The following is a 57,671-nucleotide window of genomic DNA, read 5'->3' as shown; positions in this document are numbered from 1 at the left end:
GGACGAATCGGATCCCACGACACCGCCCCGAGGGGCCGCCCCCGCCTTCGTGTTCCGCGGCCCGGAACCCGAACCCGCCGCTCGCACGTCGAGGATCGAGGCTCCGTCCCCGGAACCCTCCACGGACACAACGACCTCGAGCGGCTCGGAACCCGGGCCTTCCGTGCTCGACCCGGACCCCGAGGCCCCGGCCCATGGCGGGGCGACCCCCTCCTCCGAGCTCTCCACCGGTGCGACATCCTCGAGAGCCCCGGATCTCGGACCCTCCTACCGCGATCGGGGGAAGGACCCTTCCGAAGCCTTCGCAGGTACGACGTCCCCGAGTGGCCCGGACCCTGAGCCTTCCGTGCTCGACCCGGACCCCGAGACCCCGGCCCATGCCCCGGAGACCACGCTCTCCGGGACCTCCGATGACACGGTGCCACCGAGAGCCTCCAGCCTCGAGCCCTCCGCCCCCGGTTCGGGATCCGAGCGCTCGGGCGAGGGCGGTGAGGCCACGCTTTCGGGGACCTTCGCCGACACAACGGCCCCGAGCGACTCGGAACCCGGGCTCGACCCGGAGTCCGGGTTCTCGTCCCACGGCCGGGAATCCCATCTCTTCGAGTTCGTAGCGGATCCGGAAGCCTCCTCGCCCCTGTCCGACGCATCGGCCGAGAGGGGGACGCCCCCGGCCCTTTCGGCGCCGGCCTCCTCCCGGGACCCCGACGAGGCCCCGGCACTCCCGTTCATCAGAGACGAGGAGGCACCGCCGAACTACGAGGCCGAGACGGCCCCCGAGGTCGACGAGGACCACACCGATCCTGACGACAACTGGCCCACGCACTACATCGACCTGCCCTTGGCGCGCCTGGAGCGTTGGCATCGTCGTCGAGGCCCGGAAGGTGCCCGGACCGACGTGGCCGACGTCCACGCGGCGGTCAGGGCCGAGCGCTCCGAACTCGACCGGGTGCGGTCCGAACGCGACCACTACCACGTCGAGGTGCAGGAGCTGCGCCGAGAGAACGCCCGCCTGGACCGTTCCTGGATCGAGACCGACGCCGACGAGGAGCCCGCGCGCCCCCGCGGGAGAGGAGCGCTCAGGATTCTGTTCCTTCTCCTGCTTCTGGCGGCGGCCCTCGCCATCGGTGTGGAGGTCGGGGCCCGCGTCGAGGGCGGGGTGCTCGGTCTGCTCGGTATGATCCCCGGTCTTCCCCTCTGAGCCGGGGAGGTCCGGCGGTACCGACTCGTGGGCGGTCCGCGACCCCGCTACAGGGAAGCCCGGAGGGTCGAGGGCTCGACGGACGGCCTCTTCTCGCAGACGCCGGTCGTGTGCGGAGGTAGCGGGCCCGGTCCGGGAGAACCCTCGACCTCGGGACGCGGGCGACCGTGTCGGCCCCCTGCCCTGGGGCGTTCGGCCGGCCCCCCTCATCGTGATCCGAGGCTTCGAAGGAGGATGTGCCTGTCCGTACCCTCGCCGACCGGAGAGGGCGTTCCCGCACCTCGACGGTGGAACGCCCTGCCGGAGCCTCGGCGAGGAGCGCGGCACATGGCGGCCGTCGGGCCGGGGAGGGACCCACCGCTGCTCCGAGGGGGCGGGGTCGGTCGGGCTGCCCTCCTCCGGTCCGTCGTCCTCCACCGGTGTGAGCAGGGCGGCGTGCAGAAGTCGCACCCGATCACGGTCGCGTCCGGAGGCGACACGGTAGGCCACCGTCGCCCTGGAGCGACCCAACGCGAGGATCACACCGGTGTACCGGTACCGTCCCGCCTTGAACCGCACCCGCTGCCCGAGGTGCAGAGTCCGGATCATCTCGTGGGAGGCGGCCACCAGGGCACGGCGCCGCTCCCGCTCCCGTTCACGCTCCGCCTCGAACAGCGCGTGCGGTAGCCGCTCTTCCTCCTCCCGGACCCTCCGTCGGGCGATCTGGCGCTCGCACTCCTCGCGCAGACGGGGGAAGCGGCGTCCTATCGCCTCGCAGGCGGCCCGATGTCGTGCCGCGCTCCGATCCAGGTCGTAGTCGGTGTACTCGTGCCGTAGGTGGTCCACGAGCAGACGGTCGGTCGACGGCCGGGGGCCCTCCGCCGTGCACGGAAGGTCCAGACGTTCGGCTCGTTCGAGGGCGGAGCGTTCCAAACGGGAGAGGTCGAGGTCCGAGGGAAAGAACGTGGTGATCATCGCCGCTCACAGGGGGTGTGGGAACAGGCTTCCCCTCAAGGATGGACCAGATCTGTCCGGCGTGCTGAAGGCCTGTGGACAACTCTCGTCACCGCTGGTCACAGCATGATTCCGGGGCGAGACGACCCTCGCGGAGGCCGGTTCCAGGTACTAGAAGAAGGCCGGAACCGACCGGGCTCCGTGTGAGTCGAACCCCGTTGCCGGAGTCCGCCTCGAGAGCGGAACGAGAACGAGGGGAACGATCGTGTTCGGAATCCTGCGGCCCTGTCGCCACAGTCTGAGCGACGGGTTGGCCGAGGAGTGGATGTCCCACCTCTGCGGCCTGTGCCTGGCCCTACGCGACGGGCACGGCCAGATGTCCCGTATGGCCACCAACCACGACGGACTGGTGGTGTCGGTCCTGGCCACGGCCCAGTCACGGGAACGGTCCGGGAGCCGAATGGCCGGGCCCTGCCCGCTGCGCGGCATGCGGTCGGCGAGGGTCGCGGAGGGGTCCGGAGCGGACCTTGCCGCGACGGTCTCCTTGATGCTCGCCTCGGCCAAGGTCAGAGACCACATCGAGGACGGCGACGGGGCCTTCGCCAGGCCCGGGGTCCGCGCCGTCGCGGGCCGGGTCGCCCGACGGTGGCAACAGGGGGCCCAAACCTCGGGGGAGGGGCTCGGTTTCGATGGAGCCGCCCTGGCCCTCGTCGTCGACCGCCAACGCGAAGTGGAACGCGAGGCCGGGGAGGGCACCGACGTCCTGACCGTGACCGCCCCCACCGAGGAGGCCACCGCGGAGGCCTTCGCGCACACCGCGATCCTCACCGACCGCCCGACCAATCACGCCGCCCTCCACGAGGCGGGTCGTCTGTTCGGGAGGATCGCGCACCTGCTGGACGCCGTCGAGGACCGGAAGGAGGACCTGGAGAAGGGGGCCTGGAACCCGCTCACAGCCACCGGTACCGGCCTCGACCGGGCCCGTGAACTCTGTGACGACGCGGTCCTCGGTGTCTCCCTGGCCTTGGACGAGGCGGAGTTCACCGACGACCGGTTGGTGCGCGCACTCCTGGTGACCGAACTGGGCAAGGCCGTCGACCGCACCTTCTCCCACGCCGGATACCACGGTCACCCCGGTCACCAGGGCCACCCGGGGCGGCACGGGCACCCCGGACACCAAGGACATCCCCAAGGGCACCCCGGTCACGCTCACGGCCCTCACCAGGGACATGGGGCGGGCGCGCACCATGGACACGGCCATGGTGCCCCCGGCGGCCACGGACACGGCGGCGGGCCCGGCCACACGGGAGGGGGCGGAGGTCGGCGCGACAAGGGCCACGACGAGTCGGGCGGATGCTGCTCCGGCTGCTCGTGCTCGACGCCCGCCCTGGAGTCCCCGCCACGCCGAAGAGGCCCGCTCATGGGCTGCGCCGCGGCGCTCCTCATGTGCTGCACCTGCCAGTTCTGCTGTAGGGACCCCCACCCCGGCCCCTGGTCCGGCGAGCCCAGAAGATCCTGGTGCGACTACTGCGAATGCTGTACCTGTTGCAACTGCTGTCAGTGCTGTAGCTGCTGCGAATGAACCGGACACACCCGGACACGAAGTACGTCCCGGGGCCTTCGGCTTCTAGCATGGAGACCATGAACGCACTCTCACCGGAGCAGAGCAACCGTGTCATCGCGTTGGCGATGGACCTGGCGAGGGAGGGCAAGACCGGAGAACTGCTGGAGTTCCTCGACCACGGCCTTCCCATCGATGCCAAGGACGAGAACGGCAACACCCTGCTGATGCTCGCCGCCTACCACGGCCACCACGACACCGTCGGCTCCCTGATCGAGCGGGGGGCCGACGTGGACCTGCGCAACGACCGGGACCAGTCACCGGTGGCCGGCGCGCTCTTCAAGGGCGAGAACGACGTCGTCAAGGCCCTCGTCGACGCCGGAGCCGACCTCGACGCGGGCACGCCCAGCGCCCGCGCCACGGCCGAGATGTTCGGCCGCTCCGACCTGCTCCCCTGACCCCGAGACGACGACGAGCCGCCACGGTCGGGGACCGTGGCGGCTCGTGTCGGTTCACTCGCGGGGATCGGGGCGGGATCGTATGCGACGCCCGCCCCGGCGCCCGAAGACCGGGTGTTACAGCTTGCCGGCCTTGTTGGCCTCGATGGCCTTGCGCACGCCCTCACCGTAGGCCGGGTCGGCCTTGGTGCAGTTGGCGATGTGGCGCTCGATGGTGGCGTCGGAGGCGCCGTCGATCGCACGCGCGGTGTTCTCGAACAGAACCTGCTGCTGCTCGGCGCTCATCGAGCGGAACAGGTCACCGGGCTGCTCGAAGTAGTTGTCGTCGTCCTCGCGGTAGTCGAACCGGTCGGCGTTCGAACCCACACCCAGCGCCGGCTCGGCGTAGGCGGGCTGCTCCTGCCAGCGACCGTAGGAGTTCGGCTCGATGCCGGGGACCCCACCCTGGTTGCCGTCCACACGCATGACACCGTCACGGTGGTAGGTGTTGACCAGCTTGGCGGCGCGCGGGTAGTTCACCGGGATCTGGTGGTGGTTGACGCCCAGGCGGTAACGGGCGGCGTCACCGTAGGAGAACAGACGACCCTGGAGCATGCGGTCGGGGGAGACGCCGATGCCGGGCACCAGGTTGGCCGGGGTGAAGGAGGCCTGCTCCACGTCGGCGTGGTAGTTCTCCGGGTTGCGGTTCAGCTCGAACTCGCCGACCTCGATGAGCGGGTAGTCCTTCTTCGACCAGACCTTGGTCAGGTCGAAGGGGTGGAAGCGGTAGTTCTCCGCGTCCGCCTCGGGCATGATCTGGACGTAGAACGTCCACTTCGGGTAGTCGCCGTTCTCGATGGAGTCGTAGAGGTCGCGCTGCGAGGACTCGCGGTCCTCGGCGATGACCTCGGCGGCCTCCTGGTCGGTCAGGTTCTTGATGCCCTGCTGGGTCCGGAAGTGGAACTTGACCCAGAAACGCTCGTTGTCGGCGTTCACGAACGAGAAGGTGTGCGAGCCGAAGCCGTGCATGTGACGGTAGCTCGCGGGGATGCCGCGGTCCGACATGACGATGGTGACCTGGTGCAGAGCCTCGGGGAGGTTGGTCCAGAAGTCCCAGTTGTTCTCGGCGGAGCGCATGTTGGTGCGCGGGTCGCGCTTGACGGCGCGGTTCAGGTCGGGGAACTTCAGCGGGTCGCGGAAGAAGAACACCGGGGTGTTGTTACCGACGACGTCCCAGTTGCCCTCTTCGGTGTAGAAGCGCAGGGCGAAGCCGCGGATGTCACGCTCGGCGTCGGCGGCGCCGCGCTCACCGGCGACGGTGGAGAAGCGCAGGAACACCTCGGACTGCTTGCCGACCTCGGAGAAGAGCGCGGCCTTGGTGTACTGGGTGATGTCCTTGGTGACGGTGAAGGTACCGAAAGCACCGGAACCCTTGGCGTGCATACGACGCTCGGGGATGACCTCACGGTCGAAGTGGGCGAGCTTCTCCAGGAACCACAGGTCCTGAAGCAGCATCGGGCCGCGGGGACCCGCGGTGAGGCTGTTCTGGTTATTGGCGACGGGGGCGCCGTTCGCCGTGGTCAGAGGCTGGGTGTTGTCGTGGGACATGTGTTCCTTGTTCCTTGACGGGAAGCGTTCGGTGCCGCGGTGGAAGCACGGTCGATCGGTGTCGGGCCTCGTGACACCGAAGGACACGGCCCCGTCGATGACGGGACCCCGGCCGACCGGACCTCCAGGACATGGCGTCGCGCGCCGCTGGCGGGGCACCAGGCCATGGCGAAGCCGCTCCGGGCCGCTTCGACATCGCTCAGGCGCATGCCGCCATTGAAGCACTTTTCTGGAATGATTCCAAATTATGGCAGAGGAAAATCTGTCCGAACACCCGGAGTCCCCACCCCACGGGACACCCTGAACCCCACCGGGCGCAGCCGAGAGCCCCTCCCACCCCGCCGACCACGCGACGAACCCCACCCTCGAGCCGGCCGAACCCGGCCACCACCCCCTAGAAGAGACCTCCGCCTCCCCCTCCCACCAACGATCCGCCCCCTCTGGCCGACCCGACCGCTCACGTTCAGTGTCTGTCGGGCCGACGTGGGGAGGTGGGCGTCGTGGCGGTTCTGTCTCATCGGGCCCCTCGTCACCGAGGGAGAGTCGCCCGGTCACACCTCACAGAAGAGCCTCCAACGCGCCGATCGCCGCGTCACGGCGCAGTCGGTCGTGGAAGTGTTGGTTACGGTAGTTGCGTAGGCATCCGTAACACGATGTCTCCACACCACAGTCGCAGGAAGCGACGTGGGCGTGCGCTGCCTACTCTTCGTGGTCTGCACCAGGGTCAGGGATCACCTGCACGTGTCCTGGAACGGTAAGCCGAGCCCGTTCTGCTGGAAGCGGGCATTGCGTGAACCGGGGCGGTCGGCAGTAGGGCCCTGCTGCTCGCCGCCCCGGGCAGGGCTTATCCGCTTCAGTCGGGTTACAGGGGCACTGTGGGATCACACCTGCTTGAGCTGGAACGGTGCCCCTACTCCTCCTCCAGTTTCTCGAGGATTCGCTCGGCGCGTCGGTCCATACGTTCCCCTTCGATGTACCACCGTGCGGGACCCTGGACCGCGACCGGGGAGTCCTCCCAACCGGCGAGCTCGTACATGGTCATCACCAGGCCACTGGGTGAGTGATGCTTACCGTCGAACTCCCACAGCAGCGAGTACCGGCGATTGTTCGTCCAAGTCGCCCTCGACCTACGATCATCCTCTGTGAGCCAGTCGCGTAGTGCGGCCTCCTCCGTATTGTTCAGCGGCCGGAATTCCAAGGGGGTACCGGGCCCCAGCTCACCGGCGTTCAACAGAATGGTCGCGCTGTTGGGGCGCCGGGGCTTGCGTGGCCGCTGATGGGCTTTCGCCCGGTAATCCGTGGACACGGGTGGCGCTTCCGAACCGGAGCGGAGGTCGCGGAGTGTGAGCGAGACCAGATCACGACAGAGCTTCGGGTCGGAAAGGATACGGGTGATGGAGGCCGGAGCGGTGGAACTGTGGGCGGCGTCCATATGGTGTAGGAGCCACGGTAGAACTCGAGCGGTCAGAGGAACGGCTTGGGCCACCGCCTCCTCCCAGTCGTACTCGTCGGAGTTCATCTCCTTGCGGTCCACGCATTGAAAGACCAGATGGGCGATGAGAAGGTCACCACCCTGGCCCGAGGATCGACGAGGAGTGAGACGGGTGCGGGACTGAAAGGCTGAGTCGTGAGGGTGGCTTTTTCAGGCCTCTGCGGTTTTCAGAAGAGGCCTGAGAGCCCCGGTTTCTCCGGTGGGGTCAGCGTGCGAGAAAAACTCTTTCTCCGTGCCAGGAGAGGGCGTCTTTGCTGGGGTGGTCTTCCCGTCGGCTCGGCAGGGAGATGGTCGCGCCTTCGAGTGAGGTGTAGTACTCGGCCGCGGAGAAGTGGTGGGACCGGAGGAGAGGGCTCACTCTGATCTTCGACTCCGGGGTGATCGTCAGGTAGCCGGAGTCGAAGAGTTTGTGGACGTCGGCTCGGAGCAGTAGTCCGTTGTCGAGGCGGTGCAGTCCTCCCTTGCCCACCGGATGGATGTGCGCCGCCTCCAGGGCCGGGGGCACGTCGGTGCCCGTCACGGCGCATCGTCCCCGGTAGGCGTCGACGAGGGCGAGTTTGAAGGCTTCCTGCCCCAGCCGTCTGCGTACGAGAGCGTGGCCGCCTCTGGTGGGGCCGGTGTGAGCCCAGGTGGCGGTGGCGTGAGGTTCGTCGTCGAGAGGGGAGCGGTCATCGGCGGCCAGGATGCGGTCGACGGCCTCGGTGAAGTACGAGGAATGCTCTCCACGGAGGATGTCGTCGTAGCCCTTGCCCTGGACCAGGTTGCCGGGGAAGTGCGGAGGCGGGGCGAGGGTCCGGCCCTCGGGGAAGAAGACGGGGTCTCGAAGCATGAGGCAGCCGATCACGGGGTCCTCGCCTGAGGCGATGGCGGGCTTACCCTCCTTGGTCCGGTAAGCGTTGAGGGCCTCGCGCAGCTCGTTCAGGCCGGCCCTGCCGTTTCCCTCACCGAAGGCCTCCCATGCCTGGGAGAGCGGTACCTGGGCGAACCTGCTGAACACGGCACCGCCCACGATCCGATTGTGCGGATAGCGGCTCTTGAACAGGAAGAGGTCTCCGGTGCCTATGCGTTTGAAGGACGTGTTCGAGGAAGGACGCCAGAAGTTGATCTCGGTCAGATGGGGTCTTTCGGCCAGGAACTCGTACCATCGCGTATCGGTGATTCCGACATATGCCTTCATGAAGCGAATTATGCATCCTTGAGAAGGACGACGAACCTTGGAGGCCCTGGACCGCGTTCATCGCGGTTCAGGGCCCAAGGCGCGGCCGGACGGGTCAGGCGTCGGATTCGAGGAGGGCGACCGCGGCGGCCAGGACCTCGTCGAACTCTTCCTCTTGGGCGGCGCGTGCCTCGTCGGCGGCCTCTTGGAACAGGCGATCCCGACATTCGGTGTCCATCCGGTCGTCGAAGCATTCCCGGGCCAGGGTCGAGGTGTCCACGTCGGGGGAGGAGCCGAGGTCCATGCCGATCAGGACGAAGTGCACGTCCGCGACCTGTCCCCAGGCGGTCCACATGGTCATGTCGAGCCCGTCGGCGGACAGGTCCATGGTGAAGGCGTCGCCCTGGTCGGGGAGGGAGGGGAAGGAGGTCCCGCGGATGCCGCCCTCCAGCGTGATCCCGTCGCTGACCGCGGTCATGGTCGAACAAGAGGAGAGCATCGCCTCGTAGTCGGAGGCGTCCTGCGTCTCGTCGAAGTCTCCTGAGACCAGGACGTAGGTGTAGAGGGTGGGAGAGGGGTCGGAGGAGACGGCGATCTGGCCCGCTCCCTCGGCCGCCTCCTCGGGGACGTCGGCGGGGCTGTCCTCGAAGGCCGCCTCACAGGCCGCGGGCTCGATCGAGTCGAAGTCGGTGCCGCCCCCGCCCGAACCGTCCACCTCGTCCAGGTCGATCGTCTCCACCTCGAATCCGTCGGGGTAGTCGGAGGAGGGGAGCAGGAGGGACTCCAACCGCTCGCTGGGCTCGAGGACGACCTGTTCGGAGCAGGCGGTCAGCGGAAGGAGGAGGACGAGGGGCAGAAACGCGTGACGGGTCTTCGGGAACATGGGGGATCCTTGCGGGTTCTCGGGGGTGTTCCCCGGTTCCGACCCTCCTCGGGTGAGAGGGGTTCACGAGAGAGGTGTCACGCTCCGGGACGAGAACCGGAACGAGCTTCCTGGCCGTTTCCGGTCAGTGGTCTCGAGCCCCCGCCCGGCGGAACGCCGACGGGCCGAGAAGCCGCTTCTCGGCCCGTCGGTGGAGTGGCGGTCAGAAGGAGCCGACGACGGAGACGAGGCTCACGAGCGCGACGACCACGAGGACCGGGATCGCGAGGGTCACGACACCGAGGTCCTTGTAGGACTGGCGGTGGGTGAGGCCGCAGACGATGAGCAGGGTCACCACGGCACCGGAGTGCGGCAGGGTGTCGAGGCCGCCGGCGGCCATGGCGGTGAGCCGGTGCATCGCCTCCATGCTGATGTCCTCTTGCGCGGCCAGGGCCCGAAGGTCGTCGCCGAGCGCGTTGAGCGCGATCGTCATACCGCCCGAGGACGAGCCGGTGAGACCGGCGGTGATGGAGACGGAGAGGACGGAGGTCCACAGGGCGTCGGCGCCGAGGCCGAAGACCGAGTCGCGGACGACGGCGAAGGCGGCGACCGAGGCGACGACCGCTCCGTAGCCCACCTCGGAGGCGGTGCTGAAGATCGGCAGCATGGATCGCTTGGCGCCGTCGACGAAGCCGTCCCACAGCGTGGTGAGGTGGCGGAGGTTGAGGGCGACCAGGACGAGGACCGCCGCGATGATGCCCGACAGCACGGCCCACAGCCCGAGACGTTCTTCGGCGGCGACCCCGCCGAACTTCTCCTGCGCCAGGTAGGACCAGTCGAGGGCCGGGAAGAGGAACAGGGTGCACGTGAAGTTCACGGCGAAGACCGTGATCAGCGGCAGGAAGGGAGCGACGCGGTTGGCCGGCTCGAGCGTGGCGGCCCGCTGTTTTCCGTCGGTTTCGTCGGAGGAACCACCGGCCGAAAGCGCGCTCTCGGGGCTGTCGAAGCTCTCACCCTTGCGGATCAGCGCCGTGCGACGGTATTCGAGCCACAGCAGGCCGAGACCGAAGATGAGGGCGCCGCCCACCAGCCCGATGCCGGCTCCGGCGAAGGGGCCCGTACCGAAGAACTGTCCCGGAATGATGTTCTGCACCTGCGGGCTGCCGGGCAGCGCGGTCATCGTGAAGGTGAAGATCCCCAGGGCGATGGTGGCGGGGATGAGGCGGCGGGGGATGTCGGCGACCCGGAAGAGCTCGCGGGCCAGCGGATACATGACGAAGGCCACGACGAAGAGGCTGATGCCCCCGTAGGTCATGAGGGCCGAGGTGACGATCGTCGCCGCGATCGCGCTCCGGGAGCCCACCAGCCTCGTCACGGTGCGGGCGATGCTCTCCGCGTAGCCGGTGATGGTCATCAGGACACCGAAGATCGCGCCGAACAGGAAGACGGGGAACCAGCTGCCGACGAAGCCGGCCATCGCCGGCATGAAGATCTCGGTGTAGGAGGCCAGGATCGGGGCCCCGGAGAAGACCACCGCGACCACCGAGGCGAGGGGAGCGGCGAGGATGACGGGGACACCGCGGTAGGCGAGGGTGACGAGCAGGAGCAAGGATGTGACGATGCCTATGATTCCCAATGCCATGGGGGCTCCTCAGGGGGTCGGGGTGGAGAGTGCCGAATCCTCACCGGGAGACGAGGCGGTCTCCGAGGGGCGGGCGCGGTCGTCCAGCGGCATGGGGCGTTCCGCATCGGCGGGGGTGTCACCGCTGATCGGGCGGTCGCACATGTCGGTCATCTTCGCGCCGAAGTGACGGCAGGGGATATAGGGAACGGTGGGGTAAACCGCGTGAAGCTGTGGGGGGTTCGGCGGTTGAAGCGGTGGGGGTGGTCATGGTAATCGAGGCCGGTCGCTCGGTTGATCACGTCTCATGGGTGGTGCTCGGATCCACCGCTACGGGCGCCCCATGTGTCCAGCCCACGTATCGGGGCATCGCGCGGTCACGTCGCGCTCCTGAGGGCGGGCGCTCGGTGGTCAGACGCCGATGTTGAGCCACCAGATGGAGAGGTTGAGCGCGGTCGCGAACGCCACCCAGACCCAGTAGGGCACCAGGAGGGCGGCGGCCCAGCGGGAGACGCGGGCGAACAGGACGATGGTGACCGCCAGGGTCGCCAAGAGCAGGACGATGTCGACCAGGGCCGTGCCGCGAAGCCCGGCGGCGAAGAAGAGGGGCGACCAGGCCGCGTTCAACAGCAGTTGGACGGTGAACAGGGCCAGTTCCGTCCGGGCTCCACGCAGGCCGCGCAGGCGCCAGACCAGCCAGCCGGAGACGGCGATCATCGCGTACAGGACGGTCCACACCGGCCCGAAGAGCCAGGAGGGCGGGGCCCACGACGGTTGTCGGAGGGCCGCGTAGTCTCCGGCGGTCTCCGTGTTGGAGAGCACACCCACGAGCGCGGCCGCGGTCACGGCGGCGGCGAAGACCAGGGCCGCGAGGAGTGAGGACGTCGTCGACGGGGTGTGTCCTGCCTTGGCAGCGGTCATGGTCTCCCCCCAGGAACGGGGCTTCGGCCGTGTTCGGCCGGTCCCCTCACGTCGACACTACCCAAAGTGTCGATGGTATTACTCGTATTCAAAGTATCTCCCTTTCCAAACATTTCATGACCGAGGAGCATGGACGCGCTTGGGGGTCGGGGTGTTCCCGGGGGAGAGGCGGTTCCCCGAAGAGCTCTTCGCATGCGGGTAGAGGTTGCTCTCTCCGAGGGGAGAGGAGAGTGGCGCCCCTTGGGGTACCCGGTACCGGTTCGTCCGGGCACGGTGGGTAACGGCTCCTCGGAGCCGTTCATCGTTCCCTTCCCCCGGAGGTTCCGTGCCGCGGTCCCCTGTGCACAGTGAGAAGTGTGAGAACGCCACCAAGCCCCGATGTGTCTGTTCCACCTGTGGCGGTAGCGCTCACGGGTGGCAGGGCCACCTTCGGCGGGCCAGAAGAGGCGCGGAGGGCGCGGAGGAACTGCGTGAGCCCGCCCAGAGGCAGTGGGAGGAGAGCAGGCGACGTTTCGAGGAGAAGGGACGGAGGGTTCCTACTCTGTATCTCCGCCAGGCCGGGGGCGGTGTGGTCGTCGCGGAGTTGGTCGCCTGGCTCTCCGAGAACAAGGTGGAGATCGATCAGGTCGAAAGGCTCGGAGAAGCGCTCAGAGAGGACATCTTCGGTAAGGAGCTGAGGGGGTTCGCCGAGGGACGGGCTCGGCGGGATCCGGACTTCGCCGACTACGGGCGTGCGACGGCGGGGCATTTCTGGTGTGACCTGTTGGTCGAGATCGCCAACGCCTTGGACCAGGCCGAGCAGGTGTCCGACAAGGTTCCGGCATGGGTGAAGGACTCCGTCCTGGAACATGAGGACGTGAAGGAGTGGGGCCCGGTGCGCCGCGTGCTCGCGGAGGCGGCGCTGGACTTCCTCTGGAAGGGTTTCAAGGCTCTCCTGGGGGCGGACTTCGGGACGGCCGCCCTTCATGTGCGTGTCCTGGCCGTTCTCATCTGTCCGGACCCCGGAGGTCACACTCGGGTCGCACGGTGCTGTCTGCGTCCCTTGGTGAAAGAGGCATTGAAGGAGTACGTCGATGTCGAGCTGAACCCCGAGTGGTTGTGGCCGGAGGGACGGTCGGAACGCGGTGGTGGTTCGGGCCCGGCCGGGGAGGCCGTCACCGCGCGCTGACACTCTAGGGGCGGTTCCGGGACGGGACCGCCCCTCGTCAGTCGGTGGGGGTGAGGGCGGAGAGGAGGTCGTGGTCGCCCCGGTCGGCGAGATGGGCGAGAAGGTGGTCGGGGGCGGTCGCCTCCGGTAGGCCGACGGCCCTGGTCAGGAGGGTCAGGCCTTCGGTGCCCGAAACCGGGTCGGGGAGGCCCGCGAGGCTCAGGGCGTGGGCGAGGGGGTCGGCCGGGGCGGGGTCGCGGCGGTGGATCCGGCAGAGGAGACGTCCCTCGGCGAGGGTGATGAAGGCGTGGTCGCCGACCCGGGCCTCCTCGGCGAGGAGGAGGGGACGGATCGAGTTCATGAGGGGCTGGTTCTTCCACGCCGCCACCGAGTCGCGGTCGCCGATGCGGACGGGGAGGCGGTGGCCGGGGCGCATGCCTATCCACGCGGCGAAGCCGCTGGGGATGGGAAAGCCGGAGCCGCGTAGATGTTCGCCGTTCAGGTCCACTCGAAGCCACCAGACGCCGTCCGGGCAGCGGAAACAGCGACGGGTGCGTTCCACGGTGCGTTTGGGGCGGTAGGGGGCGGTGGCGTGGTCGGGGACGGTTCCGGGGAGGGCGACCCGGCCCGGGGCGGGTCGGGCGAAGGCGCTGCCGGAGGCCATGGCCCGGATCGAGTTCTCGGTGACGTCGAACCATCCGGTGATCCGTTCGACGAGGTCGGAGACGGCCATCTCGCCGCCGGCCCGCTCCAACTCGCGGCGGATGGTCTCCTCCAGCCCGAGGTACTCCCTGCCGCCCCAGGAGCGCAGGCCGAAGAGACGGCGGTCCCTGCGCACGATGCGTTCGTCGCCGTGGACCCGTTCGCGGAACCCGGACTCGTTGAAGTCGCCGCCGACCCGCTCGACGAGTTCGTCGAAGTGCAGGGGGCGGCCGGCCAGGGACAGGACGGCGAACGCCTTGTCGGGGAGGTTGCGCCCCCAGAGGACGAGGTGTCCGTCCATGATCCGGGTCCTGGGGAGGGTCTCCAGCCAGGCGCCGGTGTGTTCGCTCGGGACGCCTCCGTCGAGGAGTAGGGCCGTGGCCTCGTGGAGGGGGAGCACGATCCGTCGGCTCAGCTCCTCGGAGAACCGTTCGGCGAGGGAGGCCGAGGCGCCGGTGACGATCCAGTCGCCGGCCACGCGGTGTTCGGGCAGTAGGGCCAGGAGGATCTCGCCCACCGGTAGGCCGAGGGAGGGGATGAGGTGCCGGTGGCCGGGGTCCAGGTTCCAGAAGGCCTTCAACGGGGTCGCCGTTCCCAGCGCGGTGGTGAGCGAACGCAGGTGGGCGGCGGTGAACGCGCCCTCGGGCCCTTCCAGGCGGGCGCGCAGGTCCTCGCGGATCTGTTTGTGGATCTGGCGGATGCGTTCCCGGGTGACCCCGAAGGATTCGCCGAGGCTGTCGAGGGTCTCGGGCGTTCGGCTGAAGACGCGTCGGACGGCCACCGCGCGACGGCGTTCGTCGTCGGAGGACAGGTGGGTCTCGAGTTCATGGACGTAGGAGCGGGTGGGTCGTTCGGGGGACGGCCGGTCCTGCTCGGGGACGTCGGTCCGGCGGGGCATCGTGGTCGGCGCCCTCTCGACCCGAGCGGCCGTCGTGCCGTCGGTCTCTCGGTCGACGGCCTCTCGGGGCAGACGGTCCAGCACGGTGAGGAAGAGGTCGCGCAGGTACTCGTGGGCGGCCTCGGCGCCCACCGGCTCGCGGAGGCGCCATACGGGGGTGGCGAGTACGGAGGGCCTCTCGCCGGCCGCGTACAGCGCGGGCATCACCTCGCCCAGGGCGTGTCCCTCCCAGCGTTCCAGGGCGAGTCGGGCCAGTCCGATCGCGACGGATTCGGCGCCGATCCGTCCCGTCACCAGGGGCAGACGTACGCGTCGCCACCACCGTTCCTCGGTGATGCGCGGGTGCGCGAGGGCGCGATGGGCGGTGTCGTCGCAGGTGTGGGCCAGGGGAGGGACGACGTGGCAGAGGCGGATGTCGAGGGGCCGGGACAAGAGCGGCCTTTCTCTCCGGGGACGGGGGTGCCGCACAGATTAGAGGAGGCCGGGGACGTCGCGGACCCCGCCGGGACGGCTCGTCCGGGTTCCGGGTCTTGGGGAAATGTGTGGAACACGGCTTTTCGGGGTTTTCCCGGGGTGGCCGAAAAGGAGGCGTGTTCAGGGCGGGTGGTGCGGCGGATTGTCGGTTTGTCGTGGGCGATTTCCATGTCCATGGGCTTCTTGTTCCCATGAGGGTCGGATGGGCGGTTTCAAGCCTTCTATGGCCGGCTTCGTGTGTCATCGCTGGTCATGGTGGTTGTGATGGGTATTCTCCTCAGGGTTGCATGGGTGAAAGGATGGGGTTGGTGTCATATATCCGTTCTGGGTATCGGTATCGAAGTGCTCATTCTTCTGTTGTCTGAAAAAGTTGTTCTTGGTCACCGGGTGGTGTCTTTCTCCTAGGGTGGTCGACGGTCCTTGAACTGGCGAAGACCGGAACAGGTCGTATTTCGTCTTTTTGGTAGCCCTTTCTCCGTCCGTGCCCCCGTACGGACGTCGACCACCATGAGGAGACACACAGCCGATGTCGATCGACTCGACCCCCGAGGTACGGACCGGCCAACAGCGGAGCCTGACCACCGCGGCGGCCCGGAACCTGGCCACCACCACCAAGTCCGCCCCGCAGATGCAGGGGAAGAGCTCCCGATGGCTGCTCAGGATGCTGCCCTGGGTGCAGACCGACGGCGGTGCCTACCGGGTCAACCGCCGCCTGACCTACACCGTCGGCGATGGTCGGATCGAGTTCGTGCAGACCGGTTCCGAGGTGCGGGTGATCCCGCGCGAGCTCGGGGAACTCGCGATGCTGCGCGACTACGACGACATCGAGGTGCTGGAGGCGCTCGCCGGGCGCTTCGTCCAGCGCGAGTTCGAGCCCGGCGAGGTGTTGGCCGAGCAGGGGACGTCGGCCGAGCACCTCTACCTGCTGGCCCACGGCCGCGTGCACAAGACCAGCGAGGGCGCCTACGGCGAGACCAACCGGCTGGGGGTCCTGGCCGACGGTGACAACTTCGGAGAGCGCTACCTCCTCGACACCGAACCGACCTGGGACTACACGGTCAAGGCCGCGACCTCGGGCACCCTGCTGGAGCTGCCGCGCCGGGAGTTCATCGCGCTCCTGGACGACTCCCCGAGCCTTCAGGCCCAGATCCAGAGGTTCCTGTCGGTGCCGGAGCGGGGGCAGAACAAGCACGGCGAGGCGGAGATCGCCCTCTCCTCCGGTCACACCGGCGAGGTGGACCTTCCCGGCACCTTCGTCGACTACGAGCTCAAGCCGCGCGAGTACGAGCTGAGCGTGGCCCAGACGGTCCTGCGCGTGCACACCCGCGTCGCCGACCTCTACAACAAGCCGATGAACCAGACCGAGCACCAGCTCCGGCTGACCATCGAGGCGCTGCGGGAGCGGCAGGAGCACGAGCTGGTCAACAACCGGGAGTTCGGCCTGCTGCACAACGCCGACTTCAAGCAGCGCGTGCAGACCCACTCCGGGCCGCCCACCCCGGACGACCTCGACGACCTGATCACCATGCGTCGCAACACGCAGTTCATGTTCGCCCACCCTCGGGCCATCGCGGCCTTCGGCAAGGAGTGCAACAAGCGCGGGCTGAACATCGGCACGGTCGACGTCAACGGTCACCAGCTGCCGGCCTGGCGCGGCGTCCCGCTCCTGCCCTGCGGCAAGATCCCGATCTCCGGCCACCAGACCTCGTCGATCATCGCGGTCCGTACCGGTGAGGACAACGAGGGCGTCATCGGGCTGCACCAGACCGGCCTGCCCGACGAGGTCGAGCCCGGCCTCAACGCGCGCTTCATGGGCATCGACGGCCAGGCGATCATCTCCTACCTGGTGAGCACCTACTACTCCGCGGCCGTCCTCGTCCCGGACGCCCTGGGTGTACTGGAGAACGTCGAGGTCCGCCCGCGTGCCTGAGCGATCGACACCGTCAGGGAAGGAGGCCTGAGTGTCCCTGTTGTCACGGATGTCCGCGCCCTCGGCCGGACACATGACGGCGGATCTGGTGCGCGCCCTGCTCCGCGACCCGAAGCGTCCGGGCAGCCCCGACCTTCCGTCGACGCCCCGGCTCGCGGTGCGGAATCGGACGGGCACGCGCCCGCAGAGCGGTCCCACCGGGCTCCGTATCCCGGGCGGACCGACCGGATTCGGCACCTCGGCGGCCACGATCCTGTCGCCCCCTCGGCCCGCCCCGGTCGAGAGCGCGCGGGGAACGTCGGGGACCCGGCTCCCGGACGCCCCCGCGGCCCCCGGCGTACGGGGGGACGACAAAGGTTCGTCGGTCCCTGTGCTCTACTGCCCTCCCGCGGTCCGGGACGACCCGGCGCTGGGCGAGGAGATCAACGACCGACTGGTCGAATGGGCCGAGGAGGTCGGTGTCTATCCCGGTCAACTCGACCGGGTGCGCGCGTGCGACTTCGGACGCCTCATCATGCTCGCCCACCCCGAGACCGACGACGTCGAGCGGCTGCTGGCCGCGGCCAAGTGCGCCCTGTCCGAGTGGTCCGTGGACGACCACTACGTGGACGGTGAGGTGGAGGAGGCCCGCCCGGAGCTGTTGGGGCAGCGGCTGGCGATCGCCCACTCGGTGATCGACCAGGCGCACCTGCCGCTGCGGTACGCCCCGCAGTTGGAGGAGGTCGTCCAGGCCGACCCGGTCATGGTGGCGTTGCGCGCGGCCCTGGACAACCTGTCCGAGTACGCCTCGGCGGCCCAGGTCCGTCGACTCCGCCACGAGCTGGCCATCATGTTCGTGGCCTACAACCAGGAGGCGGTCTGGGCGGCGACCGGCCAGCGCCCCCCGGTCTGGGAGTTCCTCATGCACCGGCACGAGAACAGTTTCGTGCCCTGCATGGTGCTCATCGACGCGGTCGCCGGCTACGAGCTGTCACAGGCCGAGTTCTCCGACCCTCGGGTACGTCGTGTGTTCACCCTGGCCGGCTCGGCCAGCGTGATCGTGAACGACCTGTACTCCATGGGCAAGGAGGACCCCTCCGACTTCAGTGTGCCGAGGCTGATCGCCACCGAGGAGAACTGCTCGGAGCGCGAGGCGATCGAGCGCAGTGTCCTGATCCACGACGAGATCATGCACACCTACGAGACCGAGGCGGCCGCTCTGGCGCTGACCGGGTCACCCGAACTGCGGCGTTTCCTCGCCGGGGTCTGGGCCTGGCTCGGCGGCAGCCGCGAGTGGCACGCCCGCACGGCCCGCTACCACGGTGGCGGAGCCTGACCCCGATAGACCCCTCACCGGCCTCCCTCAGGCCGGGAACACACGACCAAGGAGTACACACGATGACCACGACCATGCCCTCCGACACCCGGGTACTGCGTACCGACTACCAGAGGTCGGTGGCCGCCTACTGGAACGCCGAGAAGGACCCGGTCAACATTCGCCTGGGCGAGGTCGACGGGTTCTTCCACCACCACTACGGGATCGGTGACTACGACCCGTCCGTGCTGGAGGGCCCCGAGGAGACCCGCGACCAGCGCATCATCGAGGAGATGCACCGACTGGAGACGGCCCAGGCCGACGTGCTCCTGGACCACCTCGGCGCGATCGGGCCCGACGACCGAATCCAGGACACCGGCTCCGGCCGCGGCGGGACCGGCTTCATGGCCAACGCCCGCTTCGGTTGCAGCGTGGACGGGGTGAGCATCTCCGAGCAGCAGGTCGAGTTCGCCAACGCCCAGGCCCGTGAGCGGGGGGTGGACGACAAGGTGCGCTTCCACTTCCGCAACATGCTGGACACCGGCTTCGAGACGGGCTCGATGCGGGCCACCTGGAACAACGAGTCCACGATGTACGTGGACCTGTTCGACCTCTTCAGCGAGCACGCGCGTCTTCTGGAGTACGGTGGCCGTTACGTCACCATCACCGGTTGCTACAACGACGTGACCGGTGGCCGTTCCAAGGCGGTCAGCCGGATCGACGAGCACTACACGTGCAACATCCACCCCCGGAGCGAGTACTTCCGGGCGATGTCGGCCAACGGCCTCGTTCCGATGCACGTCGTCGACCTCACCGCCGCGACCATCCCATACTGGGAGTTGCGGGCGCGCTCCTCGGTGGCCACCGGGATCGAGGAGCCCTTCCTCACGGCCTACAAGGAGGGCAGCTTCCACTACCTGCTCATCGCCGCCGACCGGGTCTGACCCCGCGCTCCGGCTCCGGGGAACCGACTTCGGGCGTCCGCCTCCATCACGGCGGGCGCCCGCCACCGATCACGAAGGGTGTCCATGACCATCAGTACAGACACCGGAACGCCCGAGTCCGTGTCCGACGAACGGCGTCCGATCATGCTCGAGCTGGTCGACGAGTCCGGACGGACCACGGGCACCTCCGAGAAGCTGGCCGCGCACCGGGCCCCGGGGGTCCTGCACCGGGCCTTCTCGGTCTTCCTCCTCGACGGCCGGGGGCGTCTCCTGCTCCAGCGTCGTTCCCTGTCCAAGTACCACTCGCCCGGGGTGTGGTCCAACACCTGCTGCGGTCACCCCTATCCGGGGGAGCAACCGTTCGCGGCCGCGGCCCGACGGGTGGGCGAGGAACTGGGACTGTCGCCCTCGCTGATGCGCGAGGCCGGGACCGTGTCCTACCACCATCCGGACCCGATCTCCGGTCTGGTGGAACGCGAGTACAACCACCTGTTCGTCGGTCTCGTGGACCGGGAGGTGAACCCGGATCCGGAGGAGATCCACGAGACGCTCCTCGTCGACCCGGAGGGGTTGGAACGGGCACGCGCGGAGGGGACGTTCTCCGTGTGGTTCCCGACGGTGCTCGACGCGGTGCGCCCGGCCCTGCGGGAGCTCCCGAACGGTGACGTCTGGTAGCCGGACCCCGCCGGCGCGGGTGATCGGCGAGCCCGTCGCGAACGGCCGGTGAGGCCCCGGGGAGGGGGTCTCACCGGCCGTCGTCGTGTCCGGGAACGGAACCGGGGCGCTCGTGCCCGGACGCCGGGAACGACTCAGCAGCGGGTATTGATGGTGTTCTGGATGGAGGACTTCTCCGCGCTGGTCACCGACAGGCCGTACCGGTGCTTCACGTTGACCCACGCCTTGACGTAGTCACAGTGGATCGCGGTCCTGGGCGGCATCCACTGGGAGGGGTCGCGGTCGCCCTTGGAGCGGTTGCTGGAGGCGCTCACCGCCCACAGTTGGGGAGCGGACACGTCGTTGGCGAAGGAGCGTCGCCGGTCGGTGGTCCATCGGTCGGCGCCGGAACGCCACGCGTCGTACAGGGGCACCATGTGGTCGATGTCGAAGTCGGAGGGGTTGTCGGTCCAGACGCCGTCGTAGTCGCTGGACCAGCGGCCCGAGGTCGGTCGGCAATTCCCGTCCACCTGGACGGTGTGTCCGTCCCGACGCAACACGTGCTGACGGGCGTCGCAGGGGCTCTGGACGACGACCCAGTGCGGGAAGAGGCTGCGGTCGTAGCCGGATCCGCTGTTCTTGGGGCGCACCGTCAACCCGTTGAGCTGGGTCTGGGCGGCCGAGGTGGAGGGGATGCCGGGCGGAAGGGAGTGGTGGGCCGAAGCGGGGGAGGCCCAGCCCAGGACGGCGACCATGACGATCGCGGCGAGGGTCGCCAGGGCGCCGGACACCGTTCTACGGGGACCGCGGGGGAGGGAGGGGGACGTGGACAACATGTCTCCTTGGGGGAGTGCGACATATCGGTCCCTCCAACGATGGTCCTCGGTAGGGGCTCCGACCAGACCCCCAAGGTGAAGTTCCGTGTCCACGGGGGTGGCGGGGCGGTGAACCCGCCGGCGATACGATCTCCGTTCACCGGAACCGAACGGGAGCATGCGATGTCGTTGTACGCGGGGACCTTCTCGATCGTCGCCCACGACCCCGCGGCCGGGGTGTGCGGCGTGGCGGTCGCCAGCCGGATGCCCGCGATCGGGGCGTTGACGGTGTTCGCGCACGCGGACGTGGGCGCCGTCGCCACCCAGGCGTTGATCAACCCCCTGCTGGGGGTGGACGCCCTGGAGCTGTTGCGGACCCTTCCCGCGGACGAGGCGTTGGCCGCCGTGCTCGCCGACGACCCCGAGCCCGACTCACGTCAGGTGGCCGTGGTGGACCGGACGGGCCGCGCCGCCGCGCACACGGGGTTCATGACCCACCCCTGGTGCGGCCATCGGACGGGGGAGGGGTACGCGGTGGCCGGGAACATCCTGACCGGCGGCGCCACCCTCGACGCGATGGCCGAGGCCTGGGAGTCGGGGGCCGACCTTCCGTTCGACGAACGGCTGTTGCGCGCCCTGGAGGCCGGCCAGGCGGCCGGGGGCGACCGTCGAGGGAGGCAGAGCGCCGCGCTGTACGTGCACACCGGGAACCCCTATCCCCACCTGGACCTGAGGGTGGACGAGCACACGGACCCGGTCGCCGAGCTGCGTCGTGTCCACGGGGTGGCCCGGCGGGAACTGCTCCCGTTCGTGGAGGCGCTGCCGACCCGGGAGAACCCGGCCGGCGCCTTCGATCGTCTTCACGAGGAGGAGACGGCGGAGGGCCGAACGAACGCGTAGCGCGTCCGATCCACGTGGCCGGGAGCACCGTCCGGAGGGGCGATGGGCGGACGGCGCGGGGGCTAGCCTGGAGGGATGACCGAACCCGCATTCTCGGCCCCCCTCGACCCCGGGCTGGTGGCGGCGATCCTGGACACGGATCTGCCGCAGCACGTCATCGACGATCTGGCGCAGTCCCCCGACGCGGCGGGGGAGATCCTCCTGAACGCCGCCTACGAACTGCGCGGGTCCCACCCCGATACGGCCCGGCGGGTGCTCGACCTGCTGCGCGACCGGGCTCCCGACGCCGACCACCGTCAGTACGCCGTGCACATGTCGGCGCGCCTGCTCCGCGAGGAGGGCCGGACGGAGGAGGCCGACCGGCTCATCGAGGAGCTCATGCGCCCCGGTGTCCTGGGCCGCCCCATGGCGGCGGTGCTGGCCGACGAGTTCGCCGAGGCCGGAGACCTGGATCGGGCCCTGTACTGCTACAACGTTGCCTGTCGTAGTCTGCTCGCGGCGCCGGTCGAGATCGTGGAGGGGATGGACCCGGTCGGGCTGCTGCCGTTGACGGGACGCGCCCGAGTACGGGAACGGCTCGGGTTGCCCGCGGACGAGCACGACCGCGCCGTCCTCGCGGCGGGCGAGGGCGGGCCCTCCCTCGTGGACGAGATGGGCCGACTGGACGGGACCACGGAGGAAGGGGGAACCTTCGAGGACCCGACCGCGCGAGTGAGGGTGGTGCTCACCGGAGAGGAGCGGTCGTACTACGAGGACGTCGAGCGCGGCCTGCGGGAGAGCGCCGGGGAGCTCCGCTTCGTGGTGAGGGCCGACCCCGGGGAGATTGACGCCCACGCCCGGGAGCGTGGTCTCGATCCGAAGGACCCGGACACCCTCCGCTCTTGGGCGCGGACCCTGGACGCCGACTCCGCGCGCCCGGTCGTCTGGCCGCCGGAGCGCAACGCCGCCTGCTGGTGCGGTTCGGGACGCAAGTACAAGAAGTGCTGCGGTTCCCCGGCCGTGCGCTGACGCCGTTCACCCGGGCGGTCCGTCGTCTCCGGGCCGCCCGTCGAGGGTGAGCCGCGGCATCGGCGGGATCCGGGCGTCGGGCCGGACCGGCCGTCCGGCCGGCCGAGGGGGACGTCCCTCTCGGACACAGGAGAGGATCTCGTCGGCCGCCAGGACCCCGGCGCGCTCGAAGCCGTGGGTGTTGGAGTCGACCTCGTGCCAGAGCGCGTCGCGGAGGACGATCCGGACCGTGTAGGGGGGACTCCGGTCCGGCCCCAGGATCGACCAGCGTCTCCGGAAACCCTCGGCGAACGCCCGGGCGAACTCGCCCGGGAGCGGGGCGAGGGGTTCGCGGCAGAGCGGCGGCAGGTCGTCGACGACGTCCACGGCCCGCTCCGTCTCCGCGCCCTCGGGCGGCGGCGCGGCGTCCAGCCACATCAGGGCGAAGTGGCCCGGGCACGCGGTCTGGACGACCTGACGGACGAACACACCCGTGATCGGGCGGGGGAGCGGTTCGGGCACGGGCGCCTCCGTGAGGGGGTGTGGGGAGTCGTCTCAGGCTCGGAGCCGGTCGAGTTCGGCGCGCAGCTCCTCGGCCAGGGCCACCGCGCGCTCCAGTTCCGGGGCCTTCGTGTTCTCCCGGTGGTTCGTCTCGGAACGCCTGCTCAAGGCGGGCCCGGGGGCCATGTTCACCTGGTCGGTGGCGCCGTCGGCCTCGATATCGAAGACCACCCGGTCCGACCGGTGCCAGCTCTCGAACCATTCCAACGGGGCGCCGGAACGGTCGAAGGTACCGCCCTCCAGGAGCAGGAGCGGCATCCCTTCGGGCACACCGAGCTCGCGGGCGATCTCCGGGGCGGCGGGCACGGCCCGGATCTGGCGGCGTCCGCTGGTCGGTACGACCCCGAACCGGGACTCCATCAGACGGTGCAGGGAGGCGTCGGCCAACATCGACGCCTCCAGACCGGCGAAGCGGTCCGCGGGCAGCCAGGTGCGCACGTAGGACAGGGGGTCCCCGTCCACCGAACGCACCCGTTCCAGCCGCAGCAGGGAGCGGGTGCCCAGGTGCTCTTCGGCGGCCGGGATCCCCGTCTCCACCGCGGTCAGCGCGACCACGGCCGTGGTCAGGGACAGGCCCTCGGCGGAGAACTGGTCGAACAGGCCGGTCACCCGTTGCACGAGCCGGTGGTGTTCGGTGCGCACGGCCGCGACCGGGGCCCGACCTCGGGCCCGGCGTACGGTGCCCTCGTCCTCCAGGGTGGACAGGGCCTGGCGTACGACGCTGCGGGAGACCCCGAACCGTTCACGGAGCGCCGCCTCGCTGGGCAGCGTCTCGCCGGGGGCGATCGTGTGGTCGCGGATCTGCGCGCGGAGCACGTCGGCCACCTGGGCGTGCAGGGGGCGGGGGTCGGAACGGTCGACAGGCATGGCGTTCATTCTAGGGTCCGGGAACGACGAGACCCCCTGTTCCCGGTGGTGTCCGGGAACAGGGGGTGGTCGGACGGCCGCGCCCCCGTGGTGCGGCCGCCTGGCTCAGGCTCCGGGGTTGGTGGCCCGCCACACGTGGCCCCAACCGGGGGCGAGCTCCGCGGCCCGGCGCAGGGCCAGGACCAGGCTGGCCTCGCGGGCGATGCCCTTGCCGGCGATGTCGAAGGCGGTGCCGTGGTCGACCGACACCCGCACCACGGGCAGGCCGGCGGTGATGTTGACCCCGTCGTCGCCGTAGACGGCCTTGAACGGGGCGTGGCCCTGGTCGTGGTAGCAGACCGCCACCAGTTTCCAGTTCCCGCGCACGGCGGCCGGGATGAGGGCGTCGGCGGGCAGCGGACCGTGGGCGTTGATCCCCTCGGCCCGGGCCAGTTCGACCGCCGGGGCGAGGATGTCGGCGTCCTCGTCTCCGAAGAGCCGGTTCTCACCGGCGTGCGGGTTCAGTCCGGCCACGCCGATGGGCTCGTCGGGGGAGCCCTGGGCGCGGGCGAAGGCGCCCATCAGACGCAGTACCTCCAGGGTCCGCTCCCGGGTGACGTCCTCGATCGCCTGACGCAGCGAGACGTGGGTGGTGAGGTGGAAGAAGGACAGCTCGCCGGCGGACAGCACCAGGCTGTAGTCGCTCACCCCGAACTCGTGGGCGAGCAGTTCGGTGTGGCCGGGCCAGGCGTGTCCGCCCAGGTGCATCGCGGCCTTGTTCAGCGGCGGGGTGACGATGCCGTCGACCAGGCCGCGCTTGGCCAGGTCCACGGCCTCGATGACGAAGCGGGCGGCCCCGTCGCCGGCCTCGGCGCTCAGCTCGCCGGCGGGGACGTGGCCCAGGGAGGGGCCGGTCTGCACGATGTCGATGACGGCGGGGTCGTCGGCGGCGTCCGCGGGGGACGCGATCGGGTTGACCGCGTCGGGGTCCTCGCCCACCGCGCGGACGGCGTTGCGCAGCGCGTCGGCGTCACCGACCACCACCGGACGGGAGACCTCGCGCACCTCGGGGTGGCGCAGCAGGGACTTGGCGGTGATCTCCGGACCGATCCCGGCGACGTCGCCGAGGGTGACCGCGAGAGTGGGACGGCTCATTCGTTGCTGCCTTTCGTGTGACGGACCGCCTCGGCGGCGTCCAAGAGTGCGGTGGGGGAGCCGAAGCCCCCCGCCTTGGTGACGATGGTGAGGCCGTGTCGGGGGCCGCCCGACAGGGCGCCGATCGGGATGCCGGGGGCGACCTCTCCGGTCAGCCGGATGGCGTTGGCCTCCAGGCGGGAGGTGAGGGCGCGGGCGCCGTCGCCTCCGGTGACCACGAACCCGGAGATCTCGTGTCGCTCGGCGATGTCGGAGCAGAGGGCCCCCAACCGGCGGGACACGCCCTCCGGGGAGAGGGAACCGCCCCGGTCCTCCGGAGCCACGATCACGGTCCGGGGCGCCTCGGTGTCGAAGCGCTCCAGGACGGTGTCGCTCCACCGGCGCCAGGAGAGGTCGTCGGCCAGGTCCTCGGGCTCGGGACGCTCCAGCCGGGTGCCGGGGTCGTCGGCCAGTCGGGCGACCTGTTCGCGGGCGACGCCGTGCAGGGAGGTGACCATGACGAGCGAGGGCGCGAGGCCGGTGCGCGGAGGCCGGGAACGGGCGAGCCGGGTGGCGAGCCCGGCGGAGCCCACCGGGAGGGCGTCGGGGCCGAGCGCGACGACGGCCGCCGCGACCCGGTCCAGGTCCTCGTCGGTCCGGGCGTCCACGACGACCACGGGCCCCGCCGCGCGCAGGAGGGCCGCGTCCTCCGCGGCCGTGTCACCGGTCAGGACGACGTGTTCGGCGCCGAGCAGCGCGGCGACGTCGCTCTCGGTCACCGGGGTCACCGGGTCGCGGCCGACGGCGGTGCGATGGACCTCCACGCCGTCCACGAGCAGGATCCCGTCCTGGACGACGCGCCCTGTGGCGGGGAAGGCCGGGCAGACCACGGCCACCGCGTCGGGGGTCCAGGAGGACAGGGCCCCGTCGATCTCGGCGCGCAGCGGACCGCGCAGGGTGGAGTCCACCTTCTTGTAGACCAGCCCGACACCGGCCTCTCGCAGGTCGCGTACGGCGCGGGCGACGGTGGCGGAGGCCTCCTCCGCGGGCAGGGCCCGGGAGTCGGTGGTGATGGCGACGACGTCGGCGTCACCACCGGCCGGGGTGAGGCGGAGTTCGGTGCGGTGACCCGCGTGGACGAACTGGACGGCGGTGTCGCCCGCGCCGGTCAGGTCGTCGGCGACGATCGCGATGCGCGGGGTGGTCACGAGGCGGCCCCCTTCGTGGCGGTGGCCGCGGCGGCGGCCTCCAGTTCCTCTCGTTCGGCCTCGGCCGGGCGGGCGCCGGCGCGGCGCAGGACCCAGGTGGTGACCAGAGGGGCGAGGAGGGCGGTGACCAGGACGCTCGCGGCGACCTGGGAGGTGGCGGTACCCACGTAGGCGCTGAAGGAGGGGTCCGCGGCGGCGACGACGGCCGGGGTGGCCACGGCGTTGCCGGAGGTGGTGCCGGCGGCGAAGCCGACGCCGGACTCTCCACCGCGTCGGAGCAGGAAGCGGTAGCCCAGGTAGACCAGTCCGCCGGTGAACAGGGTGATGACCACACCCATCAGGACGCCGGTCAGACCGCCTCGGGCGACGTCGCCGAGGTCGATCCCGGTACCGAGGGCGAAGGCGAAGAAGGGGATGACGATGCCGGGCACGGGCTTGAGCACCGAGCGCCACTGGGCGTCGACGTTGCCGATCACCACGCCCAGCAGGAAGGGCAGGATCGCGGCGAGCAGGGTGACGAACGGGATCTGGCCGAGGCCGGAGGCGCCGATGAACAGGAGGGCGAAGAAGGGGCCGTCGTTGACCGCTCCGGCGATGTAGGCGCCCCGGTCCTTGGTGCGTCCGTACTGGCCGGTGATGGCGAGCCACAGTCCGCCGTTGGCGTTGGTGGCGGCGGCGATCATCGCCAGGATGGAGACGCCGAGGATGCCCTCGGGGCCGGTGACCATGGCCAGGGCGACGATGAGCAGGCCGGGGATGACGCTCTTGCCCAGGAGGACCACGCCGGTGGTGGCCAGGACGGGACCACTGGTGCGGAGGGTGACCTGGGTGCCGGTGGCGAAGATCAGGAGCGCGATCAGCGGCAGGGCGCTGTCCTTGAACAACGCGGTGGTGAAGCTGCCGATGTCGAGGGCGGCCGGGGCGAAGGTGCCCAGCACGGATCCCAGGATCAGCGGGATGAGCATGGCCCCGCCGGGGATCTTGTTCAGCCAGTGGTAGAGGGGCACCACGGACCCGTGGTCGTCGCGCATGAGTGTCCGTTCGCAGGGGCCCGTGGGGTGGCGTTCCTCAGGGCCGATCCACATATTGTCCGTACAGAGTGTACGTACAATTTTGGTCGGCGTCACCTCGTTCGCCACAGGGATTCACATGGACCCCTCGGAGAAGGCCCAGGTGAACCGGTGCGGGATACGACGCGGCGGGGTCGCGAGGCCTGTGGGCGCGGGCCCTCCCGCTCTCGAGAAGGCCCGCGCGCGTCAGGCGTTCAACCTCCCCAGAACCTCGGGAAGATCGGTCTCGTGCGCCACGGTCAGACGCCGGGTCGCCCGGGTCAATGCCACGTACAGATCGCCGGCGCCGCACGGTCGGGCGAGCAGTTCCTCGGGACGTACAACGATGACCGAGTCGAACTCCAGCCCCTTGGCCTCGGTGATGGTCGACACCACCACGGAGGGGGTCGACCCGTCGCGCCCTCGCTCCGCCGCGGGGCGCGCGGCCTCCGGGAGGGCCTCGGCCACCTCGGAGATCGAGGCGTCGGAGGCGATCACCGCGACCCGGCCCTCGCCGATGGCGTCGAGCTCCTCCGCGACGAGCCCGGGAAGATCGCCCTTCGGACCGTTCCCCATGAGGACGGCCCTGGGCGGATCGCCCTCCTCACGGACCGACTCCGGGGCCTCCTGACCGGGCGCCGCCACACGCAGCACGTCGGCGGCGACCTCCATGATCGGCGCGGGGGTGCGGTAGTTGACCCGCAGCGTCTCCACGTACACCTTGTCCCCGGCGTACGGTTCGAGCGCCTCCCTCCAGGAACGGGCGCCCACCGCGCTGCCGGTCTGGGCCACGTCGCCCACCACCGTCAGGGAACGGGTCGGGACGCGTCGCATGACCGCGCGCCAGGCCATGGGGGAGAGCTCCTGGGCCTCGTCCACGATCACGTGCCCGTAGGTCCACCTCCGGTCGGCCGCGGCCCGTTCGGCCGTGGTGGAGGAGGGGCCCGGCGCCCGGTGCCGGTCGGCGAGAAGGGCCGCGTCCAGACCCTCCGCCGGGTCCTCCGCCAGGCCGGTCAGCTCCAGAACGCCCTGGGCGTAGCGTTCCTCCTCGGCCCGTTCGGCGTCCTCGCGTCGACGACGCGCCCGCTCGGCCCCGTCGTCCCGTCCCAGCAGCTCGGCGGCCTCGTCCAGCAGGGGCACGTCCTCCACGGTCCACGGCGCCCCGGCCGGACGCAGGAGGAGCGGGGCCCGCTCCGCGTCGAGGCCGCCGGCCTCCGCGACCCGGAGCAGCGTCTCCCGGTCGGAGTACAGATCGCGCAGCAGCCGTCGCGGCGTCAGATCGGGCCACAGGGCGTCCAGCGCCTCGCGTACGGGATCCTCCTGCCACAGTCGTCCACCGGCGTGGGGCAGGTCCTCCTCGTCCACGGGGCGACCGAGCAGGGTCGACTCGGCCCGCGCGAGCTCGCGGAGCAGCCTGTCGACCACGTACTTGCGGGCGACGTTGTGCTCCAGCCTCAGGCCGCGGGCGGTGGCCAGGACGCGGTCGCAGGTCGGACCGGGAACGACGAGCGTTCCCGCGTCGGTCTCCACCCGCAGGTCCGGTTCCCCGAAGGCCCGCTCCGGTGAACGCTGCCGGTCCTGGATCGCGGCGCGCACCAGATCGGCCATGACGGGCGCGCCCTTGAGGGCGGCGACCTCGTGATCGTCGCCGATCGTGGCCTCCACCCCGGGCACCAGCTCCCCCACGGTGCGCATCACCACGTCGGTCTCGCCCAAGGACGGCAGCACGTCCCCGATGTAGCGCAGGAACGTCGGGTTGGGGCCCACCACCAGGACACCGCGTCGTTCCAGGACCGAACGGTGGGTGTAGAGCAGATAGGCGGCCCGGTGCAGGGCGGCGACGGTCTTGCCGGTGCCCGGGCCTCCCTGGACCACCAGGATCCCGGACAGGCGGGCGCGGATGACCCGGTCCTGTTCGGCCTGGATGGTGGCGACGATGTCGCCCATCCTTCCGGTGCGGCCCCGGGTCAGCGAGGCCATCAGCGCCGCCTCGCCGACGAGTTGACGGCGGTCCCCCTCGGTCAGGCCGTCGGGGTCGAACACCTCGTCGTCCAGTCCGATCACACGACGATGGCGGACCCTCAGATGCCGGCGGCGGACGATCCCTTCGGGGGAGCCCGGCGTCGCGGCGTAGAAGGGCCGGGCGGCCGGCGCGCGCCAGTCCACGAGGATGGTCTCGTGCTCGGTGTCGCGCAGTCCGATCCGCCCCACGTAGCGCGCCTCGTCGCCGTCGTCGTGGGCGATGTCGATCCTGCCGAAGCACAACCCCTCCTCGACCGCGCCGAAGCGCGCGTGCCGGAGGGCCTGCTCGTAGGAGCGGGCCTCGCGTTCCATGAGGGCGGCGTAGCCCGAGCGCTCCTGGAGGTGGGCCTCGGCGAGTCGCTCCCTGGTGTGGGCGCGCAGGTCGTCCAACCGCTCGTACATGGCGGTGACCCGGGCCTGTTCGGTCGCGATCGCCGCCTTCTCCGCCGAGGGGGAGAGATCGTCCTGTTGACGGGAGCTCATCTGTTTGCTATCCTTGCGTTGTGGAAGATGTGTGGAATTCTTCCTTGGATGCATGGGTGAAGCAGCCTAGCAGAGGAGTCCTCCTCGCGCCCACCCCTGCTCGTACGCCCTCGCCCCTCCCGGGACGAGGGTTTTCGTGTATTCGGCCCCGAAGACCGCGGGACACCGGCTACACTCGGCCCCATGCGAACCGAACCGATCAACGGACAGTGGTGGCGCCGCACTTAGGCGGCGCACCGATCAGTTCGCATACCCGAACAGCGACCGCCCCGGAACGGCGGTCGTTCGTGTTCTCCCACGGCCCCGTCCGGTGTGACCGACCCCGACCGTCGAACGCCCCGAAGGACCGGCCGTGAAGCCCAGCGACGCCCAGACCACCACGTACCGCACACCGAGCGGCGTGACCGTCCATCGCAGCGTCACCCCCTGCGATCCCGAGATCCTCACCGAACTCGTCACCTCGGTCGAGCACCGACGCGGCGGCGTGCTCTCCTCGGGCATGGAGTATCCCGGCCGCTACGACCGCTGGCACCTCGGGTACGTCGACCCCTGCGTGGAGATCGCCACCCGCGACCGGCGGGTGACGCTCACCGCGCTCAACGAGCGCGGACGGGTCCTACTCCCCGTCCTGGGCGAGGCGGTGGCCACCGTGGGGGAGACCACCGACCGAGGGGTCGACCACGTCACGGTGACCGTCCCCGAACCCGACCCGGCCGTCCTCTTCACCGAGGAGGAGCGCAGCCGCCGTCCCAGCGTCTTCAGCGCCCTGCGCGCGCTCGTGGAGGCCCTGAGCAGCCCCGAGGACTCCACCCTGGGTCTCTACGGGGCCTTCGGCTACGACCTGGCCTTCCAGTTCGAACACGTCGAACGCCACATCGACCGCGACCCCACCGACCGCGACCTGGTCCTGCACCTGCCCGACGCGATCATCGTCCGTGACCGCAAGCGAGAGACCTGTGTGCGTCACACCTACGAGTTCACCGTCCCGGCGGGGGAAGGGCGCCCCGAGGCCGTGACCGAGGGGATGCCCCGACGGACCGGTCCCACGCCGCCGGTGGTCGCCTCAGAGGTGCCGGAGGGGCCAGTGCCCGGCTCCTACGCGAAGATCGTCGCCGAGGCCAAGAAGCGCTTCCGCCGCGGTGACCTGTTCGAGGTCGTCCCCGGTCACCGCACGTTCGCCCGCTGCTCATCGCCGGCCCGCTTCTACGAGCGACTGCGCGAACGCAACCCCGCCCCCTACGAGTTCTTCTTCAACCTCGGCGAGGGCGAGTACCTGGTGGGCGCCTCCCCGGAGATGTTCGTCCGGGTCAGCGGCGCCCCCGACGCGGGACGACGGGTGGAGACCTGCCCCATCTCCGGCACCATACGACGCGGCGAGGACGCCCTGGCCGACGCCGAGAACATCCAGGAGCTCCTCTCCTCGGTCAAGGAGAAGTCCGAGCTCACCATGTGCACCGACGTGGACCGCAACGACAAGTCGCGGGTGTGCGAACCGGGCAGTGTCCGGGTCATCGGCCGCCGGCAGATCGAGATGTACTCGCGGCTCATCCACACGGTCGACCACATCGAGGGCACTCTGCGTCCGGAGTTCGACGCTTTGGACGCCTTCCTCACCCACATGTGGGCGGTCACCGTCACCGGAGCGCCCAAGACCTGGGCGATGCGGTTCATCGAACAGCACGAGAGCAGTCCCCGCCGCTGGTACGGCGGGGCCGTGGGCGTGATCAACTTCGACGGTTCGATGAACACCGGCCTCACTCTGCGCACCGCTCACATCCGTGACGGGGTGGCCGCCGTCAGGGTGGGTGCGACCCTGCTCTACGACTCCGACCCCGAGGCCGAGGAACGGGAGACCTTCCTCAAGGCCCGTGCCCTGTTGGAGACCCTCGCGCTGGGGGAGGCCGAGGACGAGGGCACGCCGCCCGAGGCGGGGCCCGTCCGAACGGAGGAGCGCCCGGGCGAGGGCATGCGCGTCCTGCTGGTGGACCACGAGGACTCGTTCGTCAACACCCTGGCCGACTACGTCCGTCGCCACGGGGCCGAGGTCACCACCGTCCGCTACGGCTTCGACCACGACCTCTTGGACCGGCTCGCCCCCGACCTGGTGGTCCTCTCGCCCGGTCCCGGCCTGCCCGAGGACTTCGCCATGTCGGAGCTACTGGACGCCCTGGCCGCCCGCCGACTGCCGGTGTTCGGCGTCTGCCTGGGCCTCCAGGGCATGGTCGAACACGCGGGAGGCGAGCTGCGCTCCCTCGACCACCCCGTGCACGGCAAGCCCGGACGGGTCCGGGTGCTGGGCGGAGACCTGTTGGAGGGGCGGGGCGAGGACGGACTCTTCCCGGCCGCGCGCTATCACTCCACCTATACGGTGCCCGAGGCGGTGAAGAACTTCGAGGTGACCGCCGTCCTGGACGCCGAGGCCGGCGAGGAACCGGTCGTCATGGCGATCGAGGACCGCGCGGCCCGGTGGTACGCCGTCCAGTTCCATCCCGAGTCGATCCTCACCGCCGCCGACGGAGAGGACATCGTCGCCCGGGTCCTGGAGCTGGCCCGGCGCTGAACCGGCGTGGGCGGCGGCGCGACCCGTGTCACAGTGGCCGCCGCCCACCTGGGCCGACGCCGAGTGAAGCGAAGGCATCACCGAGGCGAAGTTTGATCGGATCGTGACCGGACAGGGGTTGCGTATGGGTATTCTGCTAACAATTCTCGGGATCATCCTTATCGTCTCCGGTGTTCTGGGGGTGCTGCGCGGACAGCTCCTCTGGGGTATCGCCGCCATCGTCGTCGGCCTCTTCGTCGCCCCCGGCTACTTCTACGGTCTCTGACGGAGCGCCTCCGCCCCTCGCCGACCTCGCGGACGGGGTGGGGCGGGGCAGGTGCGAACGGACGGACGCCCTCTGACCGGCGATGTCCGATGCCCGGCCGACCACGCCCGACCGGCGGGACGTGTACCCTCGGGGGAGGTCAATCGGCCCCGCCCCACACACGTTCCCGTGCCCTGGAAGATCCAGGTCGCGGCGGTCGAGCGTGCCATGGGACGGGGAGTCGCGAGGAGAGGGTGCTGTGAAGAAGGTCGAGCCCCAGGTCCGCCTGGTCGCACGTCCACAGGTGGACTACGACGCCATCGCCGACTACCTGGAGGAGGTCGGCGGAGCCGCGTGGCTGGAACGGTTCGACCGGGGTGAGCTCGACGCCCACCTCAACGACCCTCAGAACCTCGCCGAGTTCGCCGGGCGCCTGTGCTACCGCTCCTGGGAGCCGGGCCTGAACCCCAACGTCACGCGGGTGCGCAAGGACCAGGACGCCTACCTGGGCAACATCCTCGCCAGCCTGCACGGGTCGGTGCTGGAGCACGTGAGCTTCAGCTTCGTGCTGCACAACGTCTCGCGGGTGCTCACCCACGAGCTCATCCGGCACCGTCCGGGTGTGGCGGTCTCCCAGGAGTCGCTGCGCTTCGTACGCCTGACCGACCTGCCGTTCTGGTTCCCGGACTGGGCCGAGGACGACCCGGAGCTGATGGAACGCGCCACGGAGATGCTCCAGCGGATGGAGGAGTTCCAGTTCTGGATGGCCGAGCACTTCGGCCTGGACGACGAGGGCGTCAAGTTCGCGGAGAAGAAGCACAAGACCTCCTTCATGCGCCGCTTCGCCCCCGAGGGCGTGGCGACCGGTCTGGTGTGGACCGCCAACGTGCGCACCCTGCGGCACACCCTGGAGGCCCGCACCGCGCCCGGTGCGGAGGAGGAGATCCGGCTGCTGTTCAACCTGATCGGCGAGACCCTCCAGAAGGAGGCCCCCGCCCTGTTCGGCGACTACGTCGTCGAGGACGGTGTCTGGGTTCCGAAGCACCGTAAGGTCTGACCGACCGCGCTCGAACACGCACGACGCCCGTCCGGAACCCCTCCGGGCGGGCGTCGTCCGTCGTGCGGAGGTGGTGTCGAGGCCCGGGCCCCTCATTGGCGGGGAATTGCCCAGGGTATTGACGGGACGGGGGTGCGGCCCGGGGCGTCGGGGGCAATGAAGGTGGTCGGTGGGGTCTCCACCGACCACCTTTCTCATGCCCACACCCAGGGAGACGTCATGGCCCACGACAGGAACGACACCCCGGACCGGGAAGCGGACCACGCGACCGCCTCACGGGACGCGGAGGAGGCGGCCGCGAGCAAGGCCCCTCCCATGCCACCGGACTCCGCCTTCAAACTCGGTCCCGCCGGGCTCAAGGAGAAACGCCCACGACTCCTGGCCGACCTACAGAGATATCTGGACCATCAACGGCACTACTTCCTCGGATACCAGGTCAACCAGGGGCTCGACGACGTCGCCTACGACCTGTCGGACCTGCTGAGGGTGCACACCAACAACATCGGCGACCCTTTCAAGGACAGCAACCTGCGCACCCACACCAAGCCGTTGGAACGCGCGGTGCTCGCCTACTACGCGGACCTGTGGGGGATCGCCCCGCACGACGAGAAGGATCCGAAGAGCGCCTGGGGCTACGTGCTGAGCATGGGCTCCTCCGAAGGCAACATCTACGGTCTGCTCAACGCCCGCGACTTCGTCTCGGGCAAGCATCTGCTGTTGGAACGCGGCACGTCCGAGAGCCGGGTGCCGCGGCTGGCCATGGCCCAGGCGACACCGGTCACGGGGAACCCGAACGCCACCGTCCCGGTGATCCTCTTCTCCCGGGAGTCCCACTACTCGATCGCCAAGAGCGCGCACACGCTCGGTATCCCGACGTTCGGCGCCATGGGCAACGATCCGAAGCGGGACTACCTCAAGGACGCGCGGAGGGTCATGGGCACCCCCACCTGGCCGACCGAGGTCCCCTCCCACGACGACGGCCGCATCGACGTGGACGGGCTCGTACGGGCGGTCGACTACTTCGCGGAGAAGGGCCACCCGGTGGTGGTCGTGCTCAACCTCGGCACCACCTTCAAGGGGGCCTACGACGACGTCGAGGAGGCCGTGTCCCGGCTGGGCGGGGTGTTCGAGAGGCACGGGATGTACGACCGCGAGTTCACGGTCGAAAGGGACGGAAAGAAGGAGAGGATCAAGCGCGACGGCTTCTGGATCCACGTCGACGGCGCGCTCGGGGCCAACTACGTCCCCTTCCTGGCCAAGGCCGGGGTCGCGGTGCCGAAGTTCGACTTCTCCCTGCCCCGACCGGGGGTGAGCTCCATCGTGGCCAGCGGTCACAAGTATCCGGGCTGTCCCTGGCCGTGCGGGGTGTTCATGACCAGGCGCGGACTCCAGTTGCAGCCGCCGCCGATGGCCGACTACGTGGGGTCGCCCGACACCACCTTCGCCGGGTCGCGCAACGGGTTCTCCGCGGCGGTGCTGTGGAACTTCTTCGCCGAACACTCCCACGACGACCAGGTCCGGATGGCCAAGGGCTGCCACGACACGGCCGTGTACACCGCGCGGCGACTGGAGGAGAAGGTGGCGCCCAGACTCCGCGAACTGGGGAAGGACCCTCTGGAACGCGAGCTGACCCGGCACTCGTTCAGCGTCCGGTTCAGGGCCCCGGTGGAGCGGATCATCGAGAAGTACTCGCTGGCCACGGTGACGGTGCCCTTCGGGGAGAGCTCGGTGAAGACCTACGTCCACCTGTTCACGATGCCGCACGTGACCGAGGCGCTGATCGACGAGCTGATCGCCGACCTGATGGAGGAGGACGCCTTTCCCGCGAGCGCGGTGCGCCCGGTCGCCACGAGGGCGCTGATCCCCGAGCAGCACACGCCCGCCGAGGAGACGGAGGTGCTGTACTCCGTGGCCATGACCGATCGGGGCTTCGCCTGACACGGGGCGACGGTCCGTCCGGTGAGCGTGTCGGAGGGACCGTCGCCGACCGCGAGGTGTGACGTGGGGGTGTGAGCCGTGACATGCTGCCGTATCGCGAACTCGAACGATCGAGATGCGGAACCCATGGCCTCCTCGGAGGTCGTGGACGGCACCACTCCCTCACGGAAAGGCCCACCATGACCGGACAGCGGAACACCACGATCTTCCGGAACGTGCGTCCCATGGGCGGAGAGCCCATCGACCTGACGGTCGTCGACGGGGTGGTGGCCACCGAGGCCCGAGGCCCCGTCGAGGAGGTCGACTGCGGGGGAGGGGTCGCGCTGCCCACCCTGGTGGACGCCCACATCCACCCCGACAAGACCACCTGGGGCGAGCCCTGGTACTCGCGTCGCGCGGCCCGGGGCATCGCCGAACTGGGTGAACAGGACGCCGAGGTCTTCCGGAACATGCCCACGCCGGTGTCCGTGCGCTCCGGACGGCTCATGGGCCACGCCGTCACACGAGGCACCCGGGCCATGCGCGCCCACGCCGACGTCGCCCCCGCCTACGGGCTGGAGGGGCTCCTGGGCGTCGGGGAGGCCGCCGCGAGCCTGTCCCACGCCCTCGACGTGCGGATCGTGGCCTTCCCCCAGCACGGTGTCCGACGGGCCCCCGGAACGGACGCGCTGATGGAGGAGGCGTTGCGGACCGGCGCCGCCGACCTGATCGGCGGGATCGACCCGGAGGGGTTCGACGAGGACCTCGACGGCCAACTGGACCTGGTCTTCGGCCTGGCCGATCGCTACCGGGTCGGTGTCGACATCCACCTGCACGACCGCGGCCCCGTGGGATCGCGCAGCCTGTGGGCGATCATCGAGCGGACCCGGGCCCTGGACATGGGCGGTTCCGTGACCGTCAGCCACGCCTTCGGGGTGGCCGAGGTGGACGAGGGGTTCGACGCCCTGGCCTCGGCGCTCGGGGAGGCGGGCATCGCCCTGACCACCATCGCCCCGGACCCGGCACGGGTACTGCCGGTGGCCCGCCTGCGCGAGCACAGGGTGCGGGTCGGCGTGGGCTCGGACGGGGTCCGTGACGCCTGGAGCCCCTTCGGCGACGCCGACATGCTGCACCGGGCCCACCGGTTGGCCACGACGCTCCGGGCCCGTCTCGACGAGCAGCTCTCCGACGCCTTCCTCACCGCCGCGAACGACGGGGCGGCCCTGGTCGACCTGCCCGAGGTCGACTTCACTCCGGGTTCCCCCGCCGACTTCCTGGTGGTCGACGGGGAGTGCCTGCCCCAGATCGTGGTGGACCTGCCGCCGCGTCGTCTGGTGGTGCGCGCGGGTCGCGTGGTCGCCAGGGACGGCGTCCTGGTGTGAGTCGGAGGCGCCGCCGACGACCAGGGCCTTCGGCCGCGGTGGCGCCCTTCCACCGGGGCGGGTGCGCCCGATCGGGTCGAGGCCGTATCGTGTCCTTCCGAAAGCGTAAGAAAACCGAAAGCCTCGTGTCCTAGGTTCTGCTTTCGAGAGATGTCGGGGACGGACGACATCTCGGGTTCCTCCCCTCTCCACGTCTCGCGGATCGTGGGGAGAGGATGTGCACCACCGGGCGGTGGTCGGTGGAGAGCGCCGACCACCGCCGCCTTTTACCTTGTGGACGATGTCCTCGTGTTCGAGCTACCGGTGCGGGGCGGCACCGGTCGGAAAGGGGCGCATCGCGCGGTTTCTGGTGTGTCCTCCCAGGTCGGGGGAGCGTGGAAGCTTAAGGTCGCACTTGTCGGCCGCCGACACGACAGGGGGAGCGCGATGACCGGGACCGAGGACGTGGGCGCGGAGATCGTCGAGGAGGAGGTCTCCGGTGACGAGAGCGGTCGTGAGCCGGAGGCCGAGCCCGAACCTCGCGGGCGTCGGGCCGAGGAGGGGCGCGGTCACACGATCGTCGTCGGCGCCGGTATGGCCGGTCTGGCCGCGGCCGATCTGCTCGCCGAGCGCGGGGAGCGGGTCACCGTCCTGGAGGCGCGGGACCGCCTGGGCGGTCGCATCCACTCGGTGCGGACCTGGGACGGCGTGACCCTGGACGCCGGGGCCTCCTGGATGCGCGGTGAGGAGAACAACCCGCTCTCCCGGCTGGTGCGCGACTCGGGTGCGCGCACGGCCACGTTCAACCGTTCCACCGAGACCGCCTACGACCCCAAGGGGCGCCGTCTCCTCTTCGATCGTCACCGCCGCAACATGGAGGACGTCAACCTCCTGCACGAGCACATGTACTGGGCGACGGTCGGCGCGACCGAGGACCAGTCCATGGAGCAGGGGATCGAGCACGCCCTCTACGACGTGAACCTGGTCCGTTCCCGCGCCAGGGACGCGACCGAGATCGTCCACCGCATCGCCGAGGCCGACCACGGCGCGGAGGCCGACGAGATCTCCTTCACCGCCGTCGGCTCCACCCACGAGTTCAGCGGCGACGACGTCGTCTTCCCCGACGGCATGGGGGAGCTCACCGACCACCTGGCGCGGGGGCTGGACGTACGCCACGAACACGTGGTCCTGTCCGTGGCCCACGACGCGGACGGTGTCCGCGTACGCGTGGAGACGCCAGACGGCGAGGAGACCCTGACCGCCGACCGTGTCGTGCTCACCCTTCCGCTCGGGGTCCTCAAGGCGGGGACGATCGACTTCGATCCGCCGCTTCCGGAGGACAAGCGCGACGCGGTGGAACGTCTGGGCAACGGCCGTCTGGAGAAGCTCTTCCTGCGCTTCGACGACGTCTTCTGGGGCGACGCCGAGGTGCTGGTGCACCTGGGCACGGAGGAGGGCACCTGGTTCCACTGGTACGCCGGGCAGAACGTGTTCGGCACCCCGGTACTGGTCTGTCGCAACGGTGGGGACGCGGCCCGCTTCCTGGCCGGCATGGAGGACGGTGAGGTGGTCGAGCACGCCATGGCCTCGCTGCGGAGCATGTTCAAGAAGGCCCCGGACCCGATCGACCACTACCTGACGCACTGGATGGACGACCCCTTTGCGCGAGGCGGGTTCTCCTTCACCGCCGTCGGTTCGGGCGACTCCGATCGCGTCGCCCTGGCCGAACCGATCGAGGACCGCGTCTTCTTCGCCGGCGAGGCCACCGATCTGGAGCACAGCGCCACGGTCCACGGGGCCCTGCTCTCGGGGTTGCGCGAGGCCGAGCGGATCCTGGCGCGCGACTGAGGGGCCTTCGCCGGGCGTCGCTCCCGAGCGTGTCCACCGCCTTGGCCGATAGTGGCCGTGAGAGCGGCCCGCCTCCGGTCCCTTCCGGCCCCGAAAGCCCAGGTGATCACCGGGTCACGCGGTGAGTCCGTACAGGATACGATTAGCGGGCGGCCGTTCCGGGGCGCCACGAGGGCGCGACGGGACGCGCGGTGGCGGGGGAGACGGACCCCGCCGTTATCGTGGGCGCTATGGGGCGATCCGCGGAAGAAGGCAGACACGAGGCGGGGGGCAGTGTGGCCGGCCCGGTGGTCAGTGACCGCATCTGGACGGTTCCCAACCTGTTGAGCATGCTCCGGTTGTTGGGCGTACCGTTGTTCCTCTGGCTCGTGCTGGTGCCCGAGGCCGACTGGTGGGCGCTCCTGGTCCTGGCCTTCGCGGGGGTCAGCGACTGGTTGGACGGCAAGATCGCCCGGGCCTGGAACCAGGCCTCCCGGCTGGGGCAGTTCCTCGACCCGCTCGCCGACCGGCTCTACATCTTCGCCGCCCTGCTGGGTCTGGTCATCCGGGGCATCGTCCCGTGGTGGCTGATGGCCATCCTGGTCCTGCGCGACGTCCTCATCATCGGGGCCCTGCCCCTGCTGCGCCACTTCGGCTATGGGCCGCTGCCGGTGAACTTCGCCGGCAAGGCCGCGACGTTGTGCCTGTTGTACTCGTTTCCCCTGTTGTTCGTGGCCGAGTACGCGTCTCTCGTCGCTGATGTGGCGAGGATTATAGGTTGGGCCTTCGCTCTGTGGGGAACGGCTCTTTACTGGTGGGCCGGTTCGCTCTACGCCGTACAGGGACTGCGCCTGATCGACCAGACCCGCCGCGCCGAACGTACCGATCACGAAGGTGTTCGCACGGGAGTCCCCGACGGTGACACGCGGGGTGGGCACACGGATCGACACGATCCGACCGCACCGGCGACCGTCGACGGCGACCCCGGCGCGGAACCCGAGGGCCCGGATCCAAGGGGCCACAGGGATCAGGGCGGCACCATGCCCTGATTCGGAACACCGGCGGGCCGGCTCACCGCGGACCTGTCGGATCGAAAGGGAGTGTCGTCTCCGCCATGAGAACATGTCCCACCACGCGTGATGGCGCGTGCTCCGAACACCTGATCCCCGTCCTCGCGGACGGTACCTCTCCACGGAGGGCCGGGCGATGACCGGGCCCCACGAGGAACCCACGACCGCCGTACCCCCGATGAAGGCCGTCGTGATGGCGGGCGGCGAGGGCACGCGCCTGCGCCCCATGACCGCCAACCAGCCCAAGCCACTTCTTCCGGTGGTCAACAGACCGATCATGGAGCACGTGCTGCGTCTGTTGCGCAAGCACGGCTTCACCGAGACCGTCGTCACCGTCCAGTTCCTGGCCACGCTCATCCGCAACTACTTCGGCGACGGCGAGGAGCTCGGCATGAAGCTCCACTACGTCGCCGAGGAGGTCCCCCTGGGGACCGCGGGCAGTGTGAAGAACGCCGAGGAACACCTGCGCGGAGAGCCGTTCATCGTCATCTCCGGTGACGCGCTGACCGACATCGACCTCACCGACATGGTCCGCTTCCACAAGGAACGCGGCGCCAAGGTGACCATCGCCCTCAAGCGGGTGCCGAACCCGCTGGAGTTCGGCATCATCATCGTCGACGACCAGGGGCGCGTCCAACGGTTCCTGGAGAAGCCGACCTGGGGTCAGGTCTTCTCCGACACCGTCAACACCGGTATCTACATCATGGAGCCCGAGGTCCTCGAACGCGTCGCCGAGGGCGAGGTGGTCGACTGGTCCGGCGACGTCTTCCCGGAACTCCTGGAAGAGGGCGAGCCCATCTACGGCTACGTGGCCGAGGGCTACTGGGAGGACGTGGGCACCCACGAGAGCTATCTGAGCGCCCAGGCCGACGTGCTCTCCGGCAAGGTCGACGTCGAGATCGACGGCTTCGAGGTGTCGCCGGGCGTGTGGGTCGGCGAGGGCGCCGAGGTCAGCTCCGCGGCGATCCTCAAGGGCCCGCTCTACATCGGTGACTACGCCAAGGTCGAGCCCGGGGCGGAGCTTCGGGAGTACACCGTCGTGGGCAGCAACGCCGTGGTCCGGGCCGAGGCCTTCGCGCATCGCACGGTCCTGCACGACAACGTGTTCATCGGTCGTGGGGCCAACCTGCGCGGCACCGTGATCGGCAAGAACACCGACGTGATGGCGGCGGTCCGGATCGAGGAGGGCGCGGTCGTCGGCGAGGACTGCGTCATCGAGTCCGAGGCCTACCTGCACAACGACGTCAAGGTCTACCCCTTCAAGACCATCGAGGCCGGGGCGGTGGTCAGTACCAACGTCGTCTGGGAGTCGCGCGGGCAGCGTTCGCTGTTCGGACCCCGGGGCGTGTCCGGGCTGATCAACGTCGAGATCACCCCGGAGTTGGCGGTCCGGCTCGCCAACGCCTACGCGACCACCCTCAAGAAGGGCGCGGTCGTCACCACCTCGCGCGACGTCTCGCGGGCCGCACGCACGCTCAAGCGGGCGATCATCAGCGCGCTCACGGCGGCCGCCATCGAAGTGCGCGACCTGGAGGTCGTGCCGTTGCCGGTGGCACGGTTCCACACCGCGCAGAGCGGGATCAGCGGCGGTATCACCGTCCGCACCAGTCCGGGCGACCCCGAGTCGGTGGACATCATCTTCCTCGACGGTGAGGGGGCCGACCTCTCGCCGGGGGCCCAGCGCAAGCTCGACCGGGTCTTCTCCCGCGCCGAGTACCGTCGTGCCTTCCCTGGGGAGATCGGTGAACTGTCCTTCCCCGCGCGCAACGTGGAGAACTACTCGCACGACCTCCTGAGGGCCGTGGACACCTCCGGGGTGGCCGAGGCGAGGTTGAAGGTGGTCGTGGACTGCGCGGGCGGCACGGGCTCGCTCATCCTGCCCTCCCTGCTGGGGCGGATCGGGGTGGACGTGCTCACCGTCAACAACCGATTGGACGAGGCCTCGCCCACCGACACCGTCGCCAAGAGGATGCGCGACCTGGAACGGCTGGGCGAACTGGTGTCCGGATCGGGCGCCGACTTCGGCGTGCGCTTCGACCCGGTGGCCGAGCGGCTGTCCATCGTGGACGAGAACGGTGAACTGGTCGACGACGACCGCGCGCTGTTGGTGGTCCTGGACCTGGTCACCGCCGAGCGGGGCGGCGGCACCGTGGCCCTGCCGGTGACCACGACCCGGGTGGCCGAGCGCGTGGCCCGGTCGCACGGGGCGCAGGTGCGCTGGACGGCGACCGCCACGGACGAGCTGACCAAGGCGGTCCGGGCCGAAGGGGACACGATCGTCCTCGCCGGCGACGGCCGCGGCGGGTTCGTCGTCCCCGAGTTCAGCCCCACCGGTGACGGCATCGCGGCCTTCGTGCTGTTGCTGGGCCTGGTGGCCAGGACACGCCGGTCGCTCGGTCAGATCGAGCGGGCGATCCCCCAGGCGCACCTGCTGCGCCGTTCGGTGCCCACGCCCTGGGCGATCAAGGGCAGCGTCATGCGCGCCGTCGTGGAGGCCGCCGGCGACCGGGAGCTGGACACCACCGACGGTGTCCGGGTGATCGAACCCGACGGAAGCTGGGCCCTGGTCCTTCCGGACACGGCCGAGGCCGTCACCCATCTTTGGGCCGAAGGTCCCGATCCGGACAGGGTGCAGCGGCTTCTGGACGAGTGGGCGGCCGTGGTCGAGTCGGCCGAGGGCTGACGCGCGTCCTCGCGGGCGTGGGCGAAGAGGTCGCCCACGCCCGCGAGGCGTGCCCGGTCGTCCCGGTCTCCCGCTCTTTTCCCGCCGTTCACCTCGCCGAGAGGGCCCGCGAAAGACGCAGGTCAATGCCGGCGGGGGAAGTCCTCGAAAATCCGTCGCGCGTTCGCGTGAACCAAACGCCCGCGCACGGCATCACTTCCAGGACGAGTGATGGTCCTTGAACGGGTCCGCCGCCGACCGGGCGGAGGGCCGGTGGGGAACCGCCGACCGCGGAACGCGCACGCGAATCGAGGGTGTTCGCGGCCGGCCGAGGGGAGCGGAACCCTGCCTGGGCAGGGATATGGTTTAAAGTCGAGTGTTCCCTGAAGCACCGTGTCATCACCCGAACGGGCGTCCCGGCAACGGCGGATACCCAACGGGGGGTGACAAGGAGTACAACATGGGGGATGAGACCTAGCGACCGACCGTGCGGGTCGTTCCACTGCCGCGACAGTGGGCCGCCCCGCCGTGTTCCGGATGGTGGGCGGGCACCGTGTCCGTCGCACGTTCGGAACGCGCCACCGATCAGCCGAATCAAGCACCGCCCCGTGCGGTAGGAGGCCGAGCCGACCTATGTCGAGCGTTTACTGCACGCAGTGCGGTCACGCCGTTGCGGATGATGCCCGTTTCTGCTCCCACTGTGGAACCCCCCTCCGCAGGGCCGACCAGCAGAGCCCACGGCCCACCGCGGGCGGGGACTCCGCGGGAGATGTCACCTCGACCATCTCCATCTCCGGAATACAGGCGCTGGAGGAAGAGGAATCGGGCGATGAGCTCGGCGGGGACGACCCCGCCAGCGCCGACGCGCTTCCTCCGGGCACCGCTCTGCTCGTGGTCCGTCGTGGCCCGAACGCGGGAAGCCGTTTCCTGCTGGACAGCGACGTGACCACCGCCGGGCGTCACCCCAACAGCGACATCTTCCTCGACGACGTCACCGTCTCCCGGCGCCACGTGGAGTTCTTCCGCCGTGGCAACGGGTTCGGAGTCCGTGACGTCGGAAGCCTCAACGGTACCTACGTCAACCGCGAGCCGGTGGACGAGGCCGAGTTGGGCGGTGGGGACGAGATCCAGATCGGCAAGTTCCGCATGGTCCTGTTGACCAAGCCGCGCCGATGACGGATCGCTGACCACGGTCGACGGGGGCGGGAGGGCCGGAGAGGTTTGCGGCCCCCCGCCTCCGGAGAGCTTTGTAACGAAGGGTGCCGATTTCGCCCTCGGGTCCTGATCCAACGGGGGAGCAGGGACGAGCGCCCAGCCGGCATGACGACTCGTGGGACGGAGACGCTGTGAAGCACATGGAGGTCGTCGGCGTCCGGGTTGAGATGCCCTCGAACCAACCGATTGTCCTGCTCAAGGAGACCGAGGGTGACCGCTACCTGCCGATCTGGATCGGTGGTGTGGAGGCCACCGCCATCGCACTGGCCCAGCAGGGTGTGGCCCCCGCCCGGCCCCTCACCCACGACCTGTTCCGGGACGTCCTCGACGCCCTGGACACCGGCCTGGAGACGGTGAGGATCACCGGGTTGAGCGATGGCATCTTCTACGCCGAGCTGGTCTTCAGCAACGGTGTGGAGGTCAGTGCCAGGCCCTCGGACTCCATCGCCCTGGCGCTGCGGACCGGAACCCCGATCTACGCTCACGAGGACGTGATCGACGAGGCGGGGATGCCGATCCCGGACGAGCAGGAGGACGAGGTCGAGGCGTTCCGGGAGTTCCTGGACAATATCTCTCCCGAGGATTTCGGGCGACGTAGTACGTGAACACGCGACGGGATCCGCGCCGAGCGCGGGTCCCGTTCCGTGTTCTCGGGAGGCGAGAGCGTCTCCACCGAGGACACGGCCTTGACCTGCGGCTTCGTCGCGGGTCTCAGTGATAGATTGGGATGAGGGATTGGTCGTGGAGACCACAGCCGAAACCCCCTGGAGCCGCGGGCCCATCGGAGCCGTCGGCCGGGCGGAGTCGTCGCAACGCGTAGTTGGCGACGCGCCGCGCGGCCTCGTTGACGCTGCCGTGGCGCCGCTTTACCTTCGGTGCTGTGGAACCCACGGCGCGCCCCTTCCCTGAGTGGACTTTCCCCTGTCGATGCCGCCGTGGGACGAGAAGCCGGAGGTCGGCGTGGCGGTAGCGAGCGGCAAGCGGGATCCCGAAGACAGGCGGTCCGCGCTGCGGCTAGCGGGGCAGCAGGGCCTACTGTGCGAAGAGGACGTGGTGGCGCTGCCTATGGACGTCGGGTATAGGGGACCCGCGGCGTGTACCGCCGCCGGGATCACCTATCGACAGCTCGACTACTGGGCCAGAACCGGCCTGGTGGAGCCGAGCGTGCGCTCAGGCGCCCATAACGCGCCCCTGTACAGTCTCCCGGACATCCTCATGCTCAAGGTGGCCAAGCGCCTCCTGGACACCGGGATCTCCCTTCAGCAGATCCGTACGGCCGTGGACCATCTGCGGGGCCGCCCCGCCGGTGAGCTGGCCCGCATCACCCTCATGAGCGATGGTGTGAGCGTCTACGAGTGCACCTCTCCCGAGGAGGTCGTCGACCTCATGCAGTGCGGTCAGGGCATGTTCGGGCTGGCGTTGGCCAACGTGGCCCGTGAGCTGGAGGAGGCCCTGGGGGTCGTTCCGGCCGAGGATCGTTCGGAGCTTCCCGCCTCCGCGCCCCAGCCGGTCGACGAGCTGGCCCGTCGGCGCAGGGAGCGGCGCACCGGCTGAGCCCGGCGAAGGCGAACGTGGTCGTGGTGGGGCCCGAGGGGTTCGTGTGATTCTCCGTGTGCGGTGGGAGAAAGGCGTGCCCTGGCTCGGTGAACCGGGCCCCGATCGAGTACGGTCGTAGTCACAACAGGAGGAAACCCGACATTCCTCCTGCTTGGATCTATGTACAGAGCGTCAGCAGGCTGTCGATACCGCGCGGGAGAGACCTCGGCAACGGGGCGCCGACGGGGCAATACTCCCCAGTAACCTCTCAGGCACCACGGACCGCGCGGAGGAGGCCGCTCTGAAGCCTGGGCACCGCCGTGCCCGGTGACAGAGGGGGAGACCGTGAGGAACACCGCCGATCACATCGGCCCTGTCACCAGGAGGTCTCCGTGACTGACCCGTCGAACGTCCCGAACCCGGGCGCGCCCGCCAGGGTCTTCGCCGACCGGCACATCGGCCCCACACCGGCCGAGGTCGAAGAGATGCTCAAGACGGTGGGGCACTCCTCCACCGAGGAGCTCATGACCGCCGCCGTCCCCGAGTCCATCCTCACCGGCCCCGGGCGCCACGCCCCGCTGGACCTGCCCGAGGCGATCGGAGAGGCCGAGGCCCTGGACGAGCTGCGGGCCCTGGCCTCGCGCAACCGTCCGCACACCTCGCTGATCGGCCTGGGCTACTACGACACGCTCACCCCGCCGGTCATCCTGCGCAACATCATGGAGAACCCCGCCTGGTACACGGCCTACACGCCCTACCAGCCGGAGATCTCCCAGGGCCGGCTGGAGGCCCTCCTCAACTTCCAGACCATGGTCTCGGACCTGACCGGCCTCCCGATCACCGGCGCCTCCCTCCTGGACGAAGCGACCGCCGCCGCCGAGGCCATGACCCTGGCCCGCCGCGCCTCCAAGGTCAAGAGCGACGTGTTCGTCGTCGACTCCGACGTCTTCCCGCAGACCCTCCAGGTGCTGCGCACCCGGGCCGAGCCCCTGGGCATCGAGGTCGTCGTCGCCGACCTGACCAAGGGCCTGCCCGAAGGCGAGGCCTTCGGTGTCCTGGTGCAGTACCCCGCCTCCAGCGGTGTGGTCCGCGACCCCTCCTCCGTGATCGCCCGGGCGCACGAGCGAGGGGCCCTGGCCGTGGTCGCCGCGGACATCCTCGCCCTCACGCTGCTGCGCAGCCCCGGCGACCTGGGCGCCGACATCGCGGTCGGCTCCACCCAGCGTTTCGGCGTTCCGCTCGGCTTCGGCGGCCCGCACGCCGGCTACATGTCCGTGGGCGAGAAGCTCCGTCGCCAGCTGCCCGGCCGTCTGGTCGGCGTCTCGGTGGACAACGCCGGCAAGCCCGCCTACCGTCTGGCCCTCCAGACCCGTGAACAGCACATCCGTCGTGAGAAGGCCACCAGCAACATCTGCACCGCCCAGGTGCTGCTGGCGATCATGGCCGGCATGTACGGCGTCTACCACGGCCCCGACGGCCTGCGCGCCATCGCCCGTCAGGTGCACACCCGCACCGCGGCCCTGGCCGACGCCCTCACCCGACGCGGCTTCGACGTGGTCCACTCGTCCTACTTCGACACCCTGCGCGTGCGCGTGCCCAGTGCCGACCAGGTCGTCGAACGCGCCCTGGAGAGCGGGATCAACCTGCTCGCCGTCGACCAGCGCACCGTCGGCCTGAGCGTGGACGAGACGACCACCGTCGACACCCTGGGCAAGGTCCTGGCCTCCTTCGGCGAGGCCGACCGGGGCGCCGAGCGCGGCCCGGTGGCCGTGGACGAGGCCGCCGACCGTCTGCCCGCCGACCTGGCGCGCGGCGTCGACTACCTCACCCACGAGGTCTTCAACACCCACCGCAGCGAGACCTCCCTGCTGCGCTACATGCGCCGTCTGTCCGACCGCGACCTGGCGCTGGACCGCACGATGATCCCGCTGGGGTCGTGCACCATGAAGCTCAACGCCACCGCGGAGATGGAGTCCATCACCTGGCCGGAGTTCGCGGGCCTGCACCCGTTCGCCCCTCTGGACCAGGCGGCCGGCAGCGTGGCGCTCATCCGCGACCTGGAGGCCTGGCTGGCCGAGGTCACCGGCTACGACGCCGTCTCCCTCCAGCCCAACGCCGGCTCCCAGGGCGAACTCGCCGGTCTGCTCGCCATCCGCGGTTACCACCGTTCCCGCGGTCAGAGCCACCGCGACGTGTGCCTGATCCCCAGCTCCGCCCACGGGACCAACGCGGCCAGCGCCGTCATGGCAGGGATGCGCGTGGCCGTCGTGGCCTGTGACGACGACGGCAACGTCGATCTGGAGGACCTGCGCGCCAAGACCGCCCGTCACGCGGAGGACCTGGCGGCCATCATGGTCACCTACCCCTCCACCGCGGGCGTGTACGAGGACACCATCACCGAGGTGTGCCGCCTGGTCCACGAGGCCGGCGGCCAGGTCTACGTGGACGGCGCCAACCTGAACGCCCTCCTGGGCTGGGCCAAGCCGGGCGAGTTCGGCGCCGACGTCAGCCACCTGAACCTGCACAAGACCTTCTGCATCCCGCACGGGGGCGGCGGCCCGGGCGTGGGCCCGGTCGCGGTCCGTTCGCACCTGGCCGGTTTCCTGCCCAACCACCCCGGACAGCCCGAGGCGGGCCCGCACACCGGTTCCGGACCGGTCTCGGCCGCCCCCTTCGGATCCGCCGGAATCCTGCCGATCTCCTGGGCCTACGTGCGGATGATGGGCGAGCAGGGGCTGCGTTCGGCCACCGAGACCGCGGTGCTCTCGGCCAACTACATCGCCAAGCGTCTGGAGCCCTACTTCCCGGTGCTCTACACCGGCGCCGGCGGTCTGGTCGCGCATGAGTGCATCATCGACATCCGCCCCCTCCAGAAGGCCTGCGGGATCAGCAACGAGGACGTCGCCAAGCGCCTGATGGACTACGGCTTCCACGCGCCGACCATGTCCTTCCCGGTCAACGGCACGCTCATGGTGGAGCCCACCGAGAGCGAGAACCTCGCGGAGCTGGAGCGGTTCGTCCAGGCGATGATCTCCATCCGCGGTGAGATCGACAAGGTCACGACCGGTGAGTGGGATGCCGACGACAACCCGCTGCGCAACGCCCCGCACACCGCCGAGGCCCTGACCGCCGACGAGTGGGGGCACGGCTACAGCCGTCAGGTGGCGGCCTATCCGCTGCCGTCGCTGCGTCAGGACAAGTACTGGCCGCCGGTCGGCCGGATCGACCAGGCCTACGGTGACCGCAACCTGGTCTGCTCCTGCCCGCCGCCGGAGGCCTTCGAGCTGTAGGCCTTACACCGCCGGGCGTGGGACGAGGGGCGGGGCGTCGACACGGGTCGGCGCCCCGCCCTCCTCTTCGCGCGAGGGCGGGTGCGCGTGGTCCTCCCATGACCGGGACCCGCCACGGGAGGGGCGCTCCAGGGCGGGGGAGAGCGCGTTAGAGTTGCGGCGAGCCGAACATCCGCGCTCCCCACCGCGCGGTCTCCACGCCCCCACGGAAAGCGGAAGCATGACCACGACGTCCGGAACTCCCGCTCGCTCCGGCCCCTCCGACCCCCGACCCCTCCCCGTGGATCCCGAGGACGTCGAGGAGCCGACGGTCGGGCCCGAGGACGCCTCCGACCTGTGCGATCAGGCCCGGGACCTGGTCGAGAACGGACACCTGGAGCGGGCCGCCCGCCTCTATGGACGGGCCGTGGCGGCCAACCCGCCACCGGCGACGCAGGCGCGTGCCCTGTTGGGGCTGGCCGTGGTCCAGGATCGACGCGGAGACACGACCGCCTCCCGAGAGGCCGCGCGCAGGGCCCTGGCCACCGGCGACGGCCGTTACGCCCCCCGAGCCGGATATCACCTGGCGCTCTCCCTGGAACAGGAGGGGGAACACGAGGAGGCCGTCCGGGTGTGGCGACGCCTGCTCGACATGGGAGATCGGACCTACACCGCGGTGGCCCACTACGGGCTGGCCCGTGAGGCGGAGACGCGAGGCGAGACGGCCGAGGCCGAGGAACACTGGGAGGCGGCCCTGGCTCCCCCGACCGAGGAGGGACGGATGGCCCCCCTCCACACCGCCACCGTCCTGGAGGCCTCTCGGGACCTGGCCGGTCGGCTGCTGGGCCGAGGGGACGCGGAGACCGCGGCGATCGTGGTCGACCGGGGGTTGGCGATCGCCGACGACCCCGAACTGCGCCTTCTTCGGGCCGCGACCCACGTGGAGCTGGCCCTCGCCGACGCCGCGTCGGTCGCCGATCCGGGTCCGGTGGAGACCGACGAGGAGTGGCCCCGCCCAGCGCCGCGTACCTCGGGCGCGGCGGTGGAACTCCTCGCCGGACTGCTGAACCTCCGAGGTGAACCGGACTCGGCCGCGCGGGTGTGGTGGTCGGGGTTGGAGAGCCGTGACCCCGAGGTCGTGGACGAGGTGCGGCGCCGTCTGCGCCGTCCCTTCGCCCGGCCCGTGGACGAGAACGGGGAGGAGATCCCCGTCCCGTGGTGGGAGGGGTACCTGGAGGAGGCCGAGGCGACCTCCAGCGCCTCCGCCCTGGCCGGGGAGCTGTTCGCGGTCATCGGCCGCATGCACGCCCTGCTGGCGATGCCGACGGTGGAGGGCGAGACCCGTCCGGCCGTCCTGCGCGAGGCGATGGAGCAGGCGTTGCGCACCCCCGACGAACTGGTCTGGGGCGCCGACGTGCACGCGGACTTCCGGCGCAGGCTGGCCGAGGCGGTGGGAGAGGACGTGCTCCCCGAGGGGTGGCCCGACACGCGTTGAGGACGGTCGCCACGGCGCCGCCCGGGATCGTGTGTCTCCCGGGCGGGGCGTTCGGAGGTGTCACGGGTGTCGACCCGACCGTGGTGGTCGGGAGACGGGTCCTCAGGCGGCGGCGCGGGGGCGGTGCGGGGCGACGATCACTCCGTCGGGGAGCAGTTCGCCGGTGTCGTCGAAGAGGACGACCCCGTTGCAGAGCAGGCTCCACCCCTGTTCGGGGCGGCTGGAGACGACTCGGGCCGCCTCACGATCGGTGTCCTCGAAGGACGGGCAGGAAGGTTCGTGGCTGCACATGATGAAGACCCCTTCGGTCGTGTGCGTCGTTGAGGCCAACAGTAGTGGCTGACATCACAAGGTGTTGACGTTTCAGTCCGACAACAGTGATCGCCGCCTCCTGTTCGCGCTCGCCCTATGAGATCCACGCCACCTGGAAAGGGTTCTCGCCGATTCGGCGTGTCGTCGTCCGAGCCGAGGAGGGAACGGCCCGGACGACCGGGAGACGACGGGGTCAGTACCCACCACGGGTTCGACGGGCGGCGGGACGGCCGCGCATACCGGCGCCCGCCAGGCCGCCGCGCTGAAAGGCCCGCACCAGCTCGCCACCGAGGTTGACCCCCGCGCCCAGGGCCAGCGCCACCATGATGGCCTCCGCCAGGCTGAGCATTCCGGCGACCGCGGTCCCCTGGGTGATCTCGATCAACCCTCGGTACAGGATGCTTCCGGGCAGGAGTGGAGCGATCGAGGGGATCAGGTACGGCAGTACCGGACGTCGGGTACGCCGGGCCAGCCAGTGACCGACCACCCCCACCGCCACCGCTCCGGCCACGGTGCCCACCACGGGGGGCGCCTCCAACAACAGCCGAAGGCCCGCGTAGATCGTCCAGATCATCACCCCCATGCAGCCGATCAAGGGCAGCATCCGGGGCGGTACCGCGAGGGAGATCGCGAACGCCATCGCGATCCCGGCGGCGCCCACCAGCACCAGGGGCTCCATGGAGGTACCCGCCGAGGGCAGGTTCTCCAGGTCCATGTTCACGCCCAGACGCACCGCCGTGTAGGCCACGGCGCCGACCCCGGAGACGATCGCGCCCAGGATGAAGAAGGTCTCCAACAGGCGTGCCGCCGCGGAGACGTAGCTTCCGCTGATGCCGTCCTGGAGGCTGGAGACCAGTGGACGACCGGGGAGCAGGGCCATGATGTTACCGGTGATGATCGCGCCCGCCTGGAGGCCCAGGTCCATGGTGGTGCTCACCCACAGCAGGGCCACGCCGATACTGGAGGCCACGAGGGCGGCCGCGGCCATCTGGTAGAACTCGGCGACGCCTCGATTGGCCAGGAAGACCGCGGTACGGTCGCCCAGCACCGTGGCGAGGAAGGCCACGGTCGCCACGATCAGACCACCGCCCACCATGAGGCTCGCGCTGGAGGCGATGAGGCCGAAGCCGACGGCGATCAGCCAGTTCGGGTAGGGCATGCGGGCCCGGCGGATCTGCTCCAGCCGGGCGTTGGCGTCCTCCAGTTCCAGGAGCCCGAGCGCGGCCTCCTGGACGAGGGTGTGGAGCTCGTTGACCCTGAAGTAGTCCAGGGTGCGGCGGCGCACCACCCGCTCACCGGTCACCGGAGGGCTGTCCCCGCCCGGGTGGGTGGACAGCGAGATGGTGGTGAAGGTGACCGAGACCTCCGACCGGGGCAGGTCGAAGGCCACCGAAAGGCTCAGCATGGACTCGCTGACGGCCTCGGTGCTCTCACCACTGGCCAGCATGAGTTCGCCCACGCGGAGGATCAGGTTGATCGCCCGCGCGTCGGGAAGCTTGACGTCCTGCTCGTCGTCGAGGTCGTCAGGGGTCAGGTCCCGCTCGTGCTCGGCGCGCCAGTCGCGCATCCGGCTGAGCATGATCTCCTCGCTCGGCGGCCCCGACCGCCCCCGCTTGCTCGGCATCGTTGTACTCCGTTTTCTCGCCGTCGCCCTCACCCTGCTGTTCGGCGCACCGCCTCGGTGGTCCCACAGAGGGACGCCCGGTCGGACGGCGGGGTTCGCCCGCGCGATACGGAGGCACCGGTGAGTTCGGTCACCGGTGACATCCTGTCAACGCGCGCGGTCGGCGCCGAGTGACGACGCGCCGGTCCCAGGGCGTTCTCGATGGGTGCCGTGGGTGGGTTCAGTGGTCGGACGGAAGGTCGTGTCCGGGGCGGACGAGTCCGCTTTCGTAGGCGTGGACGACCGCTTGGACGCGGTCGCGCAGGCCGAGTTTGGTGAGGATGTTGCCCACGTGGGACTTGACGGTGGTCTCGCCCAAGAAGAGGTGTGCGGCGATCTCGGCGTTGGACCAGCCGCGGGCGACCAGCCGCAGGACCTCGTGTTCGCGGGAGGTGAGGGGGTCGGCCCCGTCGGTCTCGGGTTCGGACTCCACGTCGGGCAGGAGAGGGGAGAAGCGGTCGAGGAGCCGGCGCAGGACGGCCGGCGCGATCACGGCCGAACCGTCGGCCACCACCTCCACCGCGCCGATGAGCTCGCTCGGAGGCGCGTCCTTGAGGAGGAAGCCGGTGGCCCCCGCGCGCAGCGCTCCGATGGCGTACTCGTCCAGGTCGAAGGTGGTCAGGGCCAGCACGCGCACCTTGTGCCCGAGGGGCGCGGCCCAGGCGAGGATGTCCGCGGTGGCGCGCACCCCGTCGACGCCGGGCATGCGCAGGTCCATCAGCACCACGTCGGGGAGGAGCTCTCGGACCCGGCGCAGGGCCTCGCGGCCGTCGGAGGCCTCGCCCACGACGGACAGGTGCGGGGCCGTTTCCAGGATCATCCGGAAACCGGCCCGCACGAGGGGCTGGTCGTCGACGAGGAGAACTGAGACGGGCACGCTTCGATTCTGCCGCATACTCCGAGTGACCGCTCCCTCGTCGACGGCGATGTCAGGCCGTGGGCAGCGGGGGAGGGGTGCCGCCGAACTCCGGGCACAGGGCCTGATGCTCGCACCAACCGCAGAGCTTGCTGCGTTTGGGCTCCCAGCGACCGGCGCGGCCGGCGGCCTCGATCCGTTCCCAGATGTCGGAGATCTCGGCCTCGGCCGCGGCGAGTTCCTCCTCGGTGGGGTCGTACCAGCGCACGGATCCGTCGCCCAGGTAGATGAGCTGGAGCCGGGCGGGGACCACCCCGAGATCGCGCCAGATCATGACCGCGTAGAAGAAGATCTGGAAGCGGGCCTTGTCCTCGAAACGGGGATGGGGCGACTTCCCGGTCTTGTAGTCGACCACTCTGATCTGGCCGGCGGGCGCCACGTCCAGACGGTCGACGTATCCCCGCAGGCGCAGACCCGTGGGCAACGACACCTCGAGGCGCATCTCGCGTTCCCGGGGTTCCAGGGTGACCGGGTTCTCCAGGTCGAAGTAGCGCCGGACCAGCTTCCGGGCCGACTCCAGCCACGCGTCGAGCCCCTCGCCGTCGGGGAAGAGCTGTTCGGCGACCTCGGGGTCGCTCTCCCGGAGCCGCTTCCACTGCGGGTCGACCAGGTCGAGCGCGCTCCGAGGGGTCCGGCTCTCGGCCGGAAGCTCGTAGAGGCGCTCCAGGCAGGCGTGGACCAGGGTTCCGCGCAGCGCGGCGGCGCTGGGCTTCTCGGGAAGCCGGTCGATCGTTCGGAAACGGAAGAGCAGCGGGCATTGCAGGAAGTCGGAGGCCCGGGAGGGCGAGAGGGCGGTCGGCAGCGGAGCGGTGGTCATGGTCCGAGCCTATGAGAGGACCGGCGGAGGGTCGTCATAGTCTGGGGCCGTGACCAACGGTAGTGACCCCTCCGCGCCTCGCCCCGACTCCCGTTCCCGGAAGCCGGGGTTACTGATCGGTCGTCCCTTCGGGGTGCCGGTCTACGTGACCTCCTCGTGGTGGATCGTGGCGGTGCTGATCACGCTGGTCTACGGAGGAATCGTCCAGACCCGTCTGGCCCTGGGCCCCTCGGCGTACCTGTTGGCCTTCGTCTTCGCGGTGCTGCTCTACGCGTCGGTCCTGGTGCACGAGCTGGCGCATTCGGTGGTGGCGCGCTGGTACGGACTGCCGGTGCGACGGATCGTGCTGTACGTCCTGGGCGGGGTCTCGGAGATCGACAGGGAGGCGCCCACCCCGGGACGGGAGTTCTGGATCGCCTTCTCCGGCCCCTTGCTGTCCCTGGTGCTGGCGGCGGGCGCGTACGGGCTGGCGCGGCTGGCCGACCCGTTCACGGTCACCGGCGAACTGCTCTTCCAACTGTGGATCGCCAACCTGCTGGTGGGCGTGTTCAACCTGTTGCCGGGGCTGCCCCTGGACGGGGGACGACTGTTGCGGGCCGGCGTCTGGAAGCTGACGGGTCGGCCGCACACCGCCGGTGTGGTCGCGGCATGGGGAGGCCGGATCCTGGCCTTGGGCGTGGCCGCCCTGCCGTTCCTGCTCGCGTGGAGCGCGGGCACCACCCCGGGACCCTGGGCCGTGGCGTGGGGGCTCTTCCTGGCCGGGTTCATGTGGCTGGGGGCCGGGGAGGCCCTGCGCAACGCGCGGGTGCGGTCGCGGGTGCCGGGGCTGCGCGCCCGGGAGCTCGCCCGCCCCGCCGTGGTGGTGACCGCCGATCTTCCGTTGGCGCGGGCCGACGCGATGCTCCGGGAGGCGGGCGCCGAGGCGGTGGTGGTGGCCGACTCGGCGGGGACGCCGATCTCGGTGATGCATCCCGCGGCGGCCGAGGCGATCTCCGACGCCCGACGCGCCTGGGTACCGGTCTCGGACGTGGCACGGGCGTTGACGGAGTACTCCCGGGTGCCGGCGGGGGAGGAGGGCGAGGAGCTCTTGGAACGGCTCGTACGCCATCCGCTGCCGGAGTATCTGGTGGTGGAGGAGGACGGTGGCGTGTTCGGTGTCCTACGGGCGAGCGACGTGAACGCGGCGATGACGGGGCGGGGGCGGAGCTGAGGCCCCGGGGGCGAGGGGGTCCGTGTCCGCTCAGCGTCGGACCCCCTGGGGCCACAGGACCGTGACCGGGCGTTCCAGGACGCGGGCGTAGGCGACGACGTCGGCGGTGCCGCCGGGACCGCGCGCGGGGAGCCCGTCCCAGACCGCGAGGATCCGGTCGCTCCGTTCGACGAGCAGACGTCCGGCGGCCATGTGGGCCCGGGGTTCGGAGGCGGTGTGCGGCAGTTCGTGGACCAGGACCGCCTGGGCCAGGAGACGATCGTAGAGCGTGTGGTGTTCGACCGGCAGCGCCTCGCGGTAGCCGGAGGCGGGGATGACGGCCTCCAACGGGGCGCCGGCCTCCAGGACGACCTCGGCGAAGACCGAGTCGGCCCCGTCGGCGAGGCAGGACAACCCGACCATGGCGTGTCCGTGGGGCTCCAGGTGCTCCCTGACCAGCCCGGCGACGTGGTCGCTCACCTCCGGGGCCAGGTTGCGGTGCCCGGTGATGCCGATACGGATCACATGACCTCCCTGTCGTTCGTTCGCGCCGGGTTTCTACCCATTGTCGGGGACGGAGGTAACCAGGGTCGAAAGCCTGTTGTCGAGGTCCTCGACGCAGGTCGCGTGGGGACCCCTATAGCCCTTGCGGAAGGAGCGCACCCGGCCCATGACCCTCTCGGAGGCGAAACGCATCCCGGTGGTCAGGGCCTCCTGGGCCAGCCGGAAGGCCTCGTCGACGTCCCCGGCCTCGGCGTGGGCGGAGGCCAGCTCGACCTTGAGCAGGGCGGACTGCTTGACGTTGCGGGAAGAGGGCGCCACGGCCTCGGCGAAGGCGGCGCGGGCCTCGTGCGGGGTGCGCAGACGTACCCCCACCAGGGCGCGGTAGCCGGCGACCTTGGCCTCGTCGAAGGCGAACACCCAGGGCCAGGGCGGGTGGGCGTTGTCGGGGCCGGAGACCTCGCGTTCCGCGTGACGCAGGGCGCCCAGGGCCGCCGCGCGATCGCCCAGGCCGGCGTGGGCGAGGGCGCCGATACAGGCCAGCCAGGCGCGGGCGGTGGGGTGCGCGTCGGGGCCCAGAACGTGTTCGGCCTCCTGGACCAGCCCCAGCCCCAGCTCGGGATCCTCGGCGGTCTCGATCTCGAAGGAGGCCAGCGAACCCAGCATGTACACGTCGAGCAGCCGCATCCCCGCCTGGCGGGCTCGGATCACGGCGGTGCGGTAGTGCATACGCGCCGATCCCATGTCCCCGAGGTCGGCGTTGAGCCAGGCGGCGAAGCCGGAGGCCTCGCTGGCGGCGGCGCTGAGTTCGGTGTGGAAGGGTGTCCCGCGCGAGCTCGTGAGCATCTGCTCGGCCAGGTGCACGTGAGTGGTCGCGCTGGGCAGCAGGTGACGCGCGGGCGAGGTGGCGTCCATGCGACGCTGCCCGCCGGTGATGGAGCGCAGGGCGGGGGCGGTGGTCTCGTCGACGCCGTGGTGGCCCGTGTGTTCGCCCGGGGCCGGGAAGTTCGGGAGGACGATGCCGCCCGGCACGAGCGTGCCCCCCGCGGGGCGTCGCCTCGTGGGGGCCGGGCCCAGGATGGTGCCCTCCTGCGGCAGGCCGCCGAAGCGGATCAGGTGCAACGGGATGTCGAGTCGCCGTGCCAGTTCCCGGACCTGCCCGACGGTGAGGGACTGCTGCCCGTTGACGACGCGGGAGACCCAGCTCTGTGAGTAGGTGAGCTCTCGGGCGAGCTCGCCCTGGGACCAGCCGCGCGCGGCGCGCACGCCTTCGATGACCGTCGGGATGTCGCAGCTCGCGAGAGCGGCGGCCATGCGCGGTCGGGTCCACAGGTCCTGGGGAAGGCCGTCAGGTTGGGGCATGGGCCTTAGGTTAGGGATTCCGGAGCGCCTTGGTGGCTATGTGTGAAAAAGAAGGTGTGATGCGTGATCCGCATACGGGCGTTCCGAGGGCCCGGGGATGCGGCACAGTGGGGTTGTGGGTCCGGCGGGTGTCGCCGTCGGAGCCGGAAGGAGGTCGGAACACGTGACCGTGGAGACGCCGCCCGCGGGGAGCCCGAGCCTGGCGAGGTACGAGGGCCTCGCCGCCCTGGCACTGCGGGGGATGGCGACCGAACTGCGTTCACGTGGGATCGAGGCCAGGGAGGACGGTGCCCGGGGCATCGTCCACACGGGCCCCGCCGCCCGACCTCAGGGCGCCGCCCTGCGGCCGCACCGCGGAGACCTGTGGTGGTGGATGCGATGGCCGTCCCGGGACGGGACGGCCGATTCGTCGACGGGGGTCCCGTTGACGCCGGTGGAGCGGACCTCCGACGCCGTTCGCAGGATCGTCGGTGTGATGGCGGCCGTCGAGGACGGCTGAGAAGAAGACATACACGCGGGTCGCGGCCCGCGTGAGTACGGGCTGTGCCAAGGCACAGCCCCGGGTGTGGGGCGGTGTCCGGGTCGAGGCCCGAACCCAGTCTCCCTCTGCGCGGGCTCCGGACCCGCCCGACACCCGAAGCCGCCCCGGTGCGTGATCGGGGCGGTGGCCTCCACCCCTTGACGGGTGCCTGGTAGTGCCGTTCCCTCCCCGGGGTCGGGCGCCCCCTCCGGGCCCGGGTCCGCCGTTTTCCCCGAGACGGCGAGACCCGGGCTCCAGACCTTGCCCGGCCCCTCGGCCCCGACAGGGGCGGCGCGGATCCCCCCTTCTCCTCCGGGATCCGCGTCGCCCCGGGCATCCGG

Annotated in this window: 46 protein-coding genes and 1 riboswitch (1 of these 47 only partly in view); of the genes, 25 read left to right on the top strand and 21 right to left on the bottom strand. The window is 70.3% G+C overall.

Annotated features, from left to right (window positions below):
- The 3 genes from D451_RS0107200 to D451_RS0107190 form a co-directional block, all read left to right on the top strand.
- On the top strand, positions 1-1,198 hold the final stretch of the coding sequence (locus D451_RS0107200) for a hypothetical protein (RefSeq protein ID WP_241463297.1). Its footprint begins 1,700 nt before the window's first position; only the last 1,198 of its 2,898 coding nucleotides appear in the window; its start codon lies off the left edge, out of view; the stop codon is at positions 1,196-1,198.
- 1,198 nt (positions 1,199-2,396) lie between these two features.
- A complete protein-coding gene (locus D451_RS0107195; protein WP_017533915.1) occupies positions 2,397-3,713 on the top strand; it encodes a DUF5685 family protein in 1,317 nt (438 codons plus the stop codon).
- Between the two features lie 59 nt (positions 3,714-3,772).
- Positions 3,773-4,150, top strand: a complete 378-nt coding sequence (locus tag D451_RS0107190) for an ankyrin repeat domain-containing protein (protein ID WP_014911563.1) — start codon at positions 3,773-3,775, stop codon at positions 4,148-4,150.
- A gap of 117 nt (positions 4,151-4,267) precedes the next feature.
- Here the strand turns inward: D451_RS0107190 and D451_RS0107185 are convergent, their stop codons facing one another.
- The 7 genes from D451_RS0107185 to D451_RS0107155 all read right to left on the bottom strand — a co-directional run bounded on the left by D451_RS0107185 (position 4,268) and on the right by D451_RS0107155 (position 11,789).
- Positions 4,268-5,737, bottom strand: coding sequence for a catalase (locus D451_RS0107185; protein ID WP_014912595.1), 1,470 nt, complete (start codon positions 5,735-5,737; stop codon positions 4,268-4,270).
- A gap of 910 nt (positions 5,738-6,647) precedes the next feature.
- Positions 6,648-7,271: a hypothetical protein gene (locus D451_RS0107180; RefSeq protein WP_020379941.1), complete on the bottom strand. Its 624-nt coding sequence runs from the start codon at positions 7,269-7,271 to the stop codon at positions 6,648-6,650.
- Between the two features lie 163 nt (positions 7,272-7,434).
- Positions 7,435-8,406: an HNH endonuclease gene (locus tag D451_RS0107175; RefSeq protein WP_017533911.1), complete on the bottom strand. Its 972-nt coding sequence runs from the start codon at positions 8,404-8,406 to the stop codon at positions 7,435-7,437.
- A 94-nt stretch (positions 8,407-8,500) separates the two neighbouring features.
- Positions 8,501-9,268 (bottom strand): hypothetical protein, encoded by a 768-nt coding sequence (locus D451_RS0107170; RefSeq protein WP_017533910.1) that lies wholly within the window; start codon positions 9,266-9,268, stop codon positions 8,501-8,503.
- Between the two features lie 202 nt (positions 9,269-9,470).
- Positions 9,471-10,889 (bottom strand): GntP family permease, encoded by a 1,419-nt coding sequence (locus D451_RS0107165; protein ID WP_026124887.1) that lies wholly within the window; start codon positions 10,887-10,889, stop codon positions 9,471-9,473.
- Between the two features lie 9 nt (positions 10,890-10,898).
- Positions 10,899-11,033, bottom strand: a complete 135-nt coding sequence (locus tag D451_RS28770; protein ID WP_014910456.1) for a hypothetical protein — start codon at positions 11,031-11,033, stop codon at positions 10,899-10,901.
- A gap of 246 nt (positions 11,034-11,279) precedes the next feature.
- Positions 11,280-11,789, bottom strand: coding sequence for a TspO/MBR family protein (locus D451_RS0107155; protein ID WP_017533908.1), 510 nt, complete (start codon positions 11,787-11,789; stop codon positions 11,280-11,282).
- A 340-nt stretch (positions 11,790-12,129) separates the two neighbouring features.
- Between D451_RS0107155 and D451_RS26315 the strand changes: the two genes are divergently transcribed.
- Complete coding sequence (locus D451_RS26315) at positions 12,130-12,957, top strand: hypothetical protein (RefSeq protein ID WP_241463296.1); 828 nt, start codon at positions 12,130-12,132, stop codon at positions 12,955-12,957.
- Positions 12,958-12,994: 37 nt separating this feature from the next.
- Here the strand turns inward: D451_RS26315 and D451_RS0107145 are convergent, their stop codons facing one another.
- Positions 12,995-14,968: a sigma factor-like helix-turn-helix DNA-binding protein gene (locus D451_RS0107145; protein ID WP_020379940.1), complete on the bottom strand. Its 1,974-nt coding sequence runs from the start codon at positions 14,966-14,968 to the stop codon at positions 12,995-12,997.
- Positions 14,969-15,536: 568 nt separating this feature from the next.
- On the opposite strand from D451_RS0107145, the gene D451_RS0107140 reads away from it, so the two are divergent.
- The 4 genes from D451_RS0107140 to idi all read left to right on the top strand — a co-directional run bounded on the left by D451_RS0107140 (position 15,537) and on the right by idi (position 19,853).
- Positions 15,537-16,940 (top strand): family 2B encapsulin nanocompartment shell protein, encoded by a 1,404-nt coding sequence (locus tag D451_RS0107140; protein WP_014912272.1) that lies wholly within the window; start codon positions 15,537-15,539, stop codon positions 16,938-16,940.
- Between the two features lie 31 nt (positions 16,941-16,971).
- Positions 16,972-18,255, top strand: a complete 1,284-nt coding sequence (locus D451_RS0107135) for a family 2 encapsulin nanocompartment cargo protein terpene cyclase (protein WP_017533906.1) — start codon at positions 16,972-16,974, stop codon at positions 18,253-18,255.
- 62 nt (positions 18,256-18,317) lie between these two features.
- Entirely contained in the window at positions 18,318-19,178 is an 861-nt protein-coding gene (locus D451_RS0107130; RefSeq protein WP_017533905.1) for a geranyl diphosphate 2-C-methyltransferase, read from the top strand.
- An 84-nt stretch (positions 19,179-19,262) separates the two neighbouring features.
- The gene (idi, locus tag D451_RS0107125; RefSeq protein ID WP_017533904.1) at positions 19,263-19,853 is read left to right on the top strand and encodes an isopentenyl-diphosphate Delta-isomerase; all 591 of its coding nucleotides are present in this window, start codon (positions 19,263-19,265) and stop codon (positions 19,851-19,853) included.
- Between the two features lie 134 nt (positions 19,854-19,987).
- On the opposite strand, the gene D451_RS0107120 is transcribed toward idi, so the two are convergent.
- Positions 19,988-20,668 carry an HNH endonuclease family protein gene (locus D451_RS0107120; RefSeq protein WP_017533903.1) on the bottom strand — a complete coding sequence of 227 codons (681 nt, stop codon included), beginning with the start codon at positions 20,666-20,668 and terminating at the stop codon, positions 19,988-19,990.
- 168 nt (positions 20,669-20,836) lie between these two features.
- Between D451_RS0107120 and D451_RS0107115 the strand changes: the two genes are divergently transcribed.
- Together D451_RS0107115 and D451_RS0107110 are read left to right on the top strand one after the other, a co-directional pair.
- Positions 20,837-21,547, top strand: coding sequence for a DUF1028 domain-containing protein (locus D451_RS0107115; protein WP_026124884.1), 711 nt, complete (start codon positions 20,837-20,839; stop codon positions 21,545-21,547).
- A 75-nt stretch (positions 21,548-21,622) separates the two neighbouring features.
- A complete protein-coding gene (locus D451_RS0107110; RefSeq protein WP_017533902.1) occupies positions 21,623-22,555 on the top strand; it encodes an SEC-C domain-containing protein in 933 nt (310 codons plus the stop codon).
- A 6-nt stretch (positions 22,556-22,561) separates the two neighbouring features.
- On the opposite strand, the gene D451_RS0107105 is transcribed toward D451_RS0107110, so the two are convergent.
- From D451_RS0107105 to D451_RS0107080, 6 genes are all read right to left on the bottom strand, one after another.
- Complete coding sequence (locus D451_RS0107105; protein WP_017533901.1) at positions 22,562-23,056, bottom strand: hypothetical protein; 495 nt, start codon at positions 23,054-23,056, stop codon at positions 22,562-22,564.
- Positions 23,057-23,089: 33 nt separating this feature from the next.
- Entirely contained in the window at positions 23,090-23,971 is an 882-nt protein-coding gene (locus D451_RS0107100) for a GntR family transcriptional regulator (protein WP_017533900.1), read from the bottom strand.
- Positions 23,972-24,067: 96 nt separating this feature from the next.
- Positions 24,068-25,096: a 4-hydroxythreonine-4-phosphate dehydrogenase PdxA gene (gene pdxA / locus D451_RS0107095; protein ID WP_017533899.1), complete on the bottom strand. Its 1,029-nt coding sequence runs from the start codon at positions 25,094-25,096 to the stop codon at positions 24,068-24,070.
- Positions 25,093-26,283, bottom strand: coding sequence for a four-carbon acid sugar kinase family protein (locus D451_RS0107090; protein WP_017533898.1), 1,191 nt, complete (start codon positions 26,281-26,283; stop codon positions 25,093-25,095). Before D451_RS0107090 ends, pdxA begins: the two co-directional genes overlap by 4 nt.
- Positions 26,280-27,314 carry a 2-keto-3-deoxygluconate permease gene (locus D451_RS0107085; protein ID WP_014911407.1) on the bottom strand — a complete coding sequence of 345 codons (1,035 nt, stop codon included), beginning with the start codon at positions 27,312-27,314 and terminating at the stop codon, positions 26,280-26,282. Before D451_RS0107085 ends, D451_RS0107090 begins: the two co-directional genes overlap by 4 nt.
- A 225-nt stretch (positions 27,315-27,539) precedes the next feature.
- Positions 27,540-29,837, bottom strand: a complete 2,298-nt coding sequence (locus tag D451_RS0107080) for a HelD family protein (RefSeq protein WP_017533896.1) — start codon at positions 29,835-29,837, stop codon at positions 27,540-27,542.
- Positions 29,838-30,189: 352 nt separating this feature from the next.
- Between D451_RS0107080 and D451_RS0107075 the strand changes: the two genes are divergently transcribed.
- From D451_RS0107075 to D451_RS0107015, 13 genes are all read left to right on the top strand, one after another.
- Entirely contained in the window at positions 30,190-32,397 is a 2,208-nt protein-coding gene (locus tag D451_RS0107075) for an anthranilate synthase component I (RefSeq protein WP_017533895.1), read from the top strand.
- A gap of 124 nt (positions 32,398-32,521) precedes the next feature.
- The gene (locus tag D451_RS28240) at positions 32,522-32,662 is read left to right on the top strand and encodes a GPGG-motif small membrane protein (protein WP_014912075.1); all 141 of its coding nucleotides are present in this window, start codon (positions 32,522-32,524) and stop codon (positions 32,660-32,662) included.
- A 238-nt stretch (positions 32,663-32,900) separates the two neighbouring features.
- The gene (thyX, locus tag D451_RS0107065; protein ID WP_014912638.1) at positions 32,901-33,698 is read left to right on the top strand and encodes an FAD-dependent thymidylate synthase; all 798 of its coding nucleotides are present in this window, start codon (positions 32,901-32,903) and stop codon (positions 33,696-33,698) included.
- Positions 33,699-33,917: 219 nt separating this feature from the next.
- Positions 33,918-35,636, top strand: coding sequence for a pyridoxal-dependent decarboxylase (locus tag D451_RS0107060; RefSeq protein ID WP_241463295.1), 1,719 nt, complete (start codon positions 33,918-33,920; stop codon positions 35,634-35,636).
- A gap of 179 nt (positions 35,637-35,815) precedes the next feature.
- Positions 35,816-36,997 carry an amidohydrolase gene (locus tag D451_RS0107055; RefSeq protein WP_017533893.1) on the top strand — a complete coding sequence of 394 codons (1,182 nt, stop codon included), beginning with the start codon at positions 35,816-35,818 and terminating at the stop codon, positions 36,995-36,997.
- 426 nt (positions 36,998-37,423) lie between these two features.
- Positions 37,424-38,824, top strand: coding sequence for a flavin monoamine oxidase family protein (locus tag D451_RS0107050; protein ID WP_014912041.1), 1,401 nt, complete (start codon positions 37,424-37,426; stop codon positions 38,822-38,824).
- A 275-nt stretch (positions 38,825-39,099) separates the two neighbouring features.
- A complete protein-coding gene (locus D451_RS0107045; RefSeq protein WP_014912242.1) occupies positions 39,100-39,852 on the top strand; it encodes a CDP-alcohol phosphatidyltransferase family protein in 753 nt (250 codons plus the stop codon).
- A 199-nt stretch (positions 39,853-40,051) separates the two neighbouring features.
- Positions 40,052-42,556, top strand: coding sequence for a mannose-1-phosphate guanyltransferase (locus D451_RS0107040; RefSeq protein ID WP_014912822.1), 2,505 nt, complete (start codon positions 40,052-40,054; stop codon positions 42,554-42,556).
- A 612-nt stretch (positions 42,557-43,168) separates the two neighbouring features.
- The gene (locus tag D451_RS0107035; RefSeq protein ID WP_014912302.1) at positions 43,169-43,711 is read left to right on the top strand and encodes an FHA domain-containing protein; all 543 of its coding nucleotides are present in this window, start codon (positions 43,169-43,171) and stop codon (positions 43,709-43,711) included.
- A 170-nt stretch (positions 43,712-43,881) separates the two neighbouring features.
- Positions 43,882-44,355 (top strand): bifunctional nuclease family protein, encoded by a 474-nt coding sequence (locus D451_RS0107030; protein ID WP_014913412.1) that lies wholly within the window; start codon positions 43,882-43,884, stop codon positions 44,353-44,355.
- Positions 44,356-44,815: 460 nt separating this feature from the next.
- Positions 44,816-45,304: a MerR family transcriptional regulator gene (locus D451_RS0107025; RefSeq protein ID WP_017533891.1), complete on the top strand. Its 489-nt coding sequence runs from the start codon at positions 44,816-44,818 to the stop codon at positions 45,302-45,304.
- A gap of 186 nt (positions 45,305-45,490) precedes the next feature.
- Positions 45,491-45,581, top strand: a riboswitch (glycine riboswitch).
- A gap of 97 nt (positions 45,582-45,678) precedes the next feature.
- Positions 45,679-48,576, top strand: coding sequence for an aminomethyl-transferring glycine dehydrogenase (gene gcvP, locus D451_RS0107020; protein WP_017533890.1), 2,898 nt, complete (start codon positions 45,679-45,681; stop codon positions 48,574-48,576).
- A gap of 220 nt (positions 48,577-48,796) precedes the next feature.
- On the top strand, positions 48,797-50,050 hold the full coding sequence (locus D451_RS0107015) for a tetratricopeptide repeat protein (protein WP_017533889.1): 1,254 nt from the start codon (positions 48,797-48,799) through the stop codon (positions 50,048-50,050).
- Between the two features lie 102 nt (positions 50,051-50,152).
- Here D451_RS0107015 and D451_RS0107010 read toward each other — a convergent pair whose 3' ends face one another.
- The 4 genes from D451_RS0107010 to D451_RS0106995 all read right to left on the bottom strand — a co-directional run bounded on the left by D451_RS0107010 (position 50,153) and on the right by D451_RS0106995 (position 53,758).
- Positions 50,153-50,341: a DUF5999 family protein gene (locus D451_RS0107010; protein WP_014911825.1), complete on the bottom strand. Its 189-nt coding sequence runs from the start codon at positions 50,339-50,341 to the stop codon at positions 50,153-50,155.
- Positions 50,342-50,555: 214 nt separating this feature from the next.
- Positions 50,556-51,986, bottom strand: a complete 1,431-nt coding sequence (locus D451_RS0107005; protein WP_014908456.1) for a threonine/serine exporter family protein — start codon at positions 51,984-51,986, stop codon at positions 50,556-50,558.
- A gap of 220 nt (positions 51,987-52,206) precedes the next feature.
- Positions 52,207-52,902 carry a response regulator gene (locus tag D451_RS0107000; RefSeq protein ID WP_014912846.1) on the bottom strand — a complete coding sequence of 232 codons (696 nt, stop codon included), beginning with the start codon at positions 52,900-52,902 and terminating at the stop codon, positions 52,207-52,209.
- Positions 52,903-52,954: 52 nt separating this feature from the next.
- On the bottom strand, positions 52,955-53,758 hold the full coding sequence (locus D451_RS0106995; RefSeq protein ID WP_017533888.1) for a RecB family exonuclease: 804 nt from the start codon (positions 53,756-53,758) through the stop codon (positions 52,955-52,957).
- Between the two features lie 49 nt (positions 53,759-53,807).
- On the opposite strand from D451_RS0106995, the gene D451_RS0106990 reads away from it, so the two are divergent.
- Positions 53,808-54,968, top strand: coding sequence for a site-2 protease family protein (locus D451_RS0106990; protein WP_017533887.1), 1,161 nt, complete (start codon positions 53,808-53,810; stop codon positions 54,966-54,968).
- 30 nt (positions 54,969-54,998) lie between these two features.
- On the opposite strand, the gene D451_RS0106985 is transcribed toward D451_RS0106990, so the two are convergent.
- Together D451_RS0106985 and D451_RS0106980 are read right to left on the bottom strand one after the other, a co-directional pair.
- Positions 54,999-55,472 carry a DNA-processing protein DprA gene (locus D451_RS0106985; RefSeq protein WP_014909529.1) on the bottom strand — a complete coding sequence of 158 codons (474 nt, stop codon included), beginning with the start codon at positions 55,470-55,472 and terminating at the stop codon, positions 54,999-55,001.
- 33 nt (positions 55,473-55,505) lie between these two features.
- Positions 55,506-56,762, bottom strand: coding sequence for a helix-turn-helix domain-containing protein (locus tag D451_RS0106980; protein ID WP_026124881.1), 1,257 nt, complete (start codon positions 56,760-56,762; stop codon positions 55,506-55,508).
- Between the two features lie 211 nt (positions 56,763-56,973).
- Here D451_RS0106980 and D451_RS0106975 point away from each other — a divergent pair, with 211 nt between their 5' ends.
- Entirely contained in the window at positions 56,974-57,309 is a 336-nt protein-coding gene (locus tag D451_RS0106975) for a hypothetical protein (protein ID WP_234305708.1), read from the top strand.
- The last annotated feature ends 362 nt before the right edge of the window (positions 57,310-57,671 follow it).

It is taken from the genome of Nocardiopsis alba DSM 43377 (assembly GCF_000341225.1).
GTDB classification, from domain to species: Bacteria; Actinomycetota; Actinomycetes; order Streptosporangiales; family Streptosporangiaceae; genus Nocardiopsis; species Nocardiopsis alba.
The sequence above is the reverse complement of the archived record's forward strand: the minus strand, read 5'-3'. Positions and strand labels throughout refer to the sequence as shown.

Bases quoted from the DNA above. Each gene is read 5' to 3' on its own strand.
- D451_RS0107190 (WP_014911563.1), top strand. From the start codon at position 3,773: ATGAACGCACTCTCACCGGAGCAGAGCAACCGTGTCATCGCGTTGGCG.
- D451_RS0107185 (WP_014912595.1), bottom strand. From the start codon at position 5,737: ATGTCCCACGACAACACCCAGCCTCTGACCACGGCGAACGGCGCCCCC.
- D451_RS0107175 (WP_017533911.1), bottom strand. From the start codon at position 8,406: ATGAAGGCATATGTCGGAATCACCGATACGCGATGGTACGAGTTCCTG.
- D451_RS0107170 (WP_017533910.1), bottom strand. From the start codon at position 9,268: ATGTTCCCGAAGACCCGTCACGCGTTTCTGCCCCTCGTCCTCCTCCTT.
- D451_RS0107165 (WP_026124887.1), bottom strand. From the start codon at position 10,889: ATGGCATTGGGAATCATAGGCATCGTCACATCCTTGCTCCTGCTCGTC.
- D451_RS28770 (WP_014910456.1), bottom strand. From the start codon at position 11,033: ATGTGCGACCGCCCGATCAGCGGTGACACCCCCGCCGATGCGGAACGC.
- D451_RS0107155 (WP_017533908.1), bottom strand. From the start codon at position 11,789: ATGACCGCTGCCAAGGCAGGACACACCCCGTCGACGACGTCCTCACTC.
- D451_RS0107140 (WP_014912272.1), top strand. From the start codon at position 15,537: ATGTCGATCGACTCGACCCCCGAGGTACGGACCGGCCAACAGCGGAGC.
- D451_RS0107130 (WP_017533905.1), top strand. From the start codon at position 18,318: ATGACCACGACCATGCCCTCCGACACCCGGGTACTGCGTACCGACTAC.
- idi (WP_017533904.1), top strand. From the start codon at position 19,263: ATGACCATCAGTACAGACACCGGAACGCCCGAGTCCGTGTCCGACGAA.
- D451_RS0107120 (WP_017533903.1), bottom strand. From the start codon at position 20,668: ATGTTGTCCACGTCCCCCTCCCTCCCCCGCGGTCCCCGTAGAACGGTG.
- D451_RS0107110 (WP_017533902.1), top strand. From the start codon at position 21,623: ATGACCGAACCCGCATTCTCGGCCCCCCTCGACCCCGGGCTGGTGGCG.
- D451_RS0107100 (WP_017533900.1), bottom strand. From the start codon at position 23,971: ATGAACGCCATGCCTGTCGACCGTTCCGACCCCCGCCCCCTGCACGCC.
- pdxA (WP_017533899.1), bottom strand. From the start codon at position 25,096: ATGAGCCGTCCCACTCTCGCGGTCACCCTCGGCGACGTCGCCGGGATC.
- D451_RS0107085 (WP_014911407.1), bottom strand. From the start codon at position 27,314: ATGCGCGACGACCACGGGTCCGTGGTGCCCCTCTACCACTGGCTGAAC.
- D451_RS0107080 (WP_017533896.1), bottom strand. From the start codon at position 29,837: ATGAGCTCCCGTCAACAGGACGATCTCTCCCCCTCGGCGGAGAAGGCG.
- D451_RS28240 (WP_014912075.1), top strand. From the start codon at position 32,522: ATGGGTATTCTGCTAACAATTCTCGGGATCATCCTTATCGTCTCCGGT.
- D451_RS0107060 (WP_241463295.1), top strand. From the start codon at position 33,918: ATGGCCCACGACAGGAACGACACCCCGGACCGGGAAGCGGACCACGCG.
- D451_RS0107055 (WP_017533893.1), top strand. From the start codon at position 35,816: ATGACCGGACAGCGGAACACCACGATCTTCCGGAACGTGCGTCCCATG.
- D451_RS0107050 (WP_014912041.1), top strand. From the start codon at position 37,424: ATGACCGGGACCGAGGACGTGGGCGCGGAGATCGTCGAGGAGGAGGTC.
- D451_RS0107040 (WP_014912822.1), top strand. From the start codon at position 40,052: ATGAAGGCCGTCGTGATGGCGGGCGGCGAGGGCACGCGCCTGCGCCCC.
- D451_RS0107035 (WP_014912302.1), top strand. From the start codon at position 43,169: ATGTCGAGCGTTTACTGCACGCAGTGCGGTCACGCCGTTGCGGATGAT.
- D451_RS0107025 (WP_017533891.1), top strand. From the start codon at position 44,816: ATGGACGTCGGGTATAGGGGACCCGCGGCGTGTACCGCCGCCGGGATC.
- D451_RS0107015 (WP_017533889.1), top strand. From the start codon at position 48,797: ATGACCACGACGTCCGGAACTCCCGCTCGCTCCGGCCCCTCCGACCCC.
- D451_RS0107010 (WP_014911825.1), bottom strand. From the start codon at position 50,341: ATGTGCAGCCACGAACCTTCCTGCCCGTCCTTCGAGGACACCGATCGT.
- D451_RS0107005 (WP_014908456.1), bottom strand. From the start codon at position 51,986: ATGCCGAGCAAGCGGGGGCGGTCGGGGCCGCCGAGCGAGGAGATCATG.
- D451_RS0106995 (WP_017533888.1), bottom strand. From the start codon at position 53,758: ATGACCACCGCTCCGCTGCCGACCGCCCTCTCGCCCTCCCGGGCCTCC.
- D451_RS0106980 (WP_026124881.1), bottom strand. From the start codon at position 56,762: ATGGCCGCCGCTCTCGCGAGCTGCGACATCCCGACGGTCATCGAAGGC.